Here is a 57,671-nt window from a genome sequence, read left to right as displayed (position 1 = left end):
CACAGCAGCCGGATGATCTCCAGCGACTCGCGGAACATCTAGTGCCGCACGCTGACGCTGGGCCACCCGCGGCCCACCACGTGCTCGCTGAGGCGTTCACCCGAGCCGACGCCGAGGGTGAAGCGCCCGTCGGACAGCAGCTGGGTGGTCGCCGCGGCCTGCGCGATGATCGCCGGGTGGTAGCGGATGAACGGGCAGGTCACGCCCGTGGCCAGCTCGATGCGCTCGGTCTTCGCCGCCATCGCGGCGAGCATCGACCACGCGAACCCCGAGTGCTGCTGCTCGGAGACCCACGGGTGGAAGTGGTCGGAGATCTCGACGAAGTCGAAGCCGGCCTCCTCGGCGCGCACGCACTGGCGCACCATCTCGGTGGGCGAGTAGGCCTCGGCGATCAGCTTGTAACCGATCTTCACGGTCGAACACCTCCGGGTCGCGGACAACGCTCCGCCGGGTGTTCCCGATCGTCGCCGGACTGCACGCGATCCCGGGCGGGAGCGGCGTAACGCACCCGCCCCGGCGGACGACAGACCCGGTGGCCCCGCGGGGCGGCGGACCCCCGACCCGCCGTCCCGCGGGCCTTCACCGCGGGACCCACCGCGTGGGGACCCCTCAGTTGGTCCCGGCGCCGTCGAGCGGCTTGTCGGGCTCGATGCGCGGCATGTTGCCGCCGCCCCCGCCCCCGCCCGAATCGGGCTCCACCCAGATCGTCACGGCCTCACCGGCCGGCACGCGCGTGCCCGGGTCGGGCTGCTGCGCCGTCACCGTGCCCTCGACCGTCGGCGGCGTGTCCGGGTCGGGGTCGACGGCCACCACCCGCGCGGCCATCGCGACCTCGTGGGCCTGCGCCGCCGGCAGCCCCACCAGCGCGGGCACCAGCACCAGCTCGGGTGTCCTCATGGGCAGGGACGGTAGCCAGGTCACGGTGGCGCGTGCCACCACAGGCGCACCCGCGTGCCCTCGGCCTCGTGCTGCAGGTCGTGACCGTCGGTGAGCCCCGAGAGCAGCAGCAGGCCCCGACCCCGGTGCCCCGGGTCCGCGGGCGGCGGGCGCCAGCCGCCGCGGTCGGACACGGCGATCTCGAGCCACGGCTGCCCGGGCGAGCCGGAGACGGCGAGCCGGGCGGTCACGCGGACGGGCCCGGCGCCCTCGGGGTAGGCGTGGTCGACGACGTTGGTCAGCGCCTCGTAGAAGGCGGTGGCGACGTCCTCGAGGCGCTCGGTGAGCGCCTGGTCGGGTCCGGCCTCACGGGTGCTCGCCGCCATCGCACGCACCCACTCCACGAGGTCGGTCCGCAGCGCGCGCAGATCCGCGGCGCGGACCACCTCGTGGGCGACCTCGTGCACGACGCTGCGCGTCTCGGTGCCCGCCGTCCCGTGCATGGACGGAGGGTCGTCGGTGGCCGCCCGGTCTAACCACGGCCGTGAGGGGGATCCGCCCTCCACGCAGGGTGAGTGAGGTGCCGGGCCGGCTCACCGGGGCGACACCGGAGCCGCCCGCAGCTCCGTCGGGCGGCCGGGCATGATGGGCCGCCCGGCGCAATCGGGTGCTCGGGGAACGGCAGGAGTGGCACATGGCGCAACCGCACGCCCGGTCCGGCGCGCCCCGCCCCGGTCGTCCCCGACGGCGGCTGCGGAGCGTGCTCGTGGTGGCCGCGGCGGCGCTGGCCCTCGCCGGGTGCGCGCGCGGCCCCGAGCCCGGGGTGCCGCCGATCCCGATGTCGTCGACGTCCCCGTCGGCCTCGGCCGCGTCGCCGCCCCCGGGCCCGGACGGCGGGGCGCGGTTCGCCCCGTGCCCGGGCGGGCTGGAGTGCGCGTCCGTGGCCGTACCGGTCGACTACGCGAACCCGACCGGGCCGACGATGCCGATCGCCATCGCGCGGCGCCCGGCGACGGACCCGGCCGCCAAGGTCGGCGTGCTGCTGGTCAACCCCGGCGGCCCCGGCGGGTCGGGCATCGAGATCGTCCAGGCCGGCGTCCTGCCGCGGGAGGTCACCGACCGCTTCGACGTCATCGGCTTCGACCCGCGCGGCGTCGGCGGCAGCACCGGCCTGCAGTGCCCGCTCGGGCCGGACACCCCCTACGACGGCGACCCCGACCCCGGCGACCCCGCCGACGAGGCCGCCACCAACGACGCGGTCGACCGGTACGACGCGGCGTGCGGCCAGCGCTACCGCGACCTGCTGCCCCACCTCGGCACCCGCAACGTCGCCCGCGACATGGACCGCATCCGCGAGGCGCTGGGCGAGGACCGCATCAACTACCTGGGCTTCTCCTACGGCACGTCGATCGGCCAGACCTACGCCCAGCTCTTCCCGGACCGCCTGCGCGCGATCGTGCTGGACGGCGTGGTCGACGTCAGCAAGCCGGGTCTGGACTCCGCGCAGGCCGAGAGCTTCGAGAACTCGCTGCGGCAGTTCGACGCCGCGTGCCGCGCGAACCCGACCTGCCCGGTGCGCGCCGACCCGATCGGGACCCTCGACCGCGTGCGCGCCCGCGTCACCGCCGCCCCGCTGCCGGTGGCCGGCACGACGCCGTTGTCGGCCGGGCTGCTCGAGATCGGCGTCGTCTACCCGCTCTACAGCGAGCAGAGCTGGCCCCAGCTCGCCTCGGCCCTCGCCGCGGCCGACCGGGGCGACGGCACGCCGATGCGCGCGCTCGCGACCGCCTACTTCCGGGGCAGCAACTCCGACACCTACAACGCGGTGACCTGCCTGGACAACGCCTGGCCCACCGAGGACGCCCAGGTGTTCGCGGCCGCCCGCGCCACCGAGCTGCGCGCCCCGCACTTCTCGGGCAACGTGCTCGTCAGCGGCCTGACCTGCGCCGACTGGCCCGCCCCGCAGCAGCCGCTGACGCCGCTCGAGGGCTACACCGGCCCCCCGATGCTCATCCTGGGCACGACGAACGACCCGGCCACCCCGTACCAGAACAGCGTCGCCCTGGCCGGGCGCCTCCCGGGCTCGGTGCTGCTGAGCTACCGCGGCGAGGGCCACACCGTCTACACCAACGGCGTCCCGTGCGTCGACGACGCCGTGAACCGGTACCTCGTCGACACGACCCTCCCCCCGCCGAACACCGTCTGTTAGCGCCCGAGATGTCAGCGGTGGGCCACCGCAGACACCCAGTGTCCGTAGCGCCACACGCTCGATCCGGTGGGCGGCGAGCACGGTGACGTAGAGTTCACGTCGGTGCGCCGGGAAGTCTGGTCGGCAGTCCCTGCCGCCTGCCCGCCGGAGGACCCTTCGTGACCCGGTCGACGCCCCGCCTCTTCGCGCGCCGCTCGTGGGCCGAGACCCGCCGCATCGGCGACATCCTCCGGCGCGAGACGGTCGGCGGGATCCTGCTGCTCGTCGGCGCCGCGCTGGCCCTGCTCTGGGCCAACTCGCCCTGGCGGGACGCCTACACCGCGCTCGCCGAGTTCCGGGTCGGGCCCGCCGCGCTGCACCTCGACCTGAGCCTGGCGACGTGGGCCGCCGACGGCCTGCTGGCGATCTTCTTCTTCGTCGCCGGCCTGGAGCTCAAGCGCGAGTTCGTGGCGGGCGACCTGCGCAGCCCCTCGCGCGCGCTCCTCCCGATCGCCGCGGCGGTGGGCGGCATGATCGCGCCGGCGATCATCTACACCGCGATCAACGCCGGCGGCGAGGGGCTCGCGGGCTGGGCGATCCCGACCGCCACCGACATCGCGTTCGCCCTCTCCGTGCTCGCCCTCATCGGCTCGAGCCTGCCCGACGCGCTGCGCACCTTCCTGCTCACGCTGGCCGTGGTCGACGACCTGCTCGCCATCACGATCATCGCGCTCTTCTACACCGACTCCCTCGAGATCGTGCCCCTGCTGCTCGCGCTCCTGCCGCTCGCCGCGTTCACCGTGCTGGTGCAGCGCCGGGTCCGCTCGTGGTGGCTGCTGCTGCCGCTCGCGGTGCTGACGTGGGTGCTCGTCCACGAGTCCGGGGTGCACGCCACCGTGGCGGGCGTCCTGCTGGGCTTCGCGGTGCCCGTGATCCGCCGGAAGGAGGGGCCCGGCCCGGGGCTCGCCGAGCACTTCGAGCACCGCTGGCGGCCCCTGTCGGCCGGGGTGGCCGTGCCGGTCTTCGCGTTCTTCGCCTCCGGCGTGACGGTGATCGGCGGCGGGCTGGGCGCGGCCTTCGCCGACCCGATCACGCTCGGCATCGTCGCCGGGCTCGTCGGCGGCAAGGTCGTCGGCATCATGGGCGCCACCTGGCTCGTCCAGCGGGTCACCCGCGCCGAGCTCTCCGAGGAGCTGGGGTGGACCGACGTCCTCGGGCTGTCGCTCCTCGCGGGCATCGGCTTCACCGTCTCCCTGCTCATCGGCGAGCTGGCGTTCGGCACCGGCTCGGCCGCCGACGACCACGTGAAGATCGGGGTGCTGACCGCGTCGCTGCTCGCCGCGCTCCTCGCCACCGTCGTGCTGCGTCACCGCAACCGGGTGCACCGCCGGATCCACGAGCGCGAGCGCGTCGACCGCGACCACGACGACGTGCCGGACGTCTACGAGCAGGAGGACGCCGACGACGGTCGGTGACGCCGCCACGCCGTCCATCCCAGCGCGCTGGGCCGATGGCGCCGGGTCACTGCCGCCGTGCAGAGCCAAGCGGGTGGCGTGGCGGGTGTCGGCCTTGCCGGGGCGGGAGTCGGGACGCACCCTCGCCGCATGACCGGACCGGCGGGCCGCGCCGCCCGCACCACCAGCGGCCGACGTCGGGCGACGCGAGCCGTCCGTCCGGTCGAGCCGGTACCCCCTCTCGCGCCGGAGGAACCGGCTCCCGGGATCGACCGCGAGGCCCTCACCCGGACCATCGCGATGGTCAACGACAAGGGCGGCGTCGGGAAGACCTCGCTCGTCGCGAACCTCGCCGGCCAGTTCGCCGCGGCCGGGTACCGGTGCCTGCTCGTCGACCTCAACCGGCAGGCCAACCTCGCCGACGACCTCGGCTTCCGCGACGGACCCGCCGACGACCGCGGCGCCGGCCTGCTCGTGTCGGTGGTCGCCGGCACGCCGCTGCGCCCGGTCGAGGGCGTGCGCCCCGGGCTCGACGTCGTCGCGGGCGGGGCACGGCTGGTGGACCTCGTGCCGCTGATGGTCTCGCGCGTCCAGGAACAGGGGCGGGAGGCGTTCCTGGCCCTCGCCGAGGTCCTCGCGCCCGTCGCGGGCGACTACGACCTGGTGTTCGTCGACTGCCCGCCCGAGACGACGATCCTCACCGACCTCGCGCTCGCCGCGGCCCGGTGGGTGCTGATGCCGACCAAGTCCGACGGCGGCGGTCTGGTCGGGATGCGGCTGGTCGGCGAGCGCTTCGAGCTGGCCCGCGAGCTCAACCCCGACCTCGGGCTGCTCGGCGCCGTGCTGTTCGCCACCGGCTCGCGGTCGCGCGTCGTGCACGCCGAGGTCCGCGAGGCCGTCGAGGAGGCCTTCGGCGGGCACTCGCCGCTGTTCACGACCTCGATCCGCCACGCGGAGCGCACCGCCCAGGACGCCCGCCGCCTCGGCAGGCTCGCGCACGAGCTCGAGCAGGAGGTGGCCGCCCAGCCGGCGTGGTGGGCGTCCCTGCGCGAGGGCGGGGGGAGCGCGCGGCGCCTCTCGCCGACCGCCGCCAGCGTCGCGGGGGACTACCGCGACCTCGGCGTGGAGCTGCTCACGCTCCTGCGCGCCACCGAGGAATCCACGACGGAGTCCGCGCGCCTGGACGCCCGCCCCGAGCAGGAGGCCACCCCGTGACCGCCGAGCCCAGTTTCGCCGCCGACCGGTCCGAGCGTCCCGACGGCCCGGACGGTCCCGACCTCAGCAGCGCCTTCGGGCGTCCCGCGACGTCCAGCCTGCGCGGCATCCTGCCGCCGCGCCCGCGACGCAGCACCGAACAGACCGGCGCCCCGACGCCGGTGCCGGGCGAGCCCGGCGACGAGGCGATCGACGACGCCCTCGACGACGCCGTCGACGCCACCGACGCGGTGCCGGCCGAGGAGCCCGTCGACACCGTCGAGGCGCCACCCGAGGCCGACACCCCGGTGGCGGCCCCGCACGCCGCGGACCTCGTGCCCGCCCCGCGCACGCGCCGGCGTGGCGCGCCCACCACGGGCGTCGCCAACCGTCGCTGGGGCACGGCGCGCGTCGCGTCCCGGGAACACGTCGAGCTGCTCGTCCTCGTGTCCCTGGGCCGCGGTCCGGCCGACGGGCGGGAGCTCGCGGCGCGACTGCGCGACGACAGCGCGGGCGGTCTGGCGCCACCCCCGACCACGCTGCAGCGCACGTTGCACCACCTCGCGCGCCACGGGCTCGTCGAGCGCGTCGACACCGACCGCCGACGTTATCGGCTGACCATTCTGGGGACGCGGATCGCCCGCGCCCGGGTGCGCGCCTGGCGGGCGATGCGGCGGGCGGTCGACGCCGTCGTGGCCGCCGCCGAGGACGACTGAACCCTCACTCACCCCTGAGCACTGTCCGGCATCAGTCGGTCGGGCGGTTGCGCCGTCCCGGGTAGGTCTGGTGCCCTCGGGCGGCGGGATCGACAGCGCCGTGCGAGGGAGCGGCACGACGTCTCTCGGTGTCCGCAGCGGTTTCGCTCCGTCGTCGAACGACCGCGGGGCGTACGTAGATCACGCGTTCAGCCCAGAACGATCTGGCATTCCGACGAACTTCGTCGGGAAGAACGGGCGCGAGGTTTTGGCTGTCGGTGTGACGGCCGATTGCGTGACCCTGCTTCGTTCCCCGGTGATCTCCAATTGAGGCGAACGGCCCACCGAAAATTTGATCTTCCCGGTCTAGCGCTTTCGAGAACGGCGCGATGTAATGTCCGGCTCGATGGCGGCGGGCTGTGGTCCACCGCAACAGGTGAGACCAAATGCGTTCGGAGGTGTTCGGTGCCCGGAACCGGCCTGAAATTGGCCCTCGCGGTCATCGGCGGCTATCTGTTGGGCCGCACGAAGAAAATGAAGCTCGCCATCATGCTGGGTGGCGCGCTCGCGGGCAAGAAGATCTCCACGGACCCGGCGGCGCTGCTCGGGATGGTCTCCAAGCTCGTCCAGTCCTCGCCGGAGCTCCAGAAGCTCGACAGCGCGGTGCGTGGGCGGCTGCTGGAGGCCGGCAAGGACGCGGCGCTGGCGGTCGCCAGCTCGCGCATGGAGTCGCTGACCGACAACCTCGTCAACCGCGTCGAGAACCTCGGCAAGCCCGCCACCGAGGCGGCGGGTGCCGCCGGGCAGGCCGTCGGCGAGACCGCCGGTGCGGCCGGTGACGCCGTCGGCCAGGCCGGTGGCGCGGTCGGCGACGCCGCCTCGACCGCCGGCGGCGCCGTCGGTGGCGCGGTGGGCGACACCGCCCGCGGGCTCTCGGGCCGCGGCCGGCGCAAGCGCTCGGAGGAGGCCTCGGGCGACGAGGGTGCGGACGTCGCGGAGGAGACCGCCGACGAGGACGAGGGCGTCGACGAGGGCGACGAGGACGTCGACACCGCCTCGGAGCCGGAGCCGGAGCCGGCCGCGGCGAGCTCGGGCTCCTCGGGTCGCCGGCGCTCGTCGAAGTCGTCCTCCTCGGGTGGCTCGTCGAGCAGCTCCTCGGGCGGGGAGCGTCGTCGCCGCAGCTCGTCCTCGGACGACGGTGAGTCGTCCTCGGGGGCGTCGCGGTCGGGCAACGGTTCGACGCGCAAGAGCTCGGGCGGCCGGTCCCGGTCCAGCGCGTCCTCCTCCGAGGGCGGCAGCTCGCGCAGCCGCGCGACGGCCGGCTCCGGTTCGCGACGGACGGCGGCGAAGCGCGATGACTGAGGCAGCCACCGAACCGAGCGCCGCGACGAACGGGCACCGGCCCGACGCCGACGCGTCGGAGTCCTCCGGCTCGCTCACCGACATGCTGCCGGTGGACCGACTCAAGCAGGCCGCCACGGCCCTGCTCAAGGCGGCGGGTGACCGCGCCGTCAGTGCTGCCCTCGACCAGGTCGAGGGCCTCACCAGCAAGCTCACCGACGTCGCCGAGAACCCGAGCGTGGGCCTGCAGTCCGCGCTGGGCGCCGGCGGGTCGATGCTGCAGGGCGGCAGCGGCGTCGGCGGCGCGCTCAAGGGCGGGTTCTCGGCCGTCAAGGACAAGGCCATGGGAGCGCTCGGCATGGGCGGCGACGACAGCGACGAGGACAGCGACGAGGGCGGCAGCGGCAGCGGGGGTGGCAACACCAGCGGTCGCGGCAAGTTCAAGTTCATGAACATCTACGAGGTCCAGGACGTCGGGGTGCCGCTGCGCGTCGCGTACGACCAGTGGACCCAGATGGCCGACTTCCCGAGCTTCATGAAGAAGGTCGAGACGGTCAACCAGGAGTCCGACGAGAAGGTCACCTGGACCGCGAAGGTCTTCTGGTCGCGTCGTTCGTGGGAGACCACGATCCGTGAGCAGGTGCCCGACAGCCACATCCTGTGGGTCTCGTCGGGGGCGAAGGGATCCGCGGACGGCATCGTCACGTTCAGTGAGCTCGCGCCGAACCTCACGCGCATCGTCCTGATCATGGAGTACTACCCGCAGGGATTCTTCGAGAAGACCGGGAACCTGTGGCGGGCGGTCGGTCGCCGTGCGCGTCTCGAGTTCAAGCACTTCTGCCGCCACGTCATGATGGACACGCTGATCAACCGCGAGGAGCTCGAGGGCTGGCGCGGCGAGATCCGTGACAGCGAGGTCGTCAAGACCCACGAAGAGGCCCTCGAGGAGGAGCAGCGCGCCGCCGAGGAGGAGGGCGACGAGTACGAGGACGCCTACGACGACGAGGCCGCCGACGAGGAGGCCGAGGACCTCGAGGACGAGGACGACCTGGTCGCCGAGGACGACGACGTCGACGAGGACGAGCTCGAGGACGAGTACGACGACGAGCTGTCCGACGAGGACGCCGACGGAGATCTGGACGAGGACCTCGAGGCCGAGGACGATCTCGACGAGGCGGACGAGGAGCTCGAGGACGAGCCCGCCGAGGACACGGCCGACGACAGTGCCGAGGCCGACGAGGACGAGCGTCCCCGTCGTCGCTCGCGCCGCCAGCGCACCCCGGCCTGAGAAGCGCTTCCCGGTTGAGCACACAGCCGGGCCGACCGTCACACGATCGTTTCCCGGCGCCGGCACCTGCCGGCGCCGGACCCCGTCGTCGTAGAGAGGGGGCACGGTGACCGTCAGCCAACGGCAAGGCGGAGGCGTGCAGAAGGAGCCGCAGGGCGGGCTCGCCGAGGTCCTCGACCTCATTCTGGACAAAGGCCTCGTCATCGATGCGTTCGTCAAGGTGTCACTGGTCGGGATCGAGATCCTCACCATCGACGCCCGCATCGTGGTGGCCAGCGTCGACACCTACCTGCGGTTCGCCGAGGCGACCAACCGCCTGGACCTGCACGCCAAGGGCGGCAAGGACCTGGGGCAGGTCGTCGGCGGCATGACCGAGGGCGCCACCCAGGGCGGGGCGAAGGGCAAGACCAAGGGCGTGCTCGACGCCGGCAAGGAGAAGTGGGACGAAGTGCGCGGTGAGCGTCAGAGCAACCGCGAGAAGGCGTGAGGGGGGCGGCGTGACCACCACCGAGAACTCCTCCCAGGGCGCCAAGAGCGGCACCCGGGCGTCCTACATCTACGGCATCGTGCCGGCCGGGGTGCGGATCCCGGACGGGCTCGACCCCATCCCGTACGGCGAGGAGGGCAACCAGCTCGGCCTCGTCACGGAGGGTCGGCTCGCCGCGGTCGTCAGCGACGTCGCGGCCGACCGCGCGCTGGGCACGCGCAAGGACCTGATGGCCCACGAGGCCGTGCTCAACGCGATCGCGCAGGAGACCCCGGTGCTCCCGATGCGGTTCGGCGCCGTCGTCACCGACGACGACGCCGTCGCCGAGGAGCTGCTCGCACCGCACCAGGACTACTTCGTCCGGGCGCTCGAGCAGCTCGAGGGCCACCTCGAGTTCCGCCTGCGCGGCGACTACGACCAGAACGCGGTGCTGACGCGCATCGTGGAGGCCGACCCGCGCATCCAGACCCTGCGCGAGAAGATCGCCGGGGTCGACGAGGACGCCAGCTACTACGACCGCATCAAGCTCGGCGAGGCGATCTCGCAGGCCATGGACCAGCTGCGGGCGGACGACGCGCAGGCGTGCGTCGACGCGCTCTCGAAGTTCGCGGTGGCGACCGAGGTCAAGGAGGCGGGGGGCGAGAACGGCGCCGTGCACCTCGCGTTCCTCATCCGCACCGACCACCGCAGCGACTTCGAGCGGGCCGTGGACGAGCTCGGCGACGCCTGGTCGGGACGGATCGAGCTGCGCCTCATCGGTCCCACCGCGGCGTTCGACTTCCTCCCCGAGTTCGAGGCGCCCGAAGAAGCGCAGGCCTGAGGGCGACGTGGGCTTCTTCACCGAGCTGCTGCTCCTTCCCCTGGCACCGGTCCGCGGGGTCGCGTGGGTGGGCGAGAAGATCGCCGACCAGGTCGACCACCAGATGAACGACCCCGCGGTCATCCGGGCCCAGATCGACGAGCTCGACGCGGCGTTCGAGCGCGGCGAGATCACCGAGGACGACCGTGACGAGCAGCAGGAGGTCCTGCTGCAGCGCCTCGTGGGCGGGGGTGGCGCGTGACGCGCTCCGCCGACCGCGAGGTGGCGGCCGACGACACGACCGACGACCGCGGCGACCCCCCGCTCACCGACCAGGAACGGCCCCGCCGTCGCCGCGCGAACGGCAACGGCGACGGGAGCGCGCCGGAGGCCGGGGGCGAGGAGCGGCCGCGCCGTCGCCGGCGTGCGGCGGACGACTCGGCGACCGAGGAGAAGCCGCGGCGTCGGCGGAAGCCGGCGGACGCGGGTTCCGAGGGCGACGCGGAGCAGACGCCGCGGCGTCGGCGGAAGCCGGCGGACGAGGGCTCCGGTGACGCCGGGGAGGAGCGGCCGCGCCGTCGCCGGCGTACGGCGGACGACTCGGCGGCCGAGGAGAAGCCGCGGCGTCGGCGGACGTCGGCGGACGCGGGCTCCGAGGGCGACGCGGAGCAGAAGCCGCGGCGTCGGCGCCGGCCGGCGGAGGCAGGCTCCGACAGTGATGCGGAGGAGAGGCCGCGGCGTCGGCGCAAGCCGGCGGACGAGGGCTCCGACAGTGATGCGGAGGCGAAGCCCCGCCGTCGGCGTCGGCCGCCCGAGGACGCGCCGGACGACGGTGCGGAACGCCCGCGCCGCCGCCGGACCGCGGACAGCAGAGAGCCGGCGGACCAGGAACGGCCGCGGCGACGGCGTCGGCCGGCGGGGGACGACGCGCCGGACGAGGAGCGCCCGCGCCGCCGCAGGTCCGGCGACGGGGCGGCCGCGGAGCAGGACCAGCCGCGGCGTCGTCGCCGCCGCGAGGAACCCGAGCCCGAGCCGGAGCCCGAGGACCTCGACGAGCCGGACGACCTGGACGACGCCGAGGACGTCGACGAGCCGGAGGACGTCGACGACGCCGAGGGCGAGGACGCCGACGAGGACGCCGACGACGTCGACCAGGCCGACGACTTGGACGTCGACGAGGCGGAGGACCTGGACGACGAGGCCGACGTCGACGACGAGCTCGAGGACGACGACGAGGACCTCGCCGACGAGGCCGAGGCCGAACCCGAACCGGAGCCCGAGCCCGAGCCGGAGCCCGAACCCGAGCCCGCGCAGCCGAAGAAGATCCCGGCTCGCAAGATCGCGCGGTGGGCCGCCGAGCAGGTGCAGGAGATGAGCGGCAAGGAGACCGAGACGATCACGTCGGTGCGTCGCACGGACGACGGCTTCGTGGTGGGGCTCGAGGTGGTCGAGAGCCGCAAGATCCCCGAGACTGCGGACATCCTCGCGACCTACGAGGCCGAGATGGACTCCGACGGCGAGCTCATCAGCTACCACCGAGTCAAGCGCTACACCCGGGGTCGCGGCGACGACGAGTGACGGCGGGGGACGCGGGGGACACGGAAGGAAGCAACCCATGAACGACCCGGTGCGCTGGACCGGGCAGATGCCGTCGACCCCGAACCAGGCGGCGGGCGGGTCACCCGCGCGGCAGGGCGGTGGCGGCGACGGCACGAACCTCGCCGACATCCTCGAACGCGTCCTCGACAAGGGCATCGTCATCGCCGGCGACGTCCAGATCAACCTGCTCGACATCGAGCTGCTGACGATCAAGTTGCGGCTGGTGGTCGCGTCGGTCGACCGCGCCAAGGAGATGGGCATCGACTGGTGGGAGCGCGACCCCACCCTCTCCTCGGGGCACCAGGAGCTCGAGGAGGAGAACCGCCGCCTGCGCGAGCGGCTCGAGGCGCTCGAGGGCCGCAACGGGCAGGCTCCGGCCCTCGAGGAGGGCGACGACGAGGACCTCGAGGACGTCGGGGACGCGGCCGACGACCCCGAGGACGTCGAGGACGCCGAGATCGTGGAGGACGAGCCCGAGCCCGAACCGCAGCCCGCGCGACGCAGGCGTTCCGGCGGCGGGGGCCAGAAGGAGGGCCAACGGCGCCGGAGGACCGACGGGTGAGCGACACGCTGACCTACGTGTACGCGCTCGCCCGGGACGTCGACCCGGGGGCCGTCGACGGCCTCACCGGCGTCGGCGGCGGGGCCGTCCGTCTGCTCACGGCGGCCGGGGTGACGGCGGTCGTCGGCGACGTCGACCGCGGCGAGTTCGAGGAGCGGGCGCTCGAGGAGCGACTGGAGGACCTCGAGTGGCTGGCCGCGACGGCGCGGGCGCACCACCACGTCGTCGACACCCTCGGACGCGACCACCTCGTCGCCCCGCTGGCGCTCGCGACCGTCTACTTCGACGACGAGCGGGTGCGGGCGGTGCTGGCCGAGGGCGGGGACGCGTTCGGCGCCGTGCTCGACCAGCTGGCGGGCCGCGCCGAGTTCGGCCTCAAGATCTATGCCCGCAAGGGCGGCGCGGCCGCCGCCGCGGGGGAGACGGCGAGGCCGAGGTCCGGCGCGGACTACCTGCGGCAGCGGCGCCAGGCGCTGCGCGAGAGCGAGACCTCGCTCGATGACGCCCGCGCGGCCGCCGCCGAGGTGGACGCCGCGGTCACCGCGCTCGCGGCCGCGACCCGCGCCCACCGCCTGCAGGACGCGCAGCTGTCGGGGCGGTCGGACCCGATGGTGCTCAACCACGCCTACCTGCTGCCGGTCGAGCGGGCCGACGAGCTCCGCGCCCTGGTCGCGTCCCTCGACGACCACCCGCGGATCCGCGTGGAGGTCACCGGCCCGTGGGTGCCCTACTCCTTCGCGCAGGCGGCGCAGGGCGCGTCGTGACGGGGCCGGGCTCGGGAGAGCTCGAACCGCGGGCGACGTCGCTGTTCGGGGACGAGGAGGTCGCGCTCGTCGACCTGCTCGACCGCCTCCTGGCCGGTGGCGTCGTGCTCACCGGCGACCTGACGATCTCGCTGGCCGGCGTCGACCTCGTGCGCATCTCGCTGCGGGCGCTCATCGTGTCGATCGCGCCCGTGGAGCGCCCGGGCACCCTCGCGGCCCGCGCGGAACGCGCCGACCGGGAGCTGGAGGCCGGGCGTGGCTGAGGACGCCGAGGAGCCGGGCCACGCGCGCGCCAACCGCATCGAGATCGACAAGGACGCGGTTCGCCGGGACCTCATGAAGCTCGTGCTGACGATCGTCGAGCTGCTCCGCCAGCTCATGGAGCGCCAGGCGATCCGGCGGGTGGAGCAGGGCGACCTCACCGAGCAGGAGGAGGAGGACCTCGGCACGTCGCTGATGCACCTCGCGGACGCGATGGACGAGCTCACCGAGCAGTTCGGGCTCACCGCGGCCGACCTCAACCTCGACCTCGGCCCGCTCGGCCCGCTGCTGCCCCGCGACCGCTGACGAGAGTCGCCGAACGGGCGGACTCCGCTCCGTCGTCGCGGGGTACCTGGGGCACATGACCAGCGCTCAGCGTCCGGGCGGCACCCCGTCCAGCCCCACCCCGACCGCCACCTCCGTCCCCGGCGCCGCGGGCGACCCGACGACCGTCGAGGGCACCACCGAGGTGCTGCCCTCGGTGGTCCAGAAGGTGACGGCGTTCGCCGCACGCGAGATCCCCGGTGTCGTCGCGCTCGGCGGGAGCACGTCGCGGGCCGTCGGCGCCGTGCGCCAGACGCTGACCGGCAACACCGAGAACACCGCGGGCGTCCGCGTCGAGCTCGAGAACCAGACCGCCCACGTCGGCCTGGACGTCGAGATCGAGTACGGCGTCGGGGCCCGCGAGCTGGTGCGCGCGCTGCGCCGGCACGTGCCCAAGGCCGTCGAGGAGATCGCCGGCGTCACCGTCGTCGAGCTGAACATCGTCATCACCGACGTCCACCTCCCCGGGGCGGACGCGGACGCCGACGCCGACCCCGTCGCGCCGCCGGCCGCCACGCGCTGACCTACCCCAGGCCGGCGACCCACGCCCGGCACGCCTCCGCCGTCGGCAGCGCGCCGGCTGCGCGGGCCTGCGCGAGCGTGGGCGCCGTCCGGTCCTTGTCGGACAGGACGAGGTCCTCGCGCGCGAGGTACTGCTCCCACGGCAGGTCGAGCACGGGGTCGAGCGGATCGACGCCGTGCTCGGCGGCCGGGTCGTAGGGCGTCGAGCAGAGGTAGCTCGTCACGGTGCCGTCCTCGAGGGCCAGGAAGGCGTGCCCGAGGCCCTCGGCGAGGTAGACGGCCGACATCGTCGTCGGGTCGAGGCGCACGGCGTCCCACCGGCCGTAGGTGGCGGACCCGACGCGCAGGTCGACGACGACGTCGAGGACCGCGCCGGCCACGCAGTGCACGTACTTCGCCTGTCCTGGCGGGACGTCGGCGTAGTGCACGCCGCGCAGCACGCCGCGCCGCGACACGCTGGTGTTGGCCTGCGCCACCGCGAGGTCGTGCCCGACGGCGGCCCGGAGATGCCGGCCCTGGAACGGCGCCGCGAACACCCCGCGGGCGTCCGGGAACACCGGCGGCGTGAACCTCCACGCGCCCGGGACCGCCATCTCCTCGCTCTCCACGACCGCGGAGCCTAGGAGCGTGCGTGGGAGGATCGCCGTCACGCCCGGCCGAGGGAGACGATGAGTACGGTTCTGGTGACCGGTGCCGCGGGGTTCATCGGGTCGAACTTCGTGCGGTACTGGCGCCGCGAGCATCCGGGTGACCGGGTGGTGGCGCTGGACGCGCTGACCTATGCCGGGGTGCGGGGCAACGTCGAGGGTCTGCCGGGCGTGGAGTTCGTGCACGGGTCGATCGGCAACACCGAGCTGGTGGCCCACCTGCTGCGCAGCCGCGGGGTGGACGTGGTGGTGAACTTCGCCGCCGAGTCGCACAACAGTCTGGCGATCCTGCGCCCGGGGGACTTCTTCGCGACCAACGTGATGGGCACCCAGCAGTTGCTGGAGGCGGTGCGGCGGGTGGGGGTCGCCCGGTTCCACCACATATCGACCTGCGAGGTCTACGGCGACCTGCCCCTCGATGTGGAGGAGGCGTTCACCGAGGAGTCCCCGTACCGGCCGCGCACCCCGTACAACGCGGCCAAGGCCGGCGGGGATCACGTGGTGCGCTCCTACGGGCTGACCTACGACGTGCCGGTGACGATCACCAACTGCGCCAACAACTACGGGCCGTTCCAGTTCCCGGAGAAGGTCGTGCCGCTGTTCACCACCCGCGCGCTGGCCGGCGAGCCGCTGCCGCTCTACGCGTCGACGAAGAACCGCCGCGAGTGGCTGCACGTCGACGACCACGCCCGCGCCATCGACGCGGTGATCCACCACGGGCGGGTCGGGGAGACCTACAACGTCGGCTCCGGGCACGAGGTCGACATCGAGGGCATCGCCGACAGCGTCCTCGGCGCCCTGGGCCTGGGACCCGAACTGAAGACGATCGTGCCGGACCGGCCCAGCCACGACCGGCGCTACCTGCTCGACAGCACCAAGCTGCGCGGCGAGCTCGGCTGGGCGCCGCGGGTCGGGTGGGACGAGGGCATCGCCGCGACCGTCGACTGGTACCGCGGGAACGAGGCGTGGTGGCGCCCGCTGATCGGTCGCAGCCCGGTCGTCGAGGGGGCCGACAACAATTGGGGCGCGTCGTGAAGGGCATCGTGCTCGCTGGCGGGAGCGGGTCGCGGCTGCACCCGGTGACCCGGGCGGTGTCCAAGCAGCTGCTGCCGGTCTACGACAAGCCGATGATCTACTACCCGATCTCGGTGCTGATGCTGGCCGGGATCCGCGAGATCCTGGTGATCTCCACCCCGGTCGACCTGCCCGCGTTCCGCCGGTTGTTCGGCGACGGCGCCGAGCTGGGGGTGTCGTTCTCCTACGCCGAGCAGCCCGCCCCCAACGGGCTGGCCGAGGCGTTCCTCATCGGCGCCGGGCACGTCGGTGACGACAGCGCCGCCCTGGTGCTGGGCGACAACATCTTCCACGGCCAGGGCTTCGCCCGGATCCTCGGCGACGCCGCCGCAACCCTCGACGCCGAGAAGGGCTGCGTGCTGTTCGGCTACCCCGTGCGCGACCCCGGCCGCTACGGCGTCGGCGAGGCCGACCAGACCGGGCGGCTGCTGTCCATCGAGGAGAAACCCGCGAGGCCCCGCAGCAACCGGGCCATCACCGGGCTGTACTTCTACGACAACGACGTCCTCGACATCGCCCGCACGCTGACCCCCTCCGCGCGCGGCGAGCTCGAGATCACCGACGTCAACCGCGCCTACGTCGAGCGCGGCGACGCCCGGCTCATCGACCTCGGGCGCGGGTTCGCCTGGCTCGACACCGGCACCCACGAATCGCTGATCGAGGCCAGCCAGTACGTCCAGGTCCTCGAGCACCGCCAGGGCGTGCGCTTCGCCTGCCTCGAGGAGATCGCCCTCGCCAAGGGCTGGATCACCCCCGACCAGGCCTACGCCCTCGGCGAGCGCCAGGCCAGCTCCGGCTACGGCGACTACGTCATGGACATCGCCCGCCGCGCCGGAGCGGCCGCGAACGCCTAGTGCTTCTCGACGGGCTCCGTGCCGAGGAAGTCCTGGAAGTCCTTCGGGAGCTGACTCGTGAAGTTCTGCCACTCACCGTCGGACAGGGCGGTCTCCAGCCCCTTGGCGATCGCCCGGGCGTGCTGGCGGGCCTGCGCGACCGTGACGCCGTCGCCCTCCTGGTCGGCGATCCGCTGGTAGAAGGTGTCGACGTCGAACCGCTCGCCGGCGCCCTGCGCGGGCAGCGCGTCGGCCAGGCCGCCGGGCAGCTGCGAGGCCAGGTCCTTGGCCTCGCCGCCCTCGAGGCGCTGTCCGAGGACGGTCAGCGTGGCGCGCACGGCCCGCTCGGCGCTCTGGTTGTCGGGCAGGTCGAGGCTCTCCTTGACCGCACTGACGAACTCCTGCTGCTGCATCGTTCTCCTCTCGCGCTCGTGACCCTGTGGGGTCGGGACGGGCGCGGGTGCCCGGCAGGACACGGGGCGCACACGTGCCGGCGGGGAGGAGCGTCAGAAGAGGCTCTGGACGAACAGCACGAGCGACTCGGCGAAGCTGACGAGGATCGCCAGGATGTTGGTGACCGTCGCCGCGGCGGTGGCCGGCGAGTCGATGATCCAGAACAGCACGAGGGCCAGAGCGATGAGCCCTACCACGCGTTGCATGTTCCGTACGGTAATCAACGCGGTCGTGTCCGTCACGCTCAGGTCGCCGAGCGGGTGACTTTCGGACCCGCGCCGGCGGAACGCGATGCTCCGGACGACCCACCTCCGCGGCGCGTCAGTCGTCGAGGCGCGCGGACAGCCCGCGGTTCAGTTCCGTCACCTCGAGGGTGCGCGGGCCCTCCGAGAACGTCGCGGAGGCGATCACGCCGTAGTTGACGAGCACCGCCTGGTTCTCGGAGAGGGCGTACCGGTGGACCTCGCCGTCGGTGATCAGCTGGTGGAAGCGGTCCACCACGGCGCCGAGGTCCTCCTCGAACTTGAGCGTCAGCGGGATCTGGGGAAGTGATACGTAGACCGTCACGGTTCCTCCGGGCGCCGCAAGAATTGCTCCGAGTGCCGCGCGTGGAAAGAACGGCGGTTGCCGATCATAGGACCATGGAGATCGACGGGGTCGAGGTCTTCGAGCAGTCCGAGGACTACGGGTACTCCTGGCACTGGGACGATCCGCGCGGTTTCCAGTCCGAGATCCTCTGGCACCGCGAGGTCGGCCACCTCAGCCTCGGCACCCGGCTGCTGCCGGGCGGGTGGACCCACAACCGCCTCGACCCGAACGCCTGGGGCAGCGCCCGGACGATCTACGAGGCCCGCCAGGTCGTCGAGAACTACGTGACCCAGGCGGCCGCGAAGCCCGGCTGAGTCACGGCAGCCCGGACTCCGTCCGCCGATCGCGGGTGAGGTCGTAGCCGTCCGCCGGGTAGGGCGGACGCAGGTCGAACACGTGGACGTCGTCGATCGCGTCGCCGACGCCGCGGACGCGCGTGGTCAGCAGGGTGGGCTCACCGCCGGGCGCCTCGCGCCCGGCGTGGCCGAGCAGGCCGCCGCGGCCGGGGTCGTACGTCCAGTCCGCGAGGGCGTCGTCGACGGTGGCACCGAAGGCAACGGCGGCGACGGCCGGCTCGGTGATCCCGTCCTGCTGGCGCGGCTGGCGCTGGCACGGGAAGAGGAAGCCGATCTGCCAGGGCAGCCCGACGGGCGCGTCCGCCGGCAGGTACTGCTGCAGGGGCACCCACGGGCGCTCCATCGGCGCGGTGAACGCCAGCCAGCCGCCCGTCGAGGCGCTGCGGTCGTCCGCGATGAGGCGGACGACCTCGGCGCCGGGGGGCGGGGCCGCGTCGCCGGTGAGCGCCACGGGGCGCCAGGCCACGGACTCGTCCTCGGTCGCCACCGGTGTGCCGCCCACCGGCACGACGCCGGTGGGGCCGAGCCGCCCGTACTCCGCGCGCAGCGACACGTCGTCCCCGGTCCGCCCGGACACGGAGACGACCGCGCCGCTGCGCTCCGGCGCCGGGAGGCGGAACCAGTCGGTGGCGAAGGCACCCCGGCGGGCGTCGGCGTTCGCGTCCGGACCGGGCACGAGGAAGCTGCCCCACGCCGGCGTGCCGGGCGGGACGTCCGGGGGCAGGGGGCTCCGGGGGAAGAAGGCGCCGGGGACGAACGGCTCGGTGCGCTCCTCGGGCGCCGGGGCCTCCGGGTCGTCGAGGGCCGGGACCGGGGGCGCTGGCGCGAGCGCGGGCACGACCGCCGGCGGCAGGGGCCGGGAGCTGCGGGGGTCGAGGACGTCGATCTGCTGCGCGAGCCCGCAGCGGGTGCCCACGGGGTCGCGCAGGGCGTCGATCTGCGGGGACCACCCGTCGGCGGTGCGCGCGGTCGCGCGGCCGAGGTCGCCGAGGGTCCAGGCCGTGACCGCCAGCAGCAGGACGCAGGCCGTCGCCGGGACGGCGACCGCGAGCGCGAGGCGCCGCAGGTGCGGCGCCCGCCACCGCGCGAGGAGCCACACGGCGGCGGTCACGGCCGCGAGCCCGAGCGCCCACCACAGCGGCTGGTCGAACTCGAGGCCCCGCACCGAGGGGAAGTCGCCGGCGGCGGGCCGGCCCAGCCCCCAGTCGTAGGGCCACAGGGCGCGGCCGTGCCCGGCGAGCGCGAAGACCAGCACGGCCGACACCCCGGCGGCGACCAGCGCGACCTGGGGTACGCGGCGGTGCCGGTCGATCCCGGCGAGCAGGCGCGGGGCCTCGACCAGCACCAGGGCGATCAGCACCGCGCCGAGACCGGCGAACGCCCCGAAGTGGTGGGTCGGCTTGCTCGGGGTCGGCAGCAGCAGCGCGAAGGCCAGCAGCGTCGACCAGCCGGCCAGCGGGAGACGCCCCGGGACGACGAGGTCCCGCGCCCGGGCCGCCACGAGCAGGACCAGGAACCAGACGAGCGCGAGGAAGCAGACCAGGAGCGCGGTGCGGCGGGCGTAGGAGCCGTGGTGGCTCATCGTGTCGAGGAGCGCCTCGTAGCGCAGCACCTCCTCGTACCAGACCTGCGGCCGCTGGATCGGCGCGAAGATCTCCTGGGAGCGGACGAAGTCGCCGTACGTCCCATCGGCGAAGCCCAGCAGGCTGCCCACGGCCACCGGGGCGAGCACGACCACCCAGCGCCCGGCCGCCGCCCAGGGCGTCGCGGAGCGCTCCCGGATGTGCCGCCACGCCGCGGGCGCCGCGGCGACCAGCGGGGCGAGCGTGATGAAGCCGGTCGGGGCGGCCATCAGCCCGGCCATGGCGAGCCCGACCGCGAGCCCGAGCAGCGCGAGCCGGCGGCGCTCCAGGCCCTCGGCGACCGCGACGAGCGTCGCCACCGTGAAGAACGCGACGACCGGCTCGGGGCGGACCCCCATGTCGTAGGGCAGCCACCACGCGAGGAACGCCGCGGCCAGCGCGAGGCGGGCCAGCGCCGGGGCCCACCAGGCCGACAGCCCCCGGGGCCCGAGCAGGGGCGTGGACGACACGAAGGCCCGCGCCAGGAACCAGGTCCCGATCCCGAGCACCAGCGCCGGCAGCCGCAGCATCACCGGGCCGAACCCGACGACGCCCTCCCACCAGGACAGGGCGTAGTAGGGCCACGAGAACGGCGTGTAGCCCTGGTTGAAGAGCTGGAAGTAGTTCGAGACGTATCCGGAGAAGGGCACGTTGGCCGACATCGCGCTGTAGTAGCCGTCGTCGTCGGTCAGCGGGGCCAGGAACAGCCACGCGACGAGCACGGCGGGCACTGCCACGTCCACCACGCGGGGACGCAGGCCGAACGGTGCGGCGCCCGCCCGGCGGCTCAGCCGGCGACGGATGCTCGCCACCGTCGGGAAGCGGTGCGACGGGTCCGACCGCGCCGCGAGGACCGCGAGGAGGCCCATCGCCGCGGCACCGACCACCAGCGCCGCGACGGTCACCACGATCAGCGCGGTCTTCAGCGGGGCCGGCGAGTGCGCGAAGGCATCGTCGAGGTCGAGGCGCACCGACAGGTCGTCGGGGGTCGCGAGCGGCGAGGGCGGTGCCGAGGTCCGCAGCACGTCGACCTCGGGCATCGGGCTGATCGGCTCGTGGAGGGGCGCCGAGTCCGGGAGCTCGTCGGGGTCGACGACGGCCGGTCGCGGCCCCGTCGTGGACAGCACCGCGCCGTCGAGCGCGACGCGCACGGTCGTGCCCTCCCCGGTGACGACGAACCCGCAGTCGCCCGGCGGGAGCGGCCCGGCGAACAGGTCGGCGCCGCCGCTGCGGATGCGCACCCCGCCGTCCCGGGAGACGACCGTCAGCGCCTCCGCCTCGGCGTCGGGCGACTCCGGGCCCATGGTGGCGAGGACGACGCCGTCGGGGCTCCCGGCCGCCGCCCGCGCGGTGCGGCAGCTGAACCGGGCCTCCAGCGTCGCGGGCTCGTAGGCGGTGAGCATCAGCATCGTCGGCGCCGGCACGCGGGGGTCGGGCGGCCAGCTCACCTGCGGCGTGCTCACGCTGACCGGCGCGAAGGGCAGCAGCAGCGCGCCGACGATCGCGACGAGGCCGGCGACGACCGCGGTCAGCGCGGCGACCGAGCGGATCGGGGTCCCGCGGTGCGGGGGCACGTCACCGGGGTGCTGCGTGTCCCGGGTCCGGGCGTCCGTGCTCACCCTCCGAACGCCCCCTCGATCGGTGCCCTGCGACCGGGACAGTAGTCGCCGGTCCCTCCCCAGCCGTGGACGCGTGGCCGGGGGACTGCGTTGCGCTCCGAATGGGGTAACCGTCCGTCACGAGATTCCGGGGAGGGTTCCATGCCGCACGGCGTCGCACACCAGCTCATCGCATCCCACCTCGTCGACGGCGAGATGACGCCGGGCGAGGAGATCGCCCTGCGGATCGACCAGACGCTCACGCAGGACGCCACGGGCACGCTGGTCATGCAGGAGCTCGAGGCGCTCGAGCTCGACCGGGCGCAGACCGAGGTGTCGGTGCAGTACGTCGACCACAACCTCCTACAGGCCGACGAGAAGAACGCCGAGGACCACGCCTACCTGCGCTCGGCCGCGCGCCGCTTCGGGCTCTGGTACTCGCAGCCGGGCAACGGCGTCTCGCACCCCACGCACATGCAGCGGTTCGGGGCGCCGGGCAAGACCATGATCGGGTCGGACTCGCACACCCCGGCGTGCGGGTCGCTGGGCATGCTCGCGATCGGGGTCGGCGGGCTCGAGGTCGCCATGGCCATCGCCGGGCAGCCGCTGAGCATCGTCATGCCCGAGATCTGGGGCGTCGAGCTCACCGGCGAGCTGCCGCCGTGGTGCTCGGCGAAGGACGTCATCCTCGAGATGCTGCGCCGCCACGGCACGAAGGGCGGCACCAACCGCATCGTCGAGTACCACGGGCCGGGCCTCGCCGGGCTGACCGCGATGGACCGCCACGTCATCGCCAACATGGGCGCGGAGCTCGGGGCGACGACGACGGTGTTCCCCGCCGACGAGGAGGTCCGCCGCTTCCTCGCCGCCGAGGGGCGCGAGGACGACTTCACCGAGCTGCTGGCCGAGGAGGGCACGCAGTACGACGTCACCGAGCACATCGAGCTCTCCGAGCTGGAGCCCCTCATCGCGCAGCCGGGCTCGCCGGCCGACGTGGTCCCGGTCCGCGAGGTCGCCGGCACGCCGGTCGGCCAGGTGGTCATCGGGTCCTCGGCCAACCCGGGACTGCGCGACTTCGCGATCGCGGCGCGCATCGTCGACGGTCGCCAGACGCACCCGGGTGTCAGCTTCGACGTCAACCCGACCTCGCGGCCGATCCTCGCCGACCTCACGCGCTGGGGCGGCACGACGTCGCTCATCGCCGCCGGCGCCCGCCTCCACCAGTCCGGCTGTCTCGGCTGCATCGGGATGGGTCAGGCGCCCGCCCCGGGCACCAACTCGCTGCGGACGATGCCCCGCAACTTCCCGGGACGCTCCGGGGGCGGCAAGGACGACCGGGTCTGGCTGTGCTCGCCGGAGACGGCGGCGGCCAGCGCGCTGCGCGGCGAGATCACCGACCCGCGCGCGCTCGCCGACGAGCTCGGTCTCACCTGGGGCGACCTCGACCTGCCCGAGCCCAGCGTGATCCCGGGCATGCTCGAGGAGCCGCCCTCGCCCGAGGAGGCGCAGCAGGAGGAACTGGTCAAGGGCCCGAACATCTCGGGGCTGCCCGAGCTCGACCCGTTCCCGGACTCCTTCGAGGTGCCGGTGCTCCTCGCCGTCGGCGACGACATCTCCACCGACGACATCTCGCCCGCGGGCGCCGAGGCGCTGCCGTACCGCTCGAACATCCCGGCGCTGGCCCGCTTCGCGTTCACGCGCATCGACCCCGACTACCCGGCGAACGCCGAGGAGATCAAGGAGTCGACCGGGCACGCGATCGTCGGCGGCGAGAACTACGGCCAGGGCTCGTCCCGGGAGCACGCGGCGATCTGCCCGCGCTACCTCGGCCTGCGTGTCGTCGTCGCCCGCTCGTTCGCCCGCATCCACTGGCAGAACCTCGCGAACTTCGGGATCCTCGCCCTCGAGTTCACGGGGGAGGGCGACCGCGACGCGGTCTCGCAGGGCGCCACGCTGGCGTTCTCCGACCTGCACGACCAGCTGACCGGTGGCGACGAGGTCGTGGGCACGGTCGACGGGACCGAGTTCACCTTCCGCCACCGGCTCTCCGAACGGCAGGTGCGGATGGTCCTCGACGGCGGGCTCATCCGGCAGCTCGCGGAAGGAGAGGCCTGACCGGCGGTCAGGGCAGGCCGGACACCGTCCGGTGGCCGCGGACCAGTTCGTAGCGGTCCGCGGGGAAGGGCTGGTCGTACCGGAAGACCCACAGGTCGTCCACCTCGCCGCCGACGTCGCGGAAGCGGGTCGTGAGGCGCGTGACGTCGGCCTCGCGCTCGGCGTGCCCCAGGAGCCCGCCACGACCGGCGTCGAACATCCAGTCGGCGAGCGCCTCCTCGCGCGTCGCGCCCCACCCGATCGCGCCCACGGCGGGCTCGGTGACGCCCGCTTCCTGACGGGGCTGGCGCTGGCAGGGGAAGAGGTACTTGACCTGCCACGCGACCCCGACCGGGGCGTCGGCCGGCAGGACCTCCGCGAGCGGCACCCACGGCCGCTCCACCGGCCCCGTGAAGGCCAGCCACCCCTCGGGGACGCTGCTGCGGTAGGTGCCGAGCAGGCGGACGACGTCCGCGCCGGGCGGCGGGGCGGTGTCGTCGAGGAGGGGCACCGTCCGCCACGCCGCCGTGCTCCCCGGCTCGCTGACGGCCCGGGTGCGGTCGACGGGCACGAAGCCGCCGGGCGTCTCCCGGCCGTACTCGACGCGCAGCGAGTCGTCACCGTCGACGCGACCGGAGACCGCGACGACGACCGCGCCGTCGGTCGGCGCGGCGGGGAGCCGGAACCAGTCGGTGGTGACGGTGTCGGGACCCGCGTCGGTGGCGGGCACCAGGCTGCCGCCGTAGACCGGCACCCCGGCGGGCAGGTCGGCCGGCGGTGGGCCCGCCGGGACGTCGGCGGGCGGGACGGCCGGCGCGGCCGGGGCATCGAGGGCGGCCAGGGCGTCGGCGGCGTCGACGGGGGGCAGCGGTGACGACGGTGCGGCGCGCGGCAGCGCCCGCCCGCCGCCGGGGGCGAGGACGTCCATCTGGCCGGCGGCGCCGCAGCTCGTGGCCCACGGGTCGTTCCAGGCGTCCGCCTGGGGCGACCACGTCGTGCTCGTCGTGGCCGCCCGCGCGAGGTCCGCGACCGTCCAGCCGGTGGACACCACGAGCGAGGCGCACACGAGGAGCGGGACGGCCACACCGAGGGCGAGGTGCCGCCACGCCGGCGCGGACCACCGCACCGCGAGCGTGGTCACGAGGAGGCCGAGGCCCCACCAGAGCGGCTGGTCGAGATCGAGCCCGGCCAGCGTGGGGCGGGCGCCGTAGTCGGGCACCCCGAGGCCCCAGGAGAACGGCCACAGGTTCCGTCCGTGCCCGGCCAGGGCGACCACCAGGACCGCGGCGACCCCGGCGGCGACGAGCGCGGGCCGGGGGACGGGGCGGCCACGGGTGATCCGCGCGAGCAGGTGGGGGCCGTCGGTCAGGACGAGCGCGAGGAACGCCGCGCCGACCCCGGCGAGCGCGCCGAAGTGGTGGGTCGGCGCGCTCGGGGTGGGCAGGAGCAGCGCGAACGCGAGCAGGGTGGTCCAGCCGGCGAGCGGGAGCCGCGAGGGCACCGCCACGCCCCGCACCCGGGCCGCGACGAGCAGGACGAGGAACCACACGAGCGCCAGCAGGCACACCAGGACGGCCGCCCGGCGGGCGTACGAGCCGAAGTGCGAGTCGTCGCCGAGGAGCCACCCGTAGCGGGTCATCTCCTCGTACCAGGTCTGCGCCCGCTGGATCGGGGCGAAGATCTCCTGGGAGCGGACGAAGTCGCGGTAGGCGCCGTCGGCGAAGCCCAGGAGGCTGCCCACCGCGACGGGGGCGAGGACCAGGACCCACCGGCCCGCCGCCGCCCAGCCCGACGCCGCCTCCCGCCGGAACCGGCGCCACACCGCCGGGGCGGCCACGAGCAGGGGCGCCAGGGCGGTGAACCCCGTCGGCGCGGCCATGACACCCGCCGAGGCGACACCGACCGCGAGCCCGAGCAGCCACGTCCGGCGCCGCTCGAGGCCCTCGGCCACGGCGACCAGCGTCGCGGCGGCGAAGAAGGCGACCACCGGCTCCGGCCGGACACCCATGTCGTACGGCAGCCACCAGGCGAGGAAGGCCGCGGCGAGCGCCGTGCGCGCCCAGGGGGCCGCCCGGCGGGTGCCGGCGCCCAGGAGTCCCGTGCGCGCCACGAACACCCGGACCAGCAGCCAGGTCCCCAGGCCGAGGAGGAGCGCCGGGACCCGCAGCACCACGGGCGCGGAGCCGGCCGTCGTCTGCCACCAGGACAGGGCGTAGTAGGGCCACGAGAAGGGCGTGAAGCCCTGGATGCCGAGCTGGTAGTAGTTCGGCACGTACCCGGAGAACGGGACGTTGGCCGCCATCGCGCTGTAGTAGCCGTCGTCGTCGGTCATCGGGGCGAGGAACAGCCAGGCGAGCAGGGTCGCCGGGGCGACCACGTCGACCGCGCGCAGGCGCACGCGCCGGAGCCACCCCGGCCCACGCGGGCCGTCGCGCGGGCGCCGCACACCCTCCGCGGCCAGGGCGGCCGCGCCCACGAGCAGGGCCCCGACGACGGCCGCGATGAGCAGCCACTTGACCGGCGAGGGGGAGTGGCCGAACGCGTCGTCGACGGTGAGGCGCACCGAGAGGTCGTCGGCGGTCGCGTCCGGGAGCCCCGCCGTCGAGGTCCGCAGGGCGTCGACCTCGGGCAGGGCGGACAGCGGCGCGAGGGCCGGCGCCGACTCGGGCAGGACGTCGGGGTCGGGCGGGGGCATCCGGCTGGGGACCACGGCGACCGTCGTCCCGTCGAGGACCACGCGCATCGCGTCCGCGTCCCCGGCGACGAGGAACCGGCAGTCGCCCGGTGGCAGGGGGCCGGCGAAGAGCGTCTGCCCGCCGCTGCGGATCGTCACGCCGCCGTCGCGGGCGTCGACGGTGAGCGCCTGCGCGGCGGCGTCCCGGGACGTCGGCCCCATGGTCGAGAGGACGAGCCCCTCCGGCGTCGCCTCCGCGGCCCGCGCGACGCGGCAGCTGAAGCGGGCCTCCAGGTCGACCGGGTCGTAGGCGGTCAGCATCAGCATCGTCGGGGCGGGGTCCCGGACGTCCGCGGGCCAGCGCACCTCGGGCACGCTCGCCGACACCGGCGCGAAGGGCAGCAGCACCGCCCCGGCGAGCGCGACCAGCCCGCAGACCACGGCGGTCACCCAGGCCGGCGACGCCGGGCGGCCCGGGGCCGGTCTCGTCGAGTGCGGCGGCGAGTCGTCGGCGGCGACCGCCGCCTGCGGCGGGGCGTCCGTGCTCACCAGCCGCTGCTCCCCTGATCGTGTCGAGGGTCGACACGCTAACCCGGGCCGGTCCGGACGATCCGACGGCCGGGTCCTCCACGGTGGCGGGAGGGGGCACGACTACGCTGTCGGGCATTGCAGCACCGAGTGAGGAGTCGCTCGCCGTGAGCGACCAGGCCCCCGGCAACGTCGGAGCCCGCAGGCTGGTCGGCGCCGCCGGCCTGGGCGTGCTGGTGTCCGGGCTGATCGTCAACGTCTACCTCGCCGTCGTCGCCCGCGCCCTGCCGCCCGCCGAGTACGCGACCTTCGGTTCCTTCTGGGCGCTCGCCCTCGTCCTGGGGTTCGGCGCCTTCCTCCCCCTCGAGCAGGAGCTCGCGCGGCGGCTCCCGCTCCCGGGCGACCGCCGCGCGCTCCTGCGCGCGGCCACCGGCGCCGCCGCCGTCCTCGCCGGCATCGCGCTCGTGGTCCTCGTCGTCGCGCTGCCGATCGTGTCGCGGGCGCTCGAGGACAACCTCTCGGTCCTGCTCGCGCTCGTCGCGCTCTGCGTCGTGTCGGCCGGCCAGTTCCTCGTGCGCGGCACGCTGATCGGCACCGACCGCCTCGTCCGGCACGCGGCGGTGATGGTCCTCGACGCGGTGGTGCGCCTCGGCCTCGCCAGCGCGGTCTTCATCCTCGGCGGGGAGGACGCCGCCGCCTTCTGCTGGGCGCTGGTCGTCGCCATCGCGCTCTCGCACCTGCCCCAGCTGCCCGGCGCCTGGCGCCGGGCCGTGGCGTGGGGGCGCTTCTCCACGGGGACGCCGATCGCGGGCACGGTCACCACCCGCGGGCTGACCCGCGCCGCCCTCCCGCTCCTGGTCGGCTCGGTGTGCGCCCAGCTCCTCCTCAACGGCCTGCCGGTGCTCGTCGTGGCACAGGCCGCCGACGGCCAGGAGATCGCCGCCGCCGGCGTCTTCGTCGCCGCGTTCACCCTGGCCAAGGCACCGCTGTCGATGGTGGTGCCGCTGCAGTCGGCCGTGGTCCCGACGCTGACCCGCCTCATCGCCCGCGGCCGGCGCCGCGAGGTGCTCGTCCTGCTCGTCAAGGGCGTCGCGGTGCTCGTCGCCGTCGCCGCCGTCGCGGTGCCGCTGGCCTGGTGGCTCGGCCCGGCGATCGTGTCGCTCATCTTCGGTGACGACTACACGATCGGCGGGCTCGACCTCGCGCTGATCATCTGCGGGGTGCTCGCCCACATCGGGCTCGTCGTCGTCACGCAGGTCCACGTGGCCCGCGGGCGGCACGTCGACGTCGCCCTGAGCTGGATGGCCGGCCTGGCCGCGGCCGGGCTGACGTTCTGGCTCGTCCCCGGGGTCATCCTGTCCGGCGAGGTCGCCTTCCTGGTCGGTTCGGTGATCGGCGCCGTCGTGAGCTGCTCGATCCTGGCGTTGTCGCGACGCCGATCCGTCCGAGAGGAACTGTCGTGAGCCTGGAGTACGACGAGGAGTACTACCGCTTCAACGGGCAGGCCGACGACCGGCCCGCCCTGCGGTACTACACCCGGCTCGTCCGCCGCTACGCGGCCGGCGGGCCCTACCTCGACTTCGGGTGCGGCACCGGCCACCTGGTCCGCAGGCTCTCCGCGCTCGGGCCCGCGTCCGGGTTCGAGATCTCCGAGTACTCGGCGCGCACCGCGCGGGCGAACGCCCCGGGCTGCGAGATCACCACCGACCCCGCGCAGCTGGGCGACGCGGCGTTCGGCGCGCTCACCGCGATCCACGTGCTGGAGCACCTCGAGGACGAGGTGGCCTCGGAGACGCTGACGACCTGGCGCCGCGTCCTGCGCCCGGGCGGGCACGCGCTCGTCGTCATGCCCGATCCGGCGGGGCGGGGGCGGAAGCTGGCCGGCGAGGCGTGGATGGGCTTCGCCGACCCGACCCACATCAACCTCAAGTCCCACGCGGAATGGCGGGAGTTCATCACCGCCCACGGGTTCGCCGTCGACCGTGAGGGCACCGACGGGCTCTGGGACGTGCCCTACGGCCGCCTGCCCAAGCTGCTCGACGCCGGGCTGCACGCCGTGCCGGCGTTCCTGCAGTTCCTCTCCGGGCGCCTGGTCCTGCGGCCCGGCAGCGGCGAGTCCTCGATCTTCGTGCTCCGCCGCCCCTGATCGGGCCGCTACGAGTCCGGCCGGATGACGACCTCGTCGACGGGGGTGGACATCGTCGTGTTGGGCGCCGGGGTCCAGCCGCCCACGACGGTGCTCTCCCGGTCGAGGCGGTACGCGCCGGTGTCCGGGACGTACGGGCGCAGCCGGTAGACCGTGCCCGCCTCGGCGTCGGGGGCGTCGCGCAGGCGGGTCACCAGCCCGACCATCGACGCGTCGCGCGCGCTCTGCGCGAACATCCCGCCCCGGCCGATCTGCCAGATGCCGTCGAGGTCGTAGGCCAGCTCCTGGTCGCCCCAGACGACCCCGAGGGTCGAGGGCTCGTTGATGCCGTCGGCCTGGACGGGCTTGCGCTGGCAGGGGAAGAGGAAGGCGTACTGCCAGCTCACCGCCGACGCCTCGCCGGGCACGGCGTAGTCCTGCAGCGACGTCCAGCGCTGCACCGTCGGGGCCGTGAACGCGAGCCACCCGCCGCGGGCGGTCGAGGTGTCCTCGGCGACGAGGCGCAGGACCGACGCCCCGGGCGGCGGGCCGTTGCCCGCCTCGAGCAGCAGCCCGCGCCAGGTCGGGGAGTCGACGGCCTCGCCCTCCGGGTCGACGCCGAGCTCCGCCTCCCCGATCGGCACCAGGCGGTCGCCGTCGGGGCGGGCGTACTCGACGCGCAGGACGTTGCCGCCCCCGGTGCGTCCGGACACCGAGGTGGTCATCGCCGCGTCGGGCCGGTCGGGGATCGCGTACCACGGCGTGGCGAACGTCCCCGTCGTCGCGTCGTTCCCGAGCGCCGCGCCAGGACCGGCGGGGGGCGGGGTGAAGCTGCCCCACGTCGGCGCGCCGCCGACCTCGGGCGGCGGGCTCGCGGGGAACCACCCGCCCGGGACGAAGCCCGACGAGCCCCCGGGCACGGTGGAGGGCAGGCCGGCCACCGGGGTCATCGGCTGCGCGCCGGCCGGGTCGAGCACCTGCATCTGTGACGCGGCGACGCAGTCGCGCCCGAGGGGGTCGCGGACCGCGTCCGCCCAGGGCGACCAGGTGTCGGCCGTGCGGGCGGTGGCCAGGGCGAAGCTCCCGACGAGGTAGACGGAGCTCACGAGCAGGACCGCGGTGGCGGTGACGGCCACCGTGACCACGCCCAGCACCGGCCGCCAGCCCGGGGCCCGGCGGCGGACCAGCAGGAGCAGGGCGCCCGCGACGACGAGCCCGCCCAGGATCCACCACACCGGCTGGCCGAGGGCGACGAACGCGACCGTGGGCGCCTCGCCGGCGTCCGGCAGCCCGAGCAGCCACGAGTAGGGCCACGCGTTCGCCCCGTGCCCGGCCAGGCCCGCGACGACCGCGACCACCAGGCCCGTGCCGATCACGACGGGCGTGCGCACGACGGGGCGGTCCGGCGCACCGTCCCCGAGCTCGCGCAGCAGCACCGGGCCGCCGACGATCACCAGCGCGAGGACGGCGGCGCCGACGCCCGCGAGCGTGCCGAAGTGGTGGGTCCACTTGCTCGGGGTGAGCCAGAGCAGGGCGAAGCCGAGCAGCAGGGTCGTGCCCGCCAGCGCGGTGCGGGTCGGGAGGGGCCGGCCCCGTCCGCGCAGGTACGTGGCGAGCAGGCCGAGGACGGCGAGCGCGACGAGCCCGATCAGGACGGGCGTGCGCTTGGCGTAGGCGCCCATCGGGGCGGTGTCGTCGAGCAGGTAGCTCCACCGGACGATCTCGGTGTACCAGCTCTCCTGCGACTGCATGCCCAGGAAGATCTGCTGGGCGCGCAGGAAGTCCCGCAGGGACCCGTCGGCGAACGCCAGCACGCCCACCAGCGCGCCGGGCCCGGACACCGCGACGAGGCGCCCGAACGCCCGCCGGCGCGTGCCGTCGCCCCGCAGCCGCCGCCCCACCGCGGGCAGGCACGCCAGCAGCGGTGCGAGCGCGACGAACCCCGTGGGTGCCGCGGTCGCCCCGAACGCGGCGATGCCGACGGAGAGCCCCATCAGGGCCCACCGGTCGCGCTCGAGACCGACGGCGAGCGCGAGCAGGCTGCCGACGACGCTGGTCGCGACGACCGCCTCGGCCCGCACCCCCATGTCGTAGGGCAGCCACCAGGCCAGGAACGCGACGGCCAGGACGGCGTGCAGCGCGACCGCCCGGCCCCGGCCGCTGCCGGCGGGCAGGGCCCGCGACACGTAGGCGCGCAGGAGGACCCAGGTCACGAGCGCCAGGACGAGCGAGGGCACCCGCAGCAGCACCGGGCTCAGGCCGATCTCGGTCTGCCACACCGAGAGCACGTAGTAGATCCACGTGAAGGGCGTGAAGCTCTGGTTGTAGAGCTGGTAGTAGTTCGCGACGTAGCCGGTGAACGGCACGTTGGCCGCCATCGCGCTGTAGTAGCCGTCGTCGTCGGTCATCGGCGCGAGGAAGGTCCACAGCACCAGCACGGCGGGCACCACGGCGTCCACTACGCGCGGCCGGGGCGGACGCCACCGGTGGCCGGCCGGGGCGGGCGCCCGCCGGCGGTCGCGCGCGACGAGGGCGCCGAGCCCGACGAGCACCGCCAGGACGAGCAGCACCGTGACGGCCGCCTTGAGCGGTGTCGGGCTGGTGGCGAACTGGTCGTCGAGCGTCAGGCGGACCGACAGCCCGGCCGGGGTCCCGGGTGCCGCGGCCGGCACCGAGGTGACGAGGGCGTCGACGTCGGGCAGCAGCTCGGGGCCGCCGCGACCCACCACCCGCCCGTCGAGGGCGACGGTCAGGCCGCCGTCGACGTCGCCGGTCACCGCCAGCTCGCAGGCGCCGGACGGCAGCGGGCCGACGAACACCGGCGCCCCCCGCGACACGACGGCGAGCTGGTCGCCCCGCGCGGTCACCAGCAGCGCCGAGGCCGGGGTCGCGGTCGACGGCGGCGGCATCGTCGCCAGCACCAGGCCGTCGCCCGACGCGGCCGCCCGCGCCGCGGTGCAGTCCGCCCGCACGTCGAGGGCGAGCGGGCGCTGGGTGGTCAGCTGGAGGGCCGTGGAGGTCGGCGCCGAGGGATCCGCGGGCCAGGAGACGACGGGCTCGTCGACCGTGACGGGCAGGAGCGGCAGCAGGACCGCGCAGACGAGGGCGACGGCCGCGGCGGCGAGGGCCACCGGCAGCGGCCACGCTCGCTCACCGTCACCGGGCGCGGGCCCCGTGACGTCGTCGTCGCGCGATCCGGCGGCGTCCGGCGAGGTCCTCGGGGTCGCCGTCACCGGTCGGGCTCTCGTGTCGGTCTGCGGATACCGAACGCTAGCAACTACTGCCCGTGAGAGGTCGCCGCGGTCGCCCCCTTTACAGTGGCCGGGCGGGTGGGCAGCCCGACGGACGTCGAGGGAGGGCGATGGACGACGACCAGCGCAATGACCTCGTCATCGTGCTGACCTACTACGCGCCCTACGTGTCGGGGCTGACGAACGTCGCGCGGGACCTCGCCGAGGGCCTCGCGGCCCGCGGGTGGCGGGTCTGCGTCGTCGCCTCCAAGCACGACCCCCAGCTGCCGACCCACGAGGTCGTCAACGGGGTGCGCGTGGTCCGGGCCCCCGTGCTGGCGCGGGTCGGCAAGGGCACCGTCGGCCTCAACCTCACCCGCCTGGCGCTGCGCGAGATGCGCCGCTCGGCGGTCGTGAACCTGCACCTGCCCCTGGTCGAGGCCGGGCTCCTCGCGCGCCTGTCGCCGGCGCCGGTGGTGTCGACCTACCACTGCGACGTGTCGCTGCCCACGGGCGACGGCCCGCTGCTCGTGCGCGCGATCAACGGCCTGCAGCACGGGGCGATCGACCTGTCGAGCCGCGTCGCGCTGCGCCGGTCGGCCGCGTCGGTGGTCAGCAGCGAGGACTACGCGCGGCACAGCCGGATGTGGCCGTCGATCGACGGCACCATGGTCGCCGTGCCGCCGCCGTGCCCGCCGCGGGCCGCCGGGCGCCCGACCTTCCGGCGCGGGCCGGGCTTCCATGTGGGTTTCCTCGGGCGCATCGTCGAGGAGAAGGGCGTCGAGCACCTCGTCGACGCCTTCCTCGCGCTCGACGACCCCGACGCCCGGCTGCTCATCGGGGGCGACTTCGAGGGCGTGGCCGGCGGGAGCGTCATCGAGACCGTGCGCCGCCACATCGGCGACGACCCGCGCATCACCATGCTGGGGTTCCTGCCGGAGTCCGACGTCGACGACTTCTACGCCTCGATCGACGCGTTCGCCCTGCCGTCGGTGAATGCGTTCGAGGCGTTCGGCATCGTGCAGGTCGTGGCGATGATGGCCGGGGTGCCCGCCGTCGTCAGCGACCTGCCGGGTGTCCGCACCGTCGTCGAGAACACCGGGTTCGGCGCCGTCGTCGCCCCGCGCGACGTCGCCGGCCTCACCGCCGCCCTGGCCCGCCTGCGCGACGACCCGCCCGACGCCACCACGGGGAGCGCCTCGGCCGCGGCGCTCTACAGCGTCGACTCCGTGCTCGACGCCTACGAGGCCGTGTTCACCAAGGCCGCGGGCCGATGAGCCCGCACCCGCCCCACCCACAGCCCCGAGGAGGAACCGTGGGAATCGACGAGGTCTCCCGGACCTGGACCCGACTGGGTGCGGAGGACCCGATGTGGGCCGTGCTCACCGACCGCGAGAAGGCGGGCGGGGGCTGGACCACCGACGACTTCCTGGCCACCGGCGCGCGGGAGATCGAGACGCTGCTCGCCCGGCTGGACGCCCTGGGGGCCACGCCGCCGCGGGGGCGTGCCGTCGACTTCGGCTGCGGCGCCGGCCGCCTCACCCACGGGCTGGCGCTGGCGGGGTTCGCCGAGGTCGTCGGCCTCGACATCTCGCCGACCATGCTCGACAAGGCCCGCGAGATCGTGACCGCCCCGGCGGCCGACTTCCGGCTCGCCGAGGGCCCGGAGCTCGAGGTCGTCGAGTCGGCGAGCGCCGACCTCGTCTACACCTGCCGGGTGCTCCAGCACATGCCCACCGAGCTCGCCCACCGCTACGTCCGCGAGTTCTACCGGGTCGCGAAGCCGGGCGGGCTCGTCGTGTTCCAGCTGCCGACCACCCCGGCCGCGACGCCCGCCGGGCTCGCGCTGCGCGCCCTGCCCGCGCCCCTCGCGCGGCGCCTGCGCCGCGGGATGGAGATGCACGGCACCGCGGAGGCCCGGGTCCGCGAGCTCGTCGCGTCCTGCGGCGCGACGGTCCTGGCCGCCGACCACGACACCAGCGCCGGACCGCGGTGGGACTCGCGGCTCTACGTCACCCGCGCCGCCGCCTGACCTCCCGCCGTGACCGAGCAGCTCGGGCGCGCCGCGGCCCCGACGGTCCCGTTCGCCGACGTCGGCGCGCGCCGGCCGCGGCCCGACGCCGGCCCACCCGGGCCGCCGGCCTGGAGCCGCGCCGACCTCCTGCTGGCGCTCGCCCTGTTCGTCCTCGCCGCCGCGTGGTTCCTCTGGCTCACGCGGGGCGCGTCGGCCCAGGGGGTGATCACCGGTGAGGAGGCCTCGATCACCCACCGCGACACCATGGCGCTCGCGATGGGCTGGCAGCCCTCGATCTGGAGCACGAACGCCGGCGGGCAGCTCTTCTACTGGCTGGCGGGGCACCTCGACCCCGACTACGGCCTGCTCTACGCGCGGAAGTGGAAGGCCGTCGCCACCGCCCTGCTGGCGCCGCTGCTCTATCTGACGGCCCGCCGCCGCCTCGGGACCGGGCGGGCGGGCGGGGTGCTCGCCGGCGGGCTCGGGGTGCTGCTGCCCGGGGTCTCGGTGATGGCGTGGGTCGCCATCGAGACCCCGCTCGACGTCGTCGTCGGCCTCGCGGCCCTGCTCGTCGTCACGTCGCGTCGCCGGTGGTGGTGGCTCGGGCTCGTGCTGGCCGGCCTCGCGGTCTCCCTCTACACCGCGGGCCTGGCGACCGCCGTCGCCGTCGTGGCCGTCGCCGTGGTCCGGGCGCGCGACCTGCGCGCGGTCGTGCCGGCCCTGCTCGGCGCGCTCGGGGGCCTGCTGCTGCTCCTCGCGCCGCTGGCGTGGTGGCGCAACGGCGGCATCGTCGTCACCGGGGGTGGGCGCAGCGGCGCGGACCTGTCCCAGGTGGGCCTGCACCTCGAGGAGCTCGCGCGCTACACGCTGGCCTCGGGGTCGTCCTACTACTACTTCTCCGACCTGCCGGCCCTCGGCGGCCCCGGGGTGGCCCTGGCGCTGCTGCTCGCCGCCGTGCTCGCGCTCGCCGCCCGCGGGGCCCGGCTCTGGCCCTGGGCGGTGGCGGGGGTCTGCGCCGTCGGGCTCTACGCCGTGTCGAGCGGGGTGCCCGGCACCCGGCGCGTGGTCCTCGCGGTGGTGGTGCTCGGGCTGGCGGCCGCGGTCGGGGTGGACGTGCTGGCGCGGTGGGTCGCCGAGCGCGGCCCGCGGGCGGCCGCCGTGCTCCCGCTGGTGCTGCTGGTCGCCGTGGCCGTGCCGCTCGTGTCGACCACGGTCGGCTGGCGCGCGGAGCTCGCCTCGGGGACCCGCCCGCTGCCGATCGACTGGCCCTTCCCCGTCGACGCGGGCGGCGACCAGGCCACGACCCTCGCCCGCCTCGGCGACGAGCTGCGGGCCGGGCGCCTCGACCCCCGCGCGGTGGGCGACGGGTGGGGCGGGACCCGGACCCTCGCCATGATCTTCATGCTGGACCGGCGCGCCGGCCGGACCCCGGCCCTGTCGCCGGGCGACGTCGTCGCCTACTACCGGGTCTCGGAGGACTGCCCGCCGCTCGACGGCGCCGCCTGCGGCTGAGCCGGGGCGGTCAGGAGCCGCCGCGGAACAGCCGGCGCCAGTTGTCCGACGACCCCAGCTCCGGGGCGGCGTCGCGCCAGCGCTGCGCGGCGGCGGTCCCCTCGCGGCCCAGCCGCCACAGGACCCGCGCACCGTCGCGGCTGATCGTGCGCAGTGCCTCGGGGTCGCGGCGGCGGACGCGCACGCCCCCCTGTCCGGCGTCCGTCACGGCGACGCGGTCGAACAGGGCGATGTGCCACCAGTCGGCCTCGCCGGCCCCGACGAGTCCCTGGTGGTGCGGGGTGCGGCCCAGGGCCTGCTGCAGCGCGCGCTTGGCCATGACCAGCCGCGTGCGGGTGGGCTCGGGGCCGCTGCGCACGATCGGCATCTGGGTGGCGCCGAGGTCAGGCGCCTCGTCGACGCGGTGGGCGACGGTCTCCCCGTGCCCGGCCCGCAGGCCCCGCACCGCCTGCGTGGCGGCCGCGCCGCCGTCGTCCACGACGTCGGGACCGCGCAGGAAGTCCTCGACGGCCTTCACCAGCGTCGCGGCCAGGCCGTAGTTCATGGCCAGCAGGTAGCGGGCGAGGAGGTCGGCCAGGGTGCGCACGATGCGCGAGGTCGGGAAGTCGGTGTGCAGCGCCGCGGTGATCATGGCGTTGCGCAGGTTGAAGTAGCGGTGCCAGTCGTCCCAGTCCTTCCAGGGGAAGTCGGCGTGCCACACGCCCGCCCCCGGCAGGGTCACCGTCGGCACCCCGTGGGCCCGGGCGCGGTAGCAGTACTCGACGTCGTCCCACTGGAAGAACAGCGGCAGCGGGTAGCCCGCCCGGCGCACCAGCTCCGCGGGGATCAGGCACGACCACCAGCCGGTGTAGCCGGCGTCCACGCGGCGGTCCTGCACGTTCTTCGTCCCGTCCGGGAAGAAGGTCGTCACGTCGGACTCGCCCACCGCCCCGGGACTGACGAACCCGTTGGACAGCTCCTCGGGCACCGCGTACTCCGCGCCGGCGAGGACCTGGGTCGGGTGCAGCAGGTTGAGCATCTGCGCCCCGACCACCGTCGGGTGCGCGGTGTACTGCGCGAAGGCGGCGAGCCGGACGATGACCTCGGGCTCGCACCGGATGTCGTCGTCCATGAAGATCACGTCGTGGGCGTCGTCCCCGCGCGGGCCGCCGTCCTCGACCATCTCGTGGAGCCCGCGGGTGAACCCGCCGGACCCGCCGAGGTTGGGCTGGGTCAGGTACCGGAAGCGGCTCCCGAGCCGGGCGGCGACCTCGGCGTGGCCGGCCCGTGTGTCGACGCGGTCGGTGCCCTGGTCGACGACGAGGACCTGGTGCAGCACGTCGACCGCGTCCTGCTCGCCGGTGAGGGCCTGCAGGGTCGCGACGCAGTCGTCGGCGCGGTTGTGGGTGCAGATGACGACCGAGGTCGCCCGCCGGGTGCCCGGCGCCGCGACCGTCCAGCGCGCCTCGTCCAGCACGAGCTCGTCGTCGGCGGTGGTGACCTCGACCCACAGGCCGCCCCCGTCGAGGAAGCGGTCCAGCGGCGCGGCGAGCCGCACGTCCTCGTCGCGGGCGTCGTGGACCGCGACGGTGCGCGGCACGCCGTTGGTGTCCGACGCCCGCAGCGCGACGCGTCCGGCGCCCCGCACGCGCGCCTCGTAGCGGACCTCGCGCGCGGTCGTCCAGCGCTGCCAGTAGCTCGCGGGGAACCGGCCGAAGTAGGTGTTGGCGCTCACGCGGCTCCACGCGCCCACCCGCACGTGCCGGCGGGCGCGCTCGACCCGGCCGTGGTCGACCTCGAGGTAGAGGTCCTCGGGGAGCTCGGGCGAGGGACCGGCGAACAGACCGCGCGCGACGACCAGGCGCCCGGCGTCGTCACCCGGCCCCGGTGTCGAGCGCGGGGCCGATCGTTCGGCGACGTTGGTCATGCGCGCGGGTTCCTCCGGAGCGGGACGGGCGGGCGGGTCATCGATCGATCACGGCCGCGATGCGCGGGCCGACGACCGGGGCGAGGGTGGCCGAGAAGCTGGCCGTCAGGTGGTTGTTGTCCAGGTACACCAGGATGTTCCCGATCTCGGGGGGACACCAGTGCGGGTCGCAGATGCTGTCGCTGAGGTCGACGACCGTGGTGTTCGGCGGCGCGTCCGGGATGGACAGCTGCGGCCGGTAGATGTCCGCCCGGGGCACGAGGCACTCGGCCGCGCCGCGCCCGTAGGTGTCGACGCAGCTCGGCGGCGCGGTGTCGAAGCGGGGGTTGTCGCGGACGGCGAGCACGGGGACCCCGGCGTCGCCCAGCCGGCCCCACGCCTCGACGAAGCCCGGGGGTGTCGACTCGGTGAGACCGACGCGCACGTTGCGGCTGGCGTCGGCGACCACGAGGGCCGGGCGGGTCCGCGCGATGTGGGCGATGGCGGCCTGGTTGGTGTCGGCGCACCCCTGGTCGGCGACGGTCTCGGAGCCCGTGGAGAACGGGCAGTTGCCCCGGATCAGCGTGGTGACCCGCCACCCGCGCTCGCGGGCGACCGGCGCGACCGCGGGCAGGAACTGCTGCATGTGGGAGTCGCCGACGACGACGATCGTGGGGGCGTTCGGGTCCGCCGCGCCGACGAACGTGCACTCCTCGAGGACGGGGTAGGGCAGCCAGCGGCAGTCACCGCCGTCCTTGTAGTACACCCAGTCGTCGTAGGACGACACGGCCGGCGGGAGCAGCGAGGCGTCCGGGGAGCCCCGGTAGACGAACCCCGCCTGCCGGCTGGTCGCCCCCGGGTGGTCGGCGTCGCCGGGCGTGCCGTCGGGCTGGGCCCGCACCGTGGTGACGCCGTGCCACACGAGCACGATCACGACCAGCGGCACGAGCGTCACCGCGGCGAGCCGGTAGTTGCCCCAGCGCGAGCCCCGCCCGACGCGGGACGCCGCGAGCGGGCGCTCGACCAGCGCGCGGGTGCCGGCCGCCAGGGCGATCGAGGTGGCGATGACGGCGGACCCGAGCGCCCAGCCCGGCGCGGTCTTGTGGGTCACCTGCAGGGCGAGGAGCAGCACCGGCCAGTGCCACAGGTAGAGCGGGAAGCTGATGCTGCCCAGGTACTGCAGGGGGCGCGCCGTGAGGTGGCGGTCGGCGGACAGCGCGTGCCCGGTGCTGCCCGCGACCAGCACCGCCACCGCGCACAGCACCGGCCAGCCCGCGAGGTAGCCCGGGAAGCCACCCTCGACGTCGAGCGCCACGCCGCACGAGACGAGCCCGACGACGCCGACCCAGCCGAGCACCACGCGCAGGTGGACGGGGAGGTCGATGCGGTCGATGACGAGGGCGAGCAGCGCGCCGAGCGTGAACTCCCAGACGCGGGTCAGGGAGTGGAAGTAGGCCAGCTGCTGGTCGGCGGCGGTGAGCCAGAGCGAGTAGGCGAACGACAGCGCGGTCACGGCCACGAGGACCGCCGCGACCGTCGACCGCACCCCGGCGCCGCGGTGGCGGGCGAGGAGCACCGCCACCACGACGAGCACGGGGAACACGAGCGCGAACTGGCCCTGGATGGACAGCGACCAGAAGTGCTGCACCACGCTCGCCGAGTCGTGCGCCGCGTAGTAGTCGACCGAGTCGGCGGCGAGCTTCCAGTTCTCGGTGAACGTCGCGGACGTGACGACCTCGACAAGGGTCTGCGACCACCGGGACTCGGGGAGGAAGAGCAGCGAGGCGACGACCGTGCCGGCCAGGACCACGACGGCCGGCGGGACGAGGCGGCGCAGGGTGCGGCCCCACTGCGCGACCAGGTCGATGTGCCCGCGCTCGGAGGCCCGCAGGAGCTGCCCCACCGCGAGGAAGCCGGTGAGCACGAAGAAGACGTCCACGCCGCCGGAGACCCGGCCGATCCAGACGTGGTAGACGACCACGAGGAGCGAGGCGAGGGCCCGCAGGCCCTCGATCTCGGGGCGGAACCGGTCCCGGGTCGGGGCGGGCGACGGAGCCGGCGTACCGGTGGCGGGGAGGCCGGACGGGGCGGCGCGGGGAACGCGTGCGGCGTCCCGGTCGGCCGTCGAGGTCACGGCGCCACTCCCCTCGTCGCGTGCCGTCCGTCGATACCGATGGTGCCTGCTCGGTCACCGACCGATGCCATGGGGTGCGTCCGGACGCCGTACCGGTGCGGCGAGCAGCGGCTCGAGTTGCTCCGCGAGGACCGGACCGAGCGTGCGGGTGAAGGTCGCGGTGAGGTGGTTGTGGTCGAAGTTGACGAGGACGTTGCCGACGACCGGCGGGCAGGCGGTCGGGGTGCAGAGGTGGTCCGACGGGTCGAAGAAGGTCACGTTCGGGGGCACGCCGAGGGCGCGCCGGTAGGGCGGGACGGGGTCCAGGAGCAGGCGGCGGGGTACCGCGCACGCCGCGGCGCCCCGGTCCCGCAGGCAGTCGACGGGGGACTGGTCGTAGCGGGGGTTGTCCCGGATCGCCAGGACCCGGATCCCGGCGGCGTCGAGCTCCCGCCAGGCGCTGACGAACCCGGGCGGCGTGGCCTCGGTGGGCCCGATCCGGACGTCGCGCGTCGCCGTGGTGACCACCAGGTCGGGGCGCATCGCGCGGATCTCCGCGCGCGCCGCGGCGTTCCACGCGATGCAGCCCGGCGACCCCGGGGCCGTCTCCGAGGCGGTCGAGAAGGGGCAGGCGCCGCGCAGCATCCGCACGACCTGCCAGTGACGCTGCGCGGCGAGCGCCTCCAGGGCGCCCGAGTACTGCTGCGCGTGGGAGTCGCCGACGACGACGATGCGCCGCTGCGGGGGCCAGGGCGTCTCCTCGCCGCAGACGAGCAGCGGCGGCCCGGGGTCGGCCACCCGGCAGGCGGGCGGGGCCGGGAACGGCACCCAGTCCTCGGGGTGCTCGAGCGCGGGCGCGACCGCCGCGGGACGCACCGGGACCCGCGGGCCGCCGCGGTGGGCGAGCGCACCGGGGTGGGCGGGATCGGGGATCGGCAGGCGCTCGAGGCGGACCTCGGCGGCGGCGTCGCGGCCCGGGATCGTCGTGAAGGGCCCCGTGCGCGGCGGGCCCGTCGACGCCCCGAGCAGGACGGCGAGCGCGCACAGGACCAGCACCAGGCCGCGCCGGGACCGCCGGCCGGGGCGGACGGACGCGTCGGACGCCGGGTCCGGTGCCCGGGTCGGCACGACCCGGGACGGCAGCGTCAGCGTCACCGGACCATGCAAGCGGAGACCGCGGAGCAGGTCGACGCCGTGGCGGGCGCCGGTCGGTGCGACGAGCCGGGCGGGGCCGCTACGGGCTCGCCACCCGGTGCCCGGCGGCCGCGACCGCCGGTCCGTGCCGCCCCGCCGCCCGGCGCCGGGTCGCCGCGGACGCCATCGCCGTGTGCCCGATCCCGAGCATGACCATCGTGGCGACGCCGAAGGGCCAGTAGATGTGGCTGGTCAGGAACGACCACGCGCCGACGACGGCGAACAGCGCCCCGACGCCCGCGAGCACGCGCCAGGGCCCCGGCGCCGCGACGAGGGCGAGCACCGCGGCGAGCAGGGTCGCGGCGAGGTAGGCGTAGGCGCCCCGGATCCCGAGGGCGTCGGCGATCTCGAACAGCGCCGCGACCCACGGACCCGGGCCGACGCGCATGGTCTCGTGACCGCCGCCGATGCCGGCGAGGGCGTCGAGGGCACCGTAGAAGGCGGCGTAGACGAGGCCGAGCACGATGGCCAGGCCCTCGAGTACCCGGCCGAGCACGCCGGCGGGTCGAGCCGCCCGCACCACCGCCCACGGCCCGAGCGCGAGCAGCGGGAAGAGCACGAGCCCGATGATGTGCAGGTCGCGCCACCACGGCGCCGACTCCGGCGTCAGCACGGCGGGGTGGGAGCTGCCGAGGACCGCGAGGGCCAGGGCCGGGAGGGCGGTGGCCGCGACGGCAGCGGGGAGACGCATCGGGCTCATCCTCGCAAGTCGGCGACATCGGTCGCCGGGACGGTGCTCATCGGTCCAGCGCCGCCGGGAACAGGAGCGAGACGACCGGGGCCAGGCTGCGCGCGTAGGACGCGGACAGGTGGTTGTCGTCGAGGTAGACCATGACGTTGCCGATCTCGGGCGGGCAGACGGTGTCGGTGCACAGGTGGTCGGTGAGGTCGAGGAAGCCGACGTTGGGGGGCACGTCCAGCGCCGCGTACGGCGGCTCGGGGTCGTAGAGCTCCTCGCGCGGCAGCTCGCAGCTCGGGGCGCCCCGCCCGTGGGTCTCCACGCACTCGGCGGGCCACCAGTCGAAGCGGGGGTTGTCGCGCAGGGCCACGACGGGGATGCCGGCGGCGTCGAGGCGCTGCCAGGCCGCGACGAACCCCGGCGGCGTCTCCTCCGTGCGCCCGGCGCGGACGTCGCGGGTCGCCCCGGCGAGGACGGCGTCGGGCGGGTCGGCGACGAGGTGCTCGATCGCGGCGGCGTTCCACTCCAGGCACGGGACCTCGCCGAGGTTGGCGTCGGAGCCGGTCGAGAACGGGCAGCCGGGCCGGATCAGCGTCCGGACCTCCCAGTTCCGCTCGCGGGCCAGCGGCTCGAGGGCGGGCAGGAACTGCTGCATGTGGGAGTCGCCGACCACCACGACCACGCGGTCGGGCGTCTCGGCGGGCAGGTACGTGCACAGCTCGAGGTTCGGGTGCTCCGGCGGCCGGGCGCACGCCTGCTGGTAGGTGACCCAGTCGTCGACCACCGCCACGGTCGAGGGCCGCAGCGGCGGGTCGGGCTCGCCCTCGTAGACGAAGCCGGGCAGGCGGGACACCGCCCCGGGGTGGCTGGGGTCGCCGAGCTCCGGGAACGCGGCCGTGTCCCGGCTGCTCGTCGCGTACCAGGCGACGCACACGAGCAGGACCGGGGCGAGGGTCGCGGCCAGCAGCGCGGCGGGGCGCCACCGCGGCGGGCCACCCGGCGCGACGCCGCGGGCGGGACGCTCGACCACGTGGTGGGTGACCACGGCCAGCGCGACCGAGAGGCCCACCACGCCGAGCCCCCCGACCAGGCCGACCTCGGAGCGCCCGCGGGTGGCCAGGTAGAGGATCAGCACCGGCCAGTGCCACAGATAGAGGGGGTAGCTGATCTCGCCGAGGTACTGGCCGGTCCGCGAGGTCAGCAGCCGGTCGACGCCGGTGCCGGTGGTGCCCGCGACCACGACCGCCGCGGCGGCCGCGACCGGCCACAGGGCGAGGTAGCCGGGGAAGCCGGCCCCCACGTCGAGCACCACCCCGCACGCCACCAGCGCCAGCACGCCCGCCCAGCCCAGGAGCACCCGGACGCGGCGGGGCAGCCGGATGCGGTCGACGGTCAGGCCCAGCACGCCGCCGAGCGCGAACTCCCAGGCCCGCGCCAGGGAGTCGAAGTACGCGAACGGCTGGTCCGCGGCCGTCGTGATCACCGAGTAGGTCAGCGACGCGGCGGCGACGCCGACCAGGACGACGACGACCAGCCGGCGGACGTCCGCGCGCCGGCGCCGGGCGATCGCCGCCACGAGCAGGACGAGCAGCGGGGCCACCACGGAGAACTGGCCCTGCACCGACAGCGACCAGAAGTGCTGGGCGACGCTCGCCGCGCTGTTGTCCGCGTAGTAGTCGACGGCGTCGGCCGCCAGCCGCCAGTTCTCCAGGAAGAAGGCGGACGCGACGATCTCGGCCACGTTCTGCGACCAGAGCAGGGGCGAGACCAGCGCGAGGACGGCCACCGCGCTCACCAGCAGCACCAGGCCCGCGGTCGGGAGCAGCCGCCAGAACAGCCGGAGCCAGGTCGCCGCGACCCGCAGGCGCCCGCGCTCCGCGGCGCGGACGAGCATGCCGACGACGAGGAACCCCGACAGCAGGAAGAAGACGTCGACGCCGCCGGAGACCCGGCCCACCCAGACGTGGTAGATCACGACGAGCACCGCGGCGAGGCCGCGCAGCCCCTCGATCTCGGGACGGAACCGGGCGCTGCGCACCCCTGGGCCCGCCGACGACGTCGCCGGGACCAGGCGGTCCTGCGCGGGACCGGCCGAGGGCATGCGCGAACTCCCCTCCCCGTTGCTCCGGTCGTCGCCGCAGGACCGCCCGAGCCTAGGTGGCGCCCTGTCGGATCACGGTGGGCTCGAGCCGTCCGCCGTCGGCCGGGCCGGCGTCACCACCCGCCGTCACCGTCGGGACGGGCAAACCGACCACTCCTCGCCCGATCGGGTGGCCTCGGCGAGATCTTGTCGCGGTGCGTGGTCACCAAGTGCTGCACTGACCGGGTGACAGCGGTCGACCAGGCGCCGAGGTGACGCTCCTCGCGGGCGCGCTCGCGGTCCTGGCCGCCCTGCTCTTCGCGATCGCGTCCGTCGCCCAGCGCGGTGCCGCCGCCGACGTCCCCGACGACGAGGCCCGGGGCGGCCGCCTCATCCTGCGCCTCGTCCGTTCCCCGCGCTGGTGGGCGGGCACCGTGGGTGACACCGGCGGCTTCGTCGTCCAGGCCGCGGCGCTGGGGGTGGGGTCGCTGCTGCTCGTGCAGCCGCTGCTCGTCACCACCGTGCTCTTCGCGCTCCCGCTCGAGGCGCGCCTCACCGGGCGGCACATCGGGCGCGGCGAGGTGCGGTGGGCCCTGGTGCTCGTGGCGGCGCTGGCCCTGTTCGTCGTCGTCGGCGAGCCCACCGCCGGCCGCGACCGCGCGCCGCTGCACCACTGGCTGCCTGCGCTGGTGGTCCTGCTCGTCGTGCTCGCCGGGTGCGTGCTGCTGGCCGGGCGCAAGCGCGGCCCGCGCCGCGCCGCGCTGCTCGCCGTCGCCACCGGCCTGGCCTACGGCCTGGTCGCGGCGCTCACCAAGTCGGTGGTCGATGCGCTGGGCGACGGCCCCGTCGAGCTGCTGACCTCGTGGGAGACCTGGGCGCTGGTCGCCGCCGTGCTCGGCGGCACGTGGCTGCAGCAGGCGGCGTTCGGCGCCGGCCCGCTCGCCGCGTCGCTGCCCGCGGTCACCGTCGGGGAGCCGATCGTCGCCGCGGTGCTCGGCGTCGTCGTGCTGTTCGAGCAGGTCCGCGCCGACGGGCCCGAGTGGATCCTCATCGGCCTGCTCGTGGTGCTCATGGTCGTGGCCACCGCGGCCCTCTCGCGCTCGTCGGCCGCGTCCGCGCCGGCACCCGACCCGGCCGACCGTGAGGTGGCGACCCCGTGACCCTTGACCTGTCGCTCGACATCGAGGCCCGTGCCGGCGCCGCGTGGATGCTGGGCTCGTTCGTCGTCGTCTTCCTCGCCACCCGCGTGATCGTCCGGATGATCCGCGCCGGGAAGGGGCCGTTCCGCAACCAGGCCGTGGGCGGGGTCCACCTGCACCACCTGGTGCACGGCATCTTCCTCATGCTGCTCGCGGGCGTCGGCGAGTTCACCTACCAGCCCGACCCGCCGTGGCTCTACGTCCTCGCCGCCGCGTTCGGGGCGGGCGCCGCGCTCACCCTCGACGAGTTCGCGCTCTGGCTGCACCTGTCCGACGTGTACTGGGAGCGCGAGGGCCGCGTCTCGGTCGACGCCGTCCTCGTCGTCGGCGCGCTGATGGCGCTGCTCGTCATCGGCGCCAACCCGTTCGACTCGACGACGAACGACGGTGTCGTGGCCTTCGTCGCGACGATCGTCGTCAACGGTCTGATCGCCGTCATCGCCCTGTTCAAGGGACGCCCGCTGCTCGGGCTGCTGGGGCTGCTCGTGCCGGTCGTGGCGCTGGTCGGCGCGGTGCGCCTGGCCCGCCCGACCTCGCCCTGGGCGCGCTGGCGCTACCCCGAGGGGTCGAAGAAGGCCGCCCGCAGCCGGCGCCGCTTCCCGGAGCGCGAGCGGCGGCGCTGGGACGCGGTGGTGGAGGCCATCGCCGGCCGCCCGAACGAGGACGAGGCCGCGCCCGCGCCGGACGCGCAGGAGACCCAGGACCCGCAGCCGAGAGAGCAGGAGGGAGCACGCTGACATGGACGCCCCCACGGACGCCCACACCGACGGCGGGGACCCGGCCCCGGCCGAGCACGACGAGCACGACGAGCACCACCACGCCGACGACGGCGTGCACCTCGGCCAGCAGGACATCCGCGCGGCGAAGCTCGCGGCGCGCCGCGCGGCGGGGGAGACCGAGCCCTACCGCTGGCCCGTCGACCACACCCTCGCCGGCATCCGCACCGCCCACGCCGACCTCGCGCCCGACACGGTCACCGACGAGCAGGTCTGCGTCGCCGGGCGCCTCACCGGCCTGCGCCGCCAGGGCGGCCTGAGCTTCGGCACGCTGCGCGACCGCACCGGCGCGCTGCAGCTCTTCGTCGACACCGCGGTGGTGGGGCACGAGGCCCACGAGGCGATCGACGACCTCGACCGCGGCGACTGGGTCGGCGTGCGCGGGCGGGTCATGACCACCCGGCGCGGCGAGCTCTCGATCCGCGTCGACGAGTGCGCCCTGCTGGCCAAGGCGCTGCGCCCGCCGGCCGGCGGGCACCACGGCCTGGCCGACGTCGAGACCCGGTACCGCCAGCGCTACGCCGACCTGCAGGTCAACGAGCGCACCCGCGAGATCTTCCGTGTCCGCCACGCCGCGGTGCGCGCCATCCGCGAGCACCTCGCGGGGCAGGGCTTCACCGAGGTCGAGGGCCCGGTGCTGCAGAGCATCCAGGGCGGGGCGTCGGCGCGGCCGTTCGTCACCCACCACAACGCGCTCGACCTCGACATGTACCTGCGGATCGCGCTCGAGCTGCACCTCAAGCGGCTGATCGTCGGCGGCATGGAGCGGGTCTTCGAGCTCGGGCGGGTGTTCCGCAACGAGGGCGTCGACACCCGGCACAACCCCGAGTTCACGATGCTCGAGGCCTACCAGGCCTTCGCCGACTACCACGACATGATGGACCTGACCGAGGGCATGGTCGTCGCCGCCGCGCGCGCCGCCCTCGGGGACGACCTGACCGTCCGCTACCAGGGCCAGGAGATCGACGTCCGGCCGCCGTGGCCACGCCGGCGCTTCGCCGACATGATCGCCGAGAAGACCGGCGCGGTGATGCACCCCGACATGCCGATCGACGAGGCGCGGACGGTCCTCGACGGCCTCGGCATCGCGTGGGAGCAGGGCTGGGGCGCGGGCCGGCTGATGAAGGAGGTCTACGACGAGCGCGTCCAGCACGACGTCGTCGGCCCCGTCTTCTGCATCGACTACCCGCGCGAGGTCTCCCCGCTGGCGCGCGCCCACCGCGAGGACCCGGCCTACAGCGAGCGCTTCGAGCTGATCGTCGCCGGCTTCGAGCTGTGCAACGCCTACTCCGAGCAGAACGACCCCGTCGAGCAGATGGCGGCGTTCGAGGAGGAGGCCCAGGCCAAGCGCAACGGCGACCCCGAGGCCGGCGACATCGACCTCGACTACGTCCGCGCCCTCGAGTACGGCATGCCGCCCACCGGCGGGCTCGGCATCGGCATCGACCGGCTCGTCATGCTGCTGGCCAGCGTCGACTCGATCCGCGAGGTCATCCTCTTCCCGACGCTGCGCCCCGAGTTCGCGCCGCCGCCCGGCGGCGGGCCCGGCGGCGCGCACCGCCCGGTGCTGCCGCCGACACCCATGCCGGCCGCCGCGCTCGTGCCCCCGGCCCCGTCGACGCCGGTGGCGGTGGCGCGCGCGGCCGTCGCCACCGACGACGAGGGACCCCCGACGCGGCCCTGGACGGTCACCCTCATCGCCGGGCTGACCGCGCTGGCCGGCCTGCTGCACCTGCTGGTGCACGTGCCGATCGTCCACCAGCGCCTCGGCGACCGGGTCGAGCTCGACCTGATCCCCCCGTGGTTCGCGGTCACCGGGCACGTGCTCTCGGCCGCGATCGGGCTGCTCCTGATCCTGCTCGCCGACCAGCTCGCCAAGCGCAAGCAGACGGCCTGGCGGGTGGCCGTCGTGCTCTCGGCGGTCGCGGTGGTCGCCCACGTCCTCAAGGGCCCCCACCAGGTGGGCCTCGGGATCAGCGTCGCGCTGCTCGTGCTGCTGGTGGTCGCCCGCGGGCAGTTCCGGGCGCCCGCCGACCCGCCGTCGCTGCTGCGGCTGGTGCGCTTCGTGCCGATCTACCTCGCCTGCGTGCTGGCGTTCGGCTTCGTCTCGCTGGGCCTGCAGAGCGGGCGGATGACGCCCGGGCTGACCCTCGCCGGCGGGCTGGAGACGATCTTCGGCGGGCTGGTGGGGCTCGACGGGCCGTACACGTTCGAGCGCCGGGTGTTCGCCGCGACCTTCCCCGCCGCGCTGCTCGCGCTCGGGATCGTCGGGCTCGTCGTGTTCCTCGTGCTGGTGTTCCGGCCGCTGACCGCCCGCGACCCCCACACCCGCGACGACTGGAGCCGCGCGGAGACCCTCGTGCACACCTACGGCTGGGACACCCTCGCCGCCTTCGCCCTGCGCGACGACAAGAGCTTCTTCTTCGGCTCCGACGGCCGGGCGATGATCGCCTACACCTACCTCGGCGGCTACGCGCTCGCGGCGGGCGACCCGATCGGCGACGAGGCCTCGCTGCCCGCGGTCGTCGACGAGTTCCTGGCGATGTGCGCCGAGCGCGCCTGGACCCCGGCGTTCCTCGCCGCCCGCGAGGAGGACACCCGCGAGGGCGGGCTGCTCGCGTCGCGCGGCTTCCGGTCGTTCTACCTGGGCGACGAGGCGATCATCGACTGCCCGTCGTTCACGCTCGAGGGGCGCGAGCGCAAGAGCGTGCGCGCCGCCGTGCGCCGGGTCGAGCGCACCCACCGGTTCCAGCTCATCGCCGAGTCGGCGGCCTCGCCGACCCTGGTGGCGGCGCTGAACGCCATCTCGGAGAAGTGGCGCGGGAAGAACCCCGAGCGCGGCTTCACGATGTCGCTCTCGCAGGACATCACGGGCTCGGCGGCCAACAGCGACTTCCTGCTCTGCGTCGCGCTGGACGCCCACGGGGTGCCGGGCGGGTTCCTGCGCCTCGTGCCGGCCTACGGCGGCCCGGCCACCGGGACGTCGTTCGGCTACACGCTCGACCTCATGCGCCACGACCCCGGCGCGCCCAACGGCATGACGGAGTTCCTCATCGCGAAGAGCGCCCTGGCGCTGGCCGAGCGGGGCGTCACGCGGCTGTCGATGAACTTCGCGATGTGGGGGCGCCTGTTCGCCGAGGACGTCCCGTTCACCGCGACGCAGAAGCTCGCGCGGCGCGCGGTCGGCGTGCTCAACCCGTTCTTCCAGGTCCGCTCGCTGCACGACTTCAACGCGAAGTTCGGCCCGCAGTGGCTGCCCCGGGTTCTCGCCTACCGCAGCCCCGCCGACCTGCCCCGGGTCGGGCTGCTCTACGCGGGCGCCGAGGGCTTCCTGGCCGTCCCGCGCCTCGGCCCGATGTTCGTGCCGGCCGCGGTCGGTGGTGCCCCGTCGCCCTCGGGTGAAGCACCGACGGCGACCGCGGCATGAAGCGCAGCGGAACTGCCGCCGTCGGGAGCGCGGCATGAGCGTCATCGAGCGCCACCCCCGCCGCACGCGGGGCGGGGGCTTCGGCGACGTCGTCCTCGTCGTGATGCTCGTCGCCATGGCGCTGGCCGTCGTCGTCACGGTGGTGGTGCTCGCCGACGCGAGCGGGAAGAAGGCGCCGCAGGGCCCGCGCGGCGCGGGGGCGCTCGACGCGCTGCAGGCCGACATCACCGCCACCGGGCTCGTCGTCTGCTCGCGCGCCGACCTGCCCGACCCGCGCGCCACCGACGCGGTCGCCGCCCGCACCCTCGTCGTCGCCGTCGAGTGCCGCGACGGGCAGACCGCGACCGTCCAGGCCGACGCCTTCGCCGACGACGCCGACCGTGACGCGGCGGCGCGCAGCATCTCCGGGGTCGGGCGCCCGCGCGCGTCGTCGACGGTGCGCACCTACGGCGACCTCGTCGTGGTGGTGGCGGGCGGCGCGGAGGACGTGGTGGCCGACCGGATCGACGCGATGCTGCTCGCGAAGGGTGCTGCGTGAACGTCAAGCTGGGCGTGCTCGCCCTGGCGATGATCAACATCGCGGCGATCGTCAGCGTGCGCAACCTGCCCGTCATGGCCGAGTACGGCTGGTCGATGCTGGCGCTCTTCGCGCTCTCGATCGTCGTGTTCCTCGTGCCGATCGCCATGGTCGCCGCCGAGCTCGGCACCGGCTGGCCGCGCGACGGCGGGGTCTACGCGTGGGTCAAGGAGGCGTTCGGCGAGCGCGCGGGCTTCCTCGCGGTCTGGTGCGACTACGCCGAGAACGTCGCCTGGTTCCCCACGGTGCTCTCGTTCATGGCGGCGAGCCTGGCCTACGCGATCGACCCGTCGCTGGCCACCGACAAGGTGTTCCTCGTCGTCGTGATGCTCGCGTTCTTCTGGGCGACGACCATCGTGAGCCTCCGCGGGGTCGGCACGTCGTCCTGGATCGGCTCGGTCGGCACGGTAGCCGGCTCGATCGTGCCCGCCATCGGCGTCGTCGTCCTCGCCGCGGCCTACCTGGCGCAGGGCAACCCGAGCCAGATCCCGTTCTCGGCCGGCGCGCTGGTGCCCGACGTCGAGCTCAACAACCTGGCGTTCCTCGGCGGGATCATCCTGCTGTTCACGGGCATGGAGATGGCGGGCTTCCACGCCCGCGAGACCCGCGACCCGGGGCGCACCGTGCCGCGCGCGATCGCCCTGTGCGTCGGGGTCGTCGTGGTGTTCTCGGTGGTGGGCTCGCTCTTCCTCGCGATGGTCGTGCCCGCCGGCGAGATCAGCCTGGTCTCCGGGACCATGGAGCTGTTCTCCCGCGTGCTCGACCGCCTCGGCCTCGCGTGGGCGGTCGCCCCGCTCGCGCTGGTCGTCGCCTTCGGCGGCATCGCCCACCTCGCGCCGTGGATCCTCGGGCCCGCCAACGGCGTCGCGGCGGTGGCGTCGCAGGGCTCGCTGCCGGCGCGGGTCGGGCGGCGCAACGCCGCCGGCGTACCCGTCGCCCTGCTGCTCGTCCAGGGCGCGGCCGGCACCGTCTTCACGCTGCTGTTCCTGCTGGTGCCGAGCGTGAGCACGTCGTACTGGATGCTCTCCGCGGTCACCGCGCAGATCGTGATCATCATGTACGCGCTGATGTTCGCGGCGGTCGTGCGGCTGCGCCACACCCAGCCCGACAAGGAGCGCCCCTACCGGATCCCCGGCGGGCTGCCCGGCGTCTACGCGGTCGGCGGCATCGGCCTGCTCGGCTGCCTGGCGGCGTTCGGGCTCGGGTTCGTGCCGCCGGGCCAGCTCGCCACGGGCAGCACCGTCACCTACGTGACGCTGCTGGCCGTCGCGGTCGCCGTGCTCTCGGCGCCGCCGTTCGTGTTCGCGGCACTGGCGCGGCGGCGGGCGCGGCGTGACGCCGGCTCCGACGACGGGGTCCCGGTGCCGGCGTGACCGTCGACAGCATCGGCGAGATCGACATCACGACCGACTCGTTCCTCGGGGCGGGCGCGATCCTCGCGCTGTTCGTGGTCGTGGGCCTCGCGCTGCTCCTGCGCAACCGGCTGGGCCAGATCTCGCGGGCCGGCAAGGTCGCGCTGATCTCGCTGACGACGGTGCTGGTGCTCCTCGGGTCCGGGGCGAGCGTCAACGCGCACTTCGACTACTTCCGCACCCTCGGCGACGTGCTCGGGCTGCCCCCGTCGGACGAGGTGGAGCTCGCGGCGCTGCTGGCGCGCGTCGACCGCCCCGAGCGCGGGGTGGTCACGACCATGGAGATCCCCGGCAAGGAGTCCGGGTTCACCGGGCGGCCCGCGATGGTGTGGGTGCCGCCGGCGTGGTTCGCCCGCCCGCGCCCGACGCTGCCGGTGGTGATGCTGCTGCACGGCACCCCGGGCACGCCGCAGGACTGGCTCGACGGGGGCCAGGCCGGGGCGACCGCCGACGCCTACGCCGCGGCGCACGGCGGGGTCGCGCCGATCCTCGTGATGCCCGACGTCAACGGCACGCTCGACGGCGACAGCGAGTGCGTCGACGGCCCCGCGGGCCGCGTCGAGACCTACCTGACCGCCGACGTGCCGCGCTTCGTGCAGGACGTCTTCCACGCCGCCGCGCCCGGCCGGACGTGGGCGGTGGCGGGCCTGTCCGAGGGCGGTTCGTGCTCGCTGATGCTCGCGCTGCGCCACCCCGACCTCTTCGCGACGTTCGGCGACTACGCCGGCCTGGCGGGGCCGCGCGCCGGCGACACGAACGCCGACACCGACTCCGCGGTGGCCCAGCTCTTCGGCGGCTCGCAGGCGGCGTTCCTCGCGCACGAGCCGTCGGCGCTGCTGGCCCGGCGGCAGTTCGCCGAGCTCGGCGGCTGGTTCGAGGTGGGCGACGCCGACCCCGAGCCGTACGCCGCGGCCGGGACGATCGTGCCCGCGGCCCGGCGGGCGGGGATCGCGACGTGCGAGGTGGTCGTCCCCGGCGGTGGGCACACCTTCGCGGTGTTCTCGCAGGCGTTCTCCGACTCGCTGCCCTGGATCGCCGGGCGTCTCGGGGCGGGGCCGCTGGTGCCGACCTGCCCCTGATCAGGCCAGCAGCCCCCACCGCGCGGCGCTGCGCGCGGCGGCCGCCCGGTTGCGCGCGCCCGTCTTGGCCAGCACGTGCTCGACGTGGGTGGCGACGGTGCGCGGGCTGATCCCCAGCCGCGCGCCGATCTCGGGGTTGGAGAGCCCGTGGCCCACCCCGTCGAGGACCTCGAGCTCCCGCACGGTCAGCCCGGCGGGCGGGTCGGCCTCGCGGTGCAGCACGAGCGCCCCGCGCGGGGTGGCGTGCAGCTCCACCCCGACGACGTCCCCCGCGGCCGTCACGAGCAGCAGCGGGCCGGGCGCCGGCGCCCCCGCGAGGACCGCGTCGACGAGCCCGGCCAGCGGGGACGGCGTGCGGACCAGGTCGGGCCGCGCCCCGGCCGAGAGCAGGTCGATGTGCCCGGCGCGGCCGACGAGCAGGCCGTGGGTGCCGTCCGTCCCGAGCGCCGCGGTGCGCGCGGCGGGGGCCGGCACGGGGTCGAGGGCGGCGGCGAGGTCGGGGGCCAGCAGCTCGAGCAGCGCGACCGTGTCGTCGTCGGGGTGGCGCCCGTCGAGCGTGCTCGCGTTGAGCATGCCGACGTAGCGGTCGTCGGCGGCGAAGAGGCACAGCGTGAGGCCGTCGCGGAAGCCGTGCGGGACGATGATGCTGTCGAAGATCTCGCCGCGGCGCCGGGCCGGCTCGAGGTCGCGCACCCGCACCGCGCACCGGCCGTCGCGGACCACCTCGAACAGGCGGTCGGTGTGCATCCGCGTGTCGACGATCCGGTCGACCGCGGCCGGGTAGGACGACGCGAGCGTGCGGTGGCCCCCGGTCGCCGGGTCCCGCACGCTGAGCGAGACGCAGTCGGCCGGCACCACCTCGCCCAGGCCCGCGAGCACGGCACGGGCGGCGCCCGGGGAACGGCTCCCGTGGCGCCGGAGGAACGACCGCAGCTCGCGGGCGGCCGCGACCGCGGACATACTCCGCGAAGCTACGCGGCCGGCGTGCGCCCGACCAGGGGATGACCGGCGCATCCGTCATCCGACCGATGTCGTGCCGCGCCGCCCGGCCCACGATCGGCGCCATGACACCCGAGGAGTACGCCGAGCTGGACGCCACCGGCCTGGCCGCGCTGCTGAGCAAGGGCGAGGTGAGCGCCGCCGAGGCGCGCGACGCCGCGGTCGCCGCGCTGGACGCCGTGAACCCGAGCCTCAACGCGATCGTCGGCACGCGCTTCGACGCCCCGCTCGAACACAGCGCGGACGGCCCCTTCGCCGGGGTCCCGTTCGCGATCAAGGACCTGATCGTCCACGCGGAGGGCGTCCCGCAGCGCGCCGGCACACGCCTGCTCGGCGACGGCGTGCCGATGCCCGCCGACACCCACCTCATGACCCGCTTCCGCCGGGCCGGGCTCGCCACCCTGGCGCTCACCGCCACCCCGGAGCTCGGGTTCAACGCCACCACCGAGTCGGTGGCGACCGGCCCCGTCCACAACCCCTGGGACACGACCCGCAGCCCCGGCGGGTCGTCCGGCGGGTCCGCGGCGCTCGTCGCGGCGCGGGCGCTGCCGGTCGCGCACGCCAACGACGGCGGCGGCTCGATCCGCATCCCGGCGGCGGCGTGCGGGCTGGTGGGCCTCAAGCCCAGCCAGGGCCGCACCTCCCCGGGCCCGGACTATGCGGACCCGCTGCTCGGCATGGGCGTCGAGTTCGCCGTGACCCGGACCGTGCGCGACACCGCGGGCCTGCTCGACGCCGTGCACGGCTACGAGCCGGGTGACCGCTACCTGCTGCCCGACCCGCCCCGGCCCTACGCCGACGAGGTGGCCGCGGGCAGCCGCCGCCTGCGCGTGGCGCTGTGGACCACGCCGTTCTCCGGGAACGGCTCGGTCGACCCCCGCTGCACGGAGGCCACCGAGGCGGCCGCGCGCACGCTCGAGGGCCTCGGCCACGCGGTGGAGATCGCCGGGCCGGAGCTGGACGCGGCGGCGTTCGACGCCGCCAACCTCGTCGCCTGGACGAGCTTCCTCGCCGACGGCGTCGACGTGCTCGCCGCCGCGCTCGGCGTCGAGCCCGGGCCGGACACCCTCGAGGCGGCGACGCTCGCGTGCGCCGACCACGGCCGGGGCCTGCGGGCGGGCGACCTGTACGCCGCCGACCGGGTCTTCAACGCCACCCGCCGCGCCGTCGCGGCGTTCCACCAGCAGTACGACGTGATCCTCACGCCGACGATGAACGTACCGAACACGCCGCTGGGCCACCTCGACCAGAACGACCCCTCGCGCGACGCGCGCGACTGGTACGACCACATCTTCTCGACCGCGGGCTTCACGGCGCTGTCGAACGTCACCGGCAACCCGGCGATCTCGCTGCCGCTCGGGCGCACCGAGGAGGGGTGGCCGATCGGGGTGCAGGTCGTCGCGCCCTACGGCGACGAGTCGACGCTGATCGCGCTGGCCGCCGACCTGGAGCAGGCGATGCCCTGGTCCGGGCACCGCCCGCCGGGTGGCTCCGCCACGTGAGCACCTAGCCGACGGGGAGACGCTCCAGGGCCTCCTGGAGCGTCTGCTCGGCGTCGTCGCCGAGGCGGCCCAGGGCCGGGGAGAGCAGCGGCCCGGCGACCTTGGCGACGCCCTTCAGCGTGAACTCGGCGCGGTAGGTCACGGTCGTGCCCGGTCCGTCGGCGACCATCGTGATGTCGTCCTGGCTGGTCACGGTCTTGTTCTCGCCGCGGATGCGCAGGTGGCCGGGCTCGTCGACCTCGAGGGTGTAGGTCAGCTCGGTGCGCTTGCCGCGGAACTCCGAGACGTTGCGCCACTGCTTGCCGATGCCGATCGGCGTGGACGGGTCGACGGGCTCGCAGGAGATCGTCGGGGCGTCCCACTCCTCGGTGTTGGCGACGTCGCGCAGGTAGGCCTGGACGGTGCCGACGGGGGCCGGCGAGTGCACGGTGCGCTCGATGGTGGGCATCCGGCCGGATACCCGGACCCGGCGGGACCCACCGCCCCGGCTACCGTCGGTGGCATGGGTGCGGAACCGGACCTCGACGTCAGCCCGGATCTCGTGGTGGTGGGCTCGGGTTTCTTCGGGCTGACCGTGGCCGAGCGGGCCGCGACCGAGCTCGACAAGCGCGTCCTCGTGGTCGAGCGCCGCTCGCACCTCGGCGGCAACGCCTACTCCGAGCCCGACCCCGAGACCGGGATCGAGGTGCACCGCTACGGCGCGCACCTGTTCCACACCTCGAACAAGCGTGTCTGGGACTACGTCAACCGGTTCACCGACTTCACCGGCTACCAGCACCGCGTCTTCACGATCTACGAGGGCCGCGTCTACCCGATGCCGGTCAACCTCGCGACGATCTGCGAGTACGCGGGCCGCTCGATGAGCCCCGACGAGGCCCGCGCCTGGGTGGCCGGGCACGCCGCCGAGATCGACGTCGCGGACGCGGAGAACTTCGAGGAGAAGGGCGTCGCGCTGGTCGGCCGCCCGCTCTACGAGGCGTTCTTCGAGGGCTACACGGCCAAGCAGTGGCAGACCGACCCGAAGAACCTCCCGGCGTCGATCGTGTCGCGCCTGCCGGTGCGCTACACCTTCGACAACCGGTACTTCTCGGACACCTACGAGGGCCTGCCGGTCGACGGGTACACCGCCTGGCTCGAGCGCATGGCCGACCACCCGAACATCGAGGTCCGCCTCGACACCGACTGGTTCGACCTGCGGGACGAGCTGCCGGCCGACGTGCCGACCGTCTACACCGGGCCGCTGGACCGCTACTTCGACTACAGCGAGGGCGAGCTCGGCTGGCGCACCCTCGACTTCGAGTCCGAGGTGCTGACGAGCACCGGCGACTTCCAGGGCACCCCGGTCATGAACTACGCGGACCGCGACGTGCCGTTCACGCGCATCCACGAGTTCCGCCACTTCCACCCCGAGCGCACGTCCTACCCCAAGGACAAGACGGTGATCGTGCGCGAGTACTCCCGCTTCGCGCAGCACGGCGACGAGCCGTACTACCCGATCAACACCCCCGAGGACCGCGCCAAGCTCGAGCGCTACCGCGAGCTCGCCCGCAAGGAGGCGACCAACCGGCGCGTGCTCTTCGGCGGGCGTCTCGGGACGTACAAGTACCTGGACATGCACATGGCGATCGGGTCCGCGCTGACCCTGTTCGACAACCGCATCGCCCCGTGGTTCACCGAGGGTGCGTCGTTCGACGGCGCGGACCTCGCCGAGGTCTGAGACGATCACTCGTTCGGCCGCATCCTCCGGCCTGATGATTGCGTAGCGTCACGGCTTTCCGTCGTGGATCTTCGCCCGGAGGCGCACCGTGTCCGCTCCCCACTCCCTCGTCCGGCGGCGCTCCGCCGCCGGCGTCCTGGCGATGCTGTCGTGCACCGCGGTGCTCACGCTGTCCGCCTGCGACACGAGCAGCGAGTCGTCGGGCGGTGGCGGTGGCGGCGGGTCGGCGCCGGCGAGCCACGAGGGCGGGCACCACAGCGGCACCCCGCACCCCTCGTCGACCCACCACACGACGGCGCCGTCGTCGCGGCCCTCGGAGTACAACCCGGCCAACTGCCCGACCGGGCTGGTCTGCTCGACGCCGACCCCGTAGCGGCCCCCGTCGGGGTGGCGCACGCGGCGACCCGCCGGGGTGCTCCCGGGCCGGCGACCGGCGCGCGGTTACCGTCGTCGGTGTGACGAGCACGGTCGGCGGGACGGTGGAGATGACGGCACGACCCGCAGGTGACGAGGGTGCCGCGGCGAGCGCGTTGCTCCAGCGCGTCATCCTGCCCCGCCCCGCGGACCCGACGTCGGTGCGCGCGCTCTACCTCGACGAGGGCACCGCGACGTCGATGGAGACGACGGCGCCGACCGCGTACCGCCCGGGCACGTTCGACGACTCCGTCGAGGAGTACGTCGTGCACGTGCGGCGCTCCGGGGGCCGGGTGGCCGAAGTCGTGTCCCGCACCGGGGTGCGGCTGCCCGAGCGCAGCGAGGTCTCGTTCGCCGCCTACTTCAACGCCTTCCCGGCCGCCTACTGGCGCCGCTGGTCGGTGCTCGACGCCGTCTCGCTGCGCCTGCGGCTGCGCGGGCGGGGTCGCGTCGACGTGTACCGGTCGACGGCCAAGGGCGTGCCGGTGCACCTCGCGGGCCGGGCCGTCGAGACCGACGCCGTCACCGAGGTCGTCGTCCCCGTGTCCCTGACGCCGTTCGCGGACGGCGGCTGGGTGTGGTTCGACCTCTCCAGCGACAACGAGGCCCTCGAGCTCGTCTCCGGCGGGTGGTTCGCCGACCGCGAGGCCCCGGGCCGCGCCGCGATCACCGTCGGGATGCCGACGTTCAACCGCCCGTCCGACTGCGTGGCCACCCTGCAGGCCCTCGGGGAGGACCCGCTGGTCAGCGAGACCTTGACCGCGGTGATCATCCCCGACCAGGGCTCGTCGAAGGTGCGCGACCAGCCGGGTTACGAGGAGGCGGCCGCGGCGCTGGGCGACCGGCTGCGGATCATCGACCAGCCCAACCTCGGCGGCTCCGGCGGCTACGCGCGGATCATGTACGAGGCGCTGGA

49 protein-coding genes and 2 pseudogenes (2 of these 51 cut by a window edge) are annotated in these 57,671 nt (G+C 74.9%); 34 read left to right on the top strand and 17 right to left on the bottom strand.

Annotated elements, in window-relative coordinates:
- The 3 genes and pseudogenes from ACFPK1_RS26555 to ACFPK1_RS26545 form a co-directional block, all read right to left on the bottom strand.
- Positions 1-413: pseudogene (locus ACFPK1_RS26555) on the bottom strand (TIGR03557 family F420-dependent LLM class oxidoreductase); it reaches 556 nt to the left of the window's first position.
- A 196-nt stretch (positions 414-609) separates the two neighbouring features.
- Complete coding sequence (locus tag ACFPK1_RS26550; protein ID WP_378023962.1) at positions 610-897, bottom strand: PASTA domain-containing protein; 288 nt, start codon at positions 895-897, stop codon at positions 610-612.
- Between the two features lie 20 nt (positions 898-917).
- Positions 918-1,379: an ATP-binding protein gene (locus ACFPK1_RS26545; RefSeq protein ID WP_378023961.1), complete on the bottom strand. Its 462-nt coding sequence runs from the start codon at positions 1,377-1,379 to the stop codon at positions 918-920.
- A gap of 191 nt (positions 1,380-1,570) precedes the next feature.
- Between ACFPK1_RS26545 and ACFPK1_RS26540 the strand changes: the two genes are divergently transcribed.
- The 15 genes and pseudogenes from ACFPK1_RS26540 to ACFPK1_RS26470 all read left to right on the top strand — a co-directional run bounded on the left by ACFPK1_RS26540 (position 1,571) and on the right by ACFPK1_RS26470 (position 14,355).
- Positions 1,571-3,085: an alpha/beta hydrolase gene (locus ACFPK1_RS26540; protein WP_378023960.1), complete on the top strand. Its 1,515-nt coding sequence runs from the start codon at positions 1,571-1,573 to the stop codon at positions 3,083-3,085.
- Between the two features lie 158 nt (positions 3,086-3,243).
- The gene (gene nhaA / locus ACFPK1_RS26535; protein ID WP_378023959.1) at positions 3,244-4,539 is read left to right on the top strand and encodes a Na+/H+ antiporter NhaA; all 1,296 of its coding nucleotides are present in this window, start codon (positions 3,244-3,246) and stop codon (positions 4,537-4,539) included.
- Between the two features lie 129 nt (positions 4,540-4,668).
- Positions 4,669-5,733, top strand: coding sequence for a ParA family protein (locus ACFPK1_RS26530; RefSeq protein ID WP_378023958.1), 1,065 nt, complete (start codon positions 4,669-4,671; stop codon positions 5,731-5,733).
- Positions 5,730-6,428, top strand: a complete 699-nt coding sequence (locus ACFPK1_RS26525; RefSeq protein WP_378023957.1) for a PadR family transcriptional regulator — start codon at positions 5,730-5,732, stop codon at positions 6,426-6,428. Before ACFPK1_RS26530 ends, ACFPK1_RS26525 begins: the two co-directional genes overlap by 4 nt.
- Positions 6,429-6,941: 513 nt before the next feature.
- Complete coding sequence (locus ACFPK1_RS26520; RefSeq protein ID WP_378023956.1) at positions 6,942-7,769, top strand: hypothetical protein; 828 nt, start codon at positions 6,942-6,944, stop codon at positions 7,767-7,769.
- A complete protein-coding gene (locus ACFPK1_RS26515; protein ID WP_378023955.1) occupies positions 7,762-9,036 on the top strand; it encodes an SRPBCC family protein in 1,275 nt (424 codons plus the stop codon). The genes ACFPK1_RS26520 and ACFPK1_RS26515 overlap by 8 nt, the downstream gene beginning before the upstream one ends.
- A 106-nt stretch (positions 9,037-9,142) precedes the next feature.
- Complete coding sequence (gene gvpJ / locus ACFPK1_RS26510; RefSeq protein WP_378023954.1) at positions 9,143-9,523, top strand: gas vesicle protein GvpJ; 381 nt, start codon at positions 9,143-9,145, stop codon at positions 9,521-9,523.
- 10 nt (positions 9,524-9,533) lie between these two features.
- Positions 9,534-10,343 carry a GvpL/GvpF family gas vesicle protein gene (locus ACFPK1_RS26505; RefSeq protein WP_378023953.1) on the top strand — a complete coding sequence of 270 codons (810 nt, stop codon included), beginning with the start codon at positions 9,534-9,536 and terminating at the stop codon, positions 10,341-10,343.
- A gap of 7 nt (positions 10,344-10,350) precedes the next feature.
- On the top strand, positions 10,351-10,584 hold the full coding sequence (locus tag ACFPK1_RS26500) for a gas vesicle protein GvpG (protein WP_378023952.1): 234 nt from the start codon (positions 10,351-10,353) through the stop codon (positions 10,582-10,584).
- On the top strand, positions 10,581-11,900 hold the full coding sequence (gene gvpO / locus ACFPK1_RS26495; protein WP_378023951.1) for a gas vesicle protein GvpO: 1,320 nt from the start codon (positions 10,581-10,583) through the stop codon (positions 11,898-11,900). Before ACFPK1_RS26500 ends, gvpO begins: the two co-directional genes overlap by 4 nt.
- A gap of 67 nt (positions 11,901-11,967) precedes the next feature.
- A pseudogene (locus tag ACFPK1_RS26490) lies at positions 11,968-12,363 on the top strand (gas vesicle protein); the annotation flags it as partial.
- Positions 12,364-12,479: 116 nt separating this feature from the next.
- Positions 12,480-13,247, top strand: coding sequence for a GvpL/GvpF family gas vesicle protein (locus tag ACFPK1_RS26485; protein ID WP_378023950.1), 768 nt, complete (start codon positions 12,480-12,482; stop codon positions 13,245-13,247).
- The gene (locus ACFPK1_RS26480) at positions 13,244-13,510 is read left to right on the top strand and encodes a gas vesicle protein (protein WP_378023949.1); all 267 of its coding nucleotides are present in this window, start codon (positions 13,244-13,246) and stop codon (positions 13,508-13,510) included. The genes ACFPK1_RS26485 and ACFPK1_RS26480 overlap by 4 nt, the downstream gene beginning before the upstream one ends.
- Positions 13,503-13,814 carry a gas vesicle protein K gene (locus ACFPK1_RS26475; RefSeq protein WP_378023948.1) on the top strand — a complete coding sequence of 104 codons (312 nt, stop codon included), beginning with the start codon at positions 13,503-13,505 and terminating at the stop codon, positions 13,812-13,814. Before ACFPK1_RS26480 ends, ACFPK1_RS26475 begins: the two co-directional genes overlap by 8 nt.
- A 55-nt stretch (positions 13,815-13,869) precedes the next feature.
- A complete protein-coding gene (locus ACFPK1_RS26470; RefSeq protein ID WP_378023947.1) occupies positions 13,870-14,355 on the top strand; it encodes an Asp23/Gls24 family envelope stress response protein in 486 nt (161 codons plus the stop codon).
- 1 nt (position 14,356) lies between these two features.
- Here the strand turns inward: ACFPK1_RS26470 and ACFPK1_RS26465 are convergent, their stop codons facing one another.
- Complete coding sequence (locus tag ACFPK1_RS26465; RefSeq protein ID WP_378023946.1) at positions 14,357-14,962, bottom strand: dTDP-4-dehydrorhamnose 3,5-epimerase family protein; 606 nt, start codon at positions 14,960-14,962, stop codon at positions 14,357-14,359.
- A 60-nt stretch (positions 14,963-15,022) separates the two neighbouring features.
- On the opposite strand from ACFPK1_RS26465, the gene rfbB reads away from it, so the two are divergent.
- Positions 15,023-16,036: a dTDP-glucose 4,6-dehydratase gene (rfbB, locus tag ACFPK1_RS26460; protein ID WP_378023945.1), complete on the top strand. Its 1,014-nt coding sequence runs from the start codon at positions 15,023-15,025 to the stop codon at positions 16,034-16,036.
- Entirely contained in the window at positions 16,033-16,929 is an 897-nt protein-coding gene (rfbA, locus tag ACFPK1_RS26455) for a glucose-1-phosphate thymidylyltransferase RfbA (RefSeq protein ID WP_378023944.1), read from the top strand. The genes rfbB and rfbA overlap by 4 nt, the downstream gene beginning before the upstream one ends.
- On the opposite strand, the gene ACFPK1_RS26450 is transcribed toward rfbA, so the two are convergent.
- The 3 genes from ACFPK1_RS26450 to ACFPK1_RS26440 all read right to left on the bottom strand — a co-directional run bounded on the left by ACFPK1_RS26450 (position 16,926) and on the right by ACFPK1_RS26440 (position 17,928).
- On the bottom strand, positions 16,926-17,321 hold the full coding sequence (locus tag ACFPK1_RS26450; RefSeq protein WP_378023943.1) for a DUF2267 domain-containing protein: 396 nt from the start codon (positions 17,319-17,321) through the stop codon (positions 16,926-16,928). The genes rfbA and ACFPK1_RS26450 overlap by 4 nt on opposite strands.
- A 93-nt stretch (positions 17,322-17,414) precedes the next feature.
- Entirely contained in the window at positions 17,415-17,567 is a 153-nt protein-coding gene (locus ACFPK1_RS26445; RefSeq protein WP_378023942.1) for a hypothetical protein, read from the bottom strand.
- Between the two features lie 115 nt (positions 17,568-17,682).
- Positions 17,683-17,928 (bottom strand): hypothetical protein, encoded by a 246-nt coding sequence (locus tag ACFPK1_RS26440; protein ID WP_378023941.1) that lies wholly within the window; start codon positions 17,926-17,928, stop codon positions 17,683-17,685.
- 74 nt (positions 17,929-18,002) lie between these two features.
- On the opposite strand from ACFPK1_RS26440, the gene ACFPK1_RS26435 reads away from it, so the two are divergent.
- Positions 18,003-18,263, top strand: coding sequence for a hypothetical protein (locus ACFPK1_RS26435; RefSeq protein ID WP_378023940.1), 261 nt, complete (start codon positions 18,003-18,005; stop codon positions 18,261-18,263).
- A 1-nt stretch (position 18,264) separates the two neighbouring features.
- Here the strand turns inward: ACFPK1_RS26435 and ACFPK1_RS26430 are convergent, their stop codons facing one another.
- Positions 18,265-21,546 (bottom strand): arabinosyltransferase domain-containing protein, encoded by a 3,282-nt coding sequence (locus ACFPK1_RS26430; protein ID WP_378023939.1) that lies wholly within the window; start codon positions 21,544-21,546, stop codon positions 18,265-18,267.
- A gap of 141 nt (positions 21,547-21,687) precedes the next feature.
- Here ACFPK1_RS26430 and ACFPK1_RS26425 point away from each other — a divergent pair, with 141 nt between their 5' ends.
- The gene (locus ACFPK1_RS26425) at positions 21,688-23,640 is read left to right on the top strand and encodes an aconitate hydratase (protein WP_378023938.1); all 1,953 of its coding nucleotides are present in this window, start codon (positions 21,688-21,690) and stop codon (positions 23,638-23,640) included.
- A gap of 7 nt (positions 23,641-23,647) precedes the next feature.
- Here the strand turns inward: ACFPK1_RS26425 and ACFPK1_RS26420 are convergent, their stop codons facing one another.
- Positions 23,648-26,842: an arabinosyltransferase domain-containing protein gene (locus ACFPK1_RS26420; protein WP_378023937.1), complete on the bottom strand. Its 3,195-nt coding sequence runs from the start codon at positions 26,840-26,842 to the stop codon at positions 23,648-23,650.
- 146 nt (positions 26,843-26,988) lie between these two features.
- Here ACFPK1_RS26420 and ACFPK1_RS26415 point away from each other — a divergent pair, with 146 nt between their 5' ends.
- Both ACFPK1_RS26415 and ACFPK1_RS26410 read left to right on the top strand, forming a co-directional pair.
- Positions 26,989-28,284 (top strand): lipopolysaccharide biosynthesis protein, encoded by a 1,296-nt coding sequence (locus tag ACFPK1_RS26415; protein WP_378023936.1) that lies wholly within the window; start codon positions 26,989-26,991, stop codon positions 28,282-28,284.
- Positions 28,281-28,967 carry a class I SAM-dependent methyltransferase gene (locus ACFPK1_RS26410; RefSeq protein WP_378023935.1) on the top strand — a complete coding sequence of 229 codons (687 nt, stop codon included), beginning with the start codon at positions 28,281-28,283 and terminating at the stop codon, positions 28,965-28,967. Before ACFPK1_RS26415 ends, ACFPK1_RS26410 begins: the two co-directional genes overlap by 4 nt.
- Before the next feature lie 8 nt (positions 28,968-28,975).
- On the opposite strand, the gene ACFPK1_RS26405 is transcribed toward ACFPK1_RS26410, so the two are convergent.
- On the bottom strand, positions 28,976-32,179 hold the full coding sequence (locus ACFPK1_RS26405) for an arabinosyltransferase domain-containing protein (protein WP_378023934.1): 3,204 nt from the start codon (positions 32,177-32,179) through the stop codon (positions 28,976-28,978).
- A gap of 128 nt (positions 32,180-32,307) precedes the next feature.
- Here ACFPK1_RS26405 and ACFPK1_RS26400 point away from each other — a divergent pair, with 128 nt between their 5' ends.
- Genes ACFPK1_RS26400 through ACFPK1_RS26390 form a run of 3 tightly spaced genes read left to right on the top strand, consistent with a single transcriptional unit; the run spans position 32,308 to position 35,702 of the window.
- Positions 32,308-33,453, top strand: coding sequence for a glycosyltransferase family 4 protein (locus tag ACFPK1_RS26400; RefSeq protein ID WP_378023933.1), 1,146 nt, complete (start codon positions 32,308-32,310; stop codon positions 33,451-33,453).
- A 38-nt stretch (positions 33,454-33,491) separates the two neighbouring features.
- Entirely contained in the window at positions 33,492-34,208 is a 717-nt protein-coding gene (locus ACFPK1_RS26395; RefSeq protein WP_378023932.1) for a class I SAM-dependent methyltransferase, read from the top strand.
- 9 nt (positions 34,209-34,217) lie between these two features.
- Positions 34,218-35,702 (top strand): hypothetical protein, encoded by a 1,485-nt coding sequence (locus tag ACFPK1_RS26390; RefSeq protein WP_378023931.1) that lies wholly within the window; start codon positions 34,218-34,220, stop codon positions 35,700-35,702.
- 10 nt (positions 35,703-35,712) lie between these two features.
- Here ACFPK1_RS26390 and ACFPK1_RS26385 read toward each other — a convergent pair whose 3' ends face one another.
- The 5 genes from ACFPK1_RS26385 to ACFPK1_RS26365 all read right to left on the bottom strand — a co-directional run bounded on the left by ACFPK1_RS26385 (position 35,713) and on the right by ACFPK1_RS26365 (position 43,674).
- A complete protein-coding gene (locus ACFPK1_RS26385) occupies positions 35,713-37,608 on the bottom strand; it encodes a glycosyltransferase (RefSeq protein WP_378023930.1) in 1,896 nt (631 codons plus the stop codon).
- Between the two features lie 37 nt (positions 37,609-37,645).
- Complete coding sequence (locus ACFPK1_RS26380; protein ID WP_378023929.1) at positions 37,646-39,721, bottom strand: acyltransferase family protein; 2,076 nt, start codon at positions 39,719-39,721, stop codon at positions 37,646-37,648.
- A 54-nt stretch (positions 39,722-39,775) separates the two neighbouring features.
- Positions 39,776-40,855 carry an SGNH hydrolase domain-containing protein gene (locus tag ACFPK1_RS26375; protein ID WP_378023928.1) on the bottom strand — a complete coding sequence of 360 codons (1,080 nt, stop codon included), beginning with the start codon at positions 40,853-40,855 and terminating at the stop codon, positions 39,776-39,778.
- A gap of 79 nt (positions 40,856-40,934) precedes the next feature.
- On the bottom strand, positions 40,935-41,585 hold the full coding sequence (locus tag ACFPK1_RS26370; RefSeq protein WP_378023927.1) for a hypothetical protein: 651 nt from the start codon (positions 41,583-41,585) through the stop codon (positions 40,935-40,937).
- Between the two features lie 46 nt (positions 41,586-41,631).
- On the bottom strand, positions 41,632-43,674 hold the full coding sequence (locus ACFPK1_RS26365) for an acyltransferase family protein (RefSeq protein WP_378023926.1): 2,043 nt from the start codon (positions 43,672-43,674) through the stop codon (positions 41,632-41,634).
- 251 nt (positions 43,675-43,925) lie between these two features.
- On the opposite strand from ACFPK1_RS26365, the gene ACFPK1_RS26360 reads away from it, so the two are divergent.
- From ACFPK1_RS26360 to ACFPK1_RS26335, 6 genes are read left to right on the top strand one after another with little or no spacing between them, the layout of a single operon-like run.
- Positions 43,926-44,813 (top strand): DMT family transporter, encoded by an 888-nt coding sequence (locus tag ACFPK1_RS26360; RefSeq protein ID WP_378023925.1) that lies wholly within the window; start codon positions 43,926-43,928, stop codon positions 44,811-44,813.
- Positions 44,810-45,589: a hypothetical protein gene (locus tag ACFPK1_RS26355; RefSeq protein ID WP_378023924.1), complete on the top strand. Its 780-nt coding sequence runs from the start codon at positions 44,810-44,812 to the stop codon at positions 45,587-45,589. The genes ACFPK1_RS26360 and ACFPK1_RS26355 overlap by 4 nt, the downstream gene beginning before the upstream one ends.
- 1 nt (position 45,590) lies before the next feature.
- A complete protein-coding gene (gene lysS, locus ACFPK1_RS26350) occupies positions 45,591-49,055 on the top strand; it encodes a lysine--tRNA ligase (protein ID WP_378023923.1) in 3,465 nt (1,154 codons plus the stop codon).
- 34 nt (positions 49,056-49,089) lie between these two features.
- Positions 49,090-49,593, top strand: coding sequence for a hypothetical protein (locus tag ACFPK1_RS26345; protein WP_378023922.1), 504 nt, complete (start codon positions 49,090-49,092; stop codon positions 49,591-49,593).
- Positions 49,590-51,005: an APC family permease gene (locus ACFPK1_RS26340; protein WP_378023921.1), complete on the top strand. Its 1,416-nt coding sequence runs from the start codon at positions 49,590-49,592 to the stop codon at positions 51,003-51,005. The genes ACFPK1_RS26345 and ACFPK1_RS26340 overlap by 4 nt, the downstream gene beginning before the upstream one ends.
- Entirely contained in the window at positions 51,002-52,123 is a 1,122-nt protein-coding gene (locus tag ACFPK1_RS26335) for an alpha/beta hydrolase (RefSeq protein ID WP_378023920.1), read from the top strand. The genes ACFPK1_RS26340 and ACFPK1_RS26335 overlap by 4 nt, the downstream gene beginning before the upstream one ends.
- Here the strand turns inward: ACFPK1_RS26335 and ACFPK1_RS26330 are convergent, their stop codons facing one another.
- Positions 52,124-53,083, bottom strand: coding sequence for a helix-turn-helix transcriptional regulator (locus tag ACFPK1_RS26330; protein ID WP_378023919.1), 960 nt, complete (start codon positions 53,081-53,083; stop codon positions 52,124-52,126).
- Positions 53,084-53,187: 104 nt separating this feature from the next.
- Here ACFPK1_RS26330 and ACFPK1_RS26325 point away from each other — a divergent pair, with 104 nt between their 5' ends.
- Positions 53,188-54,624 carry an amidase gene (locus ACFPK1_RS26325; protein WP_378023918.1) on the top strand — a complete coding sequence of 479 codons (1,437 nt, stop codon included), beginning with the start codon at positions 53,188-53,190 and terminating at the stop codon, positions 54,622-54,624.
- A 4-nt stretch (positions 54,625-54,628) separates the two neighbouring features.
- Here ACFPK1_RS26325 and ACFPK1_RS26320 read toward each other — a convergent pair whose 3' ends face one another.
- The gene (locus tag ACFPK1_RS26320; RefSeq protein ID WP_378023917.1) at positions 54,629-55,072 is read right to left on the bottom strand and encodes an SRPBCC family protein; all 444 of its coding nucleotides are present in this window, start codon (positions 55,070-55,072) and stop codon (positions 54,629-54,631) included.
- 54 nt (positions 55,073-55,126) lie between these two features.
- On the opposite strand from ACFPK1_RS26320, the gene glf reads away from it, so the two are divergent.
- From glf to ACFPK1_RS26305, 3 genes are all read left to right on the top strand, one after another.
- Positions 55,127-56,341 carry a UDP-galactopyranose mutase gene (gene glf, locus ACFPK1_RS26315; protein WP_378023916.1) on the top strand — a complete coding sequence of 405 codons (1,215 nt, stop codon included), beginning with the start codon at positions 55,127-55,129 and terminating at the stop codon, positions 56,339-56,341.
- 88 nt (positions 56,342-56,429) lie between these two features.
- Complete coding sequence (locus ACFPK1_RS26310) at positions 56,430-56,714, top strand: hypothetical protein (RefSeq protein ID WP_378023915.1); 285 nt, start codon at positions 56,430-56,432, stop codon at positions 56,712-56,714.
- Positions 56,715-56,796: 82 nt separating this feature from the next.
- Positions 56,797-57,671: the start of a glycosyltransferase gene (locus ACFPK1_RS26305; RefSeq protein ID WP_378023914.1), read on the top strand. It continues 1,153 nt past the right edge of the window; 875 of the gene's 2,028 nt are visible here — the first part of the coding sequence; the start codon lies at positions 56,797-56,799; its stop codon lies off the right edge, out of view.

Source organism: Actinomycetospora rhizophila (assembly GCF_042657905.1).
GTDB lineage: Bacteria > Actinomycetota > Actinomycetes > Mycobacteriales > Pseudonocardiaceae > Actinomycetospora > Actinomycetospora rhizophila.
Note: the sequence above shows the minus strand (reverse complement) of the source record. Positions and strands in the feature narration are given on the sequence as shown.

What these genes read in the sequence shown, in the direction of transcription:
- ACFPK1_RS26550 (WP_378023962.1), bottom strand. Translation starts at nt 897, where the DNA reads ATGAGGACACCCGAGCTGGTGCTGGTGCCCGCGCTGGTGGGGCTGCCG.
- ACFPK1_RS26545 (WP_378023961.1), bottom strand. Translation starts at nt 1,379, where the DNA reads ATGCACGGGACGGCGGGCACCGAGACGCGCAGCGTCGTGCACGAGGTC.
- ACFPK1_RS26540 (WP_378023960.1), top strand. Translation starts at nt 1,571, where the DNA reads ATGGCGCAACCGCACGCCCGGTCCGGCGCGCCCCGCCCCGGTCGTCCC.
- ACFPK1_RS26530 (WP_378023958.1), top strand. Translation starts at nt 4,669, where the DNA reads ATGACCGGACCGGCGGGCCGCGCCGCCCGCACCACCAGCGGCCGACGT.
- ACFPK1_RS26520 (WP_378023956.1), top strand. Translation starts at nt 6,942, where the DNA reads ATGAAGCTCGCCATCATGCTGGGTGGCGCGCTCGCGGGCAAGAAGATC.
- ACFPK1_RS26515 (WP_378023955.1), top strand. Translation starts at nt 7,762, where the DNA reads ATGACTGAGGCAGCCACCGAACCGAGCGCCGCGACGAACGGGCACCGG.
- ACFPK1_RS26470 (WP_378023947.1), top strand. Translation starts at nt 13,870, where the DNA reads ATGACCAGCGCTCAGCGTCCGGGCGGCACCCCGTCCAGCCCCACCCCG.
- rfbB (WP_378023945.1), top strand. Translation starts at nt 15,023, where the DNA reads ATGAGTACGGTTCTGGTGACCGGTGCCGCGGGGTTCATCGGGTCGAAC.
- ACFPK1_RS26450 (WP_378023943.1), bottom strand. Translation starts at nt 17,321, where the DNA reads ATGCAGCAGCAGGAGTTCGTCAGTGCGGTCAAGGAGAGCCTCGACCTG.
- ACFPK1_RS26445 (WP_378023942.1), bottom strand. Translation starts at nt 17,567, where the DNA reads ATGCAACGCGTGGTAGGGCTCATCGCTCTGGCCCTCGTGCTGTTCTGG.
- ACFPK1_RS26435 (WP_378023940.1), top strand. Translation starts at nt 18,003, where the DNA reads ATGGAGATCGACGGGGTCGAGGTCTTCGAGCAGTCCGAGGACTACGGG.
- ACFPK1_RS26425 (WP_378023938.1), top strand. Translation starts at nt 21,688, where the DNA reads ATGCCGCACGGCGTCGCACACCAGCTCATCGCATCCCACCTCGTCGAC.
- ACFPK1_RS26400 (WP_378023933.1), top strand. Translation starts at nt 32,308, where the DNA reads ATGGACGACGACCAGCGCAATGACCTCGTCATCGTGCTGACCTACTAC.
- ACFPK1_RS26385 (WP_378023930.1), bottom strand. Translation starts at nt 37,608, where the DNA reads ATGACCAACGTCGCCGAACGATCGGCCCCGCGCTCGACACCGGGGCCG.
- ACFPK1_RS26370 (WP_378023927.1), bottom strand. Translation starts at nt 41,585, where the DNA reads ATGCGTCTCCCCGCTGCCGTCGCGGCCACCGCCCTCCCGGCCCTGGCC.
- ACFPK1_RS26365 (WP_378023926.1), bottom strand. Translation starts at nt 43,674, where the DNA reads ATGCCCTCGGCCGGTCCCGCGCAGGACCGCCTGGTCCCGGCGACGTCG.
- lysS (WP_378023923.1), top strand. Translation starts at nt 45,591, where the DNA reads ATGGACGCCCCCACGGACGCCCACACCGACGGCGGGGACCCGGCCCCG.
- ACFPK1_RS26345 (WP_378023922.1), top strand. Translation starts at nt 49,090, where the DNA reads ATGAGCGTCATCGAGCGCCACCCCCGCCGCACGCGGGGCGGGGGCTTC.
- ACFPK1_RS26330 (WP_378023919.1), bottom strand. Translation starts at nt 53,083, where the DNA reads ATGTCCGCGGTCGCGGCCGCCCGCGAGCTGCGGTCGTTCCTCCGGCGC.
- ACFPK1_RS26325 (WP_378023918.1), top strand. Translation starts at nt 53,188, where the DNA reads ATGACACCCGAGGAGTACGCCGAGCTGGACGCCACCGGCCTGGCCGCG.
- ACFPK1_RS26320 (WP_378023917.1), bottom strand. Translation starts at nt 55,072, where the DNA reads ATGCCCACCATCGAGCGCACCGTGCACTCGCCGGCCCCCGTCGGCACC.
- glf (WP_378023916.1), top strand. Translation starts at nt 55,127, where the DNA reads ATGGGTGCGGAACCGGACCTCGACGTCAGCCCGGATCTCGTGGTGGTG.